Origin of the sequence: Streptomyces sp. NPDC090499 (assembly GCF_044769305.1) — a bacterium.
Classification (GTDB): domain Bacteria; phylum Actinomycetota; class Actinomycetes; order Streptomycetales; family Streptomycetaceae; genus Streptomyces.
Genome location: NZ_JBIVXP010000011.1, coordinates 57,672 through 114,791 on the forward strand (window position 1 = coordinate 57,672; position 57,120 = coordinate 114,791).

48 protein-coding genes, 1 tRNA gene and 2 pseudogenes (2 of these 51 running past the window's edge) are annotated in these 57,120 nt (G+C 71.0%); 25 read left to right on the forward strand and 26 right to left on the reverse strand.

Annotation, left to right across the window (positions count from 1 at the left end; translation table 11 throughout):
- Both ACIQVL_RS33600 and ACIQVL_RS33605 read left to right on the forward strand, forming a co-directional pair.
- On the forward strand, nt 1-346 hold the 3' end of the coding sequence (locus ACIQVL_RS33600) for a catalase family protein (protein WP_403477233.1). 782 nt of this gene lie to the left of the window's left edge; the window shows 346 of its 1,128 coding nt (coding positions 783-1,128); its start codon lies beyond the left edge, outside the window; its stop codon occupies nt 344-346.
- A gap of 486 nt (nt 347-832) precedes the next feature.
- On the forward strand, nt 833-2,218 hold the full coding sequence (locus ACIQVL_RS33605; RefSeq protein ID WP_403427221.1) for a Dyp-type peroxidase: 1,386 nt from the start codon (nt 833-835) through the stop codon (nt 2,216-2,218).
- Between the two features lie 5 nt (nt 2,219-2,223).
- On the opposite strand, the gene ACIQVL_RS33610 is transcribed toward ACIQVL_RS33605, so the two are convergent.
- From ACIQVL_RS33610 to ACIQVL_RS33625, 4 genes are all read right to left on the reverse strand, one after another.
- Nucleotides 2,224-3,186 carry a phosphotriesterase gene (locus ACIQVL_RS33610; RefSeq protein WP_403427223.1) on the reverse strand — a complete coding sequence of 321 codons (963 nt, stop codon included), beginning with the start codon at nt 3,184-3,186 and terminating at the stop codon, nt 2,224-2,226.
- Between the two features lie 6 nt (nt 3,187-3,192).
- A complete protein-coding gene (locus ACIQVL_RS33615) occupies nt 3,193-3,912 on the reverse strand; it encodes an SDR family oxidoreductase (protein ID WP_403477234.1) in 720 nt (239 codons plus the stop codon).
- A gap of 676 nt (nt 3,913-4,588) precedes the next feature.
- Complete coding sequence (locus ACIQVL_RS33620; RefSeq protein ID WP_403477235.1) at nt 4,589-5,341, reverse strand: alpha/beta fold hydrolase; 753 nt, start codon at nt 5,339-5,341, stop codon at nt 4,589-4,591.
- A gap of 104 nt (nt 5,342-5,445) precedes the next feature.
- Entirely contained in the window at nt 5,446-6,291 is an 846-nt protein-coding gene (locus tag ACIQVL_RS33625) for an alpha/beta fold hydrolase (protein WP_403477236.1), read from the reverse strand.
- A 224-nt stretch (nt 6,292-6,515) separates the two neighbouring features.
- Between ACIQVL_RS33625 and ACIQVL_RS33630 the strand changes: the two genes are divergently transcribed.
- The 3 genes from ACIQVL_RS33630 (at nt 6,516) to ACIQVL_RS33640 (ending at nt 11,614) form a co-directional block, all read left to right on the forward strand.
- Nucleotides 6,516-7,025, forward strand: coding sequence for a MarR family winged helix-turn-helix transcriptional regulator (locus ACIQVL_RS33630; protein WP_403477237.1), 510 nt, complete (start codon nt 6,516-6,518; stop codon nt 7,023-7,025).
- Between the two features lie 327 nt (nt 7,026-7,352).
- Entirely contained in the window at nt 7,353-8,558 is a 1,206-nt protein-coding gene (locus ACIQVL_RS33635) for an IS256 family transposase (RefSeq protein WP_403477238.1), read from the forward strand.
- 686 nt (nt 8,559-9,244) lie between these two features.
- Nucleotides 9,245-11,614 (forward strand): peptidoglycan recognition protein, encoded by a 2,370-nt coding sequence (locus tag ACIQVL_RS33640; protein ID WP_403477239.1) that lies wholly within the window; start codon nt 9,245-9,247, stop codon nt 11,612-11,614.
- A gap of 214 nt (nt 11,615-11,828) precedes the next feature.
- Here ACIQVL_RS33640 and ACIQVL_RS33645 read toward each other — a convergent pair whose 3' ends face one another.
- The 3 genes and pseudogenes from ACIQVL_RS33645 to ACIQVL_RS33655 all read right to left on the reverse strand — a co-directional run.
- On the reverse strand, nt 11,829-12,749 hold the full coding sequence (locus tag ACIQVL_RS33645) for a hypothetical protein (protein WP_403477240.1): 921 nt from the start codon (nt 12,747-12,749) through the stop codon (nt 11,829-11,831).
- 195 nt (nt 12,750-12,944) lie between these two features.
- Nucleotides 12,945-13,264, reverse strand: a pseudogene (locus tag ACIQVL_RS33650) (DUF6624 domain-containing protein); the annotation flags it as partial.
- Nucleotides 13,265-13,418: 154 nt separating this feature from the next.
- Nucleotides 13,419-13,625: pseudogene (locus ACIQVL_RS33655) on the reverse strand (IS5/IS1182 family transposase); the annotation flags it as partial.
- A 441-nt stretch (nt 13,626-14,066) separates the two neighbouring features.
- Here ACIQVL_RS33655 and ACIQVL_RS33660 point away from each other — a divergent pair.
- The 4 genes from ACIQVL_RS33660 (at nt 14,067) to ACIQVL_RS33675 (ending at nt 17,786) form a co-directional block, all read left to right on the forward strand.
- Entirely contained in the window at nt 14,067-14,855 is a 789-nt protein-coding gene (locus ACIQVL_RS33660) for a hypothetical protein (RefSeq protein ID WP_403477241.1), read from the forward strand.
- Nucleotides 14,856-14,882: 27 nt separating this feature from the next.
- Complete coding sequence (locus ACIQVL_RS33665) at nt 14,883-16,043, forward strand: sensor histidine kinase (RefSeq protein WP_403477242.1); 1,161 nt, start codon at nt 14,883-14,885, stop codon at nt 16,041-16,043.
- Nucleotides 16,040-16,723, forward strand: a complete 684-nt coding sequence (locus ACIQVL_RS33670) for a response regulator (RefSeq protein WP_403477243.1) — start codon at nt 16,040-16,042, stop codon at nt 16,721-16,723. Before ACIQVL_RS33665 ends, ACIQVL_RS33670 begins: the two co-directional genes overlap by 4 nt.
- A 325-nt stretch (nt 16,724-17,048) precedes the next feature.
- A complete protein-coding gene (locus ACIQVL_RS33675; protein ID WP_403477244.1) occupies nt 17,049-17,786 on the forward strand; it encodes a hypothetical protein in 738 nt (245 codons plus the stop codon).
- A 355-nt stretch (nt 17,787-18,141) separates the two neighbouring features.
- Here the strand turns inward: ACIQVL_RS33675 and ACIQVL_RS33680 are convergent.
- From ACIQVL_RS33680 to ACIQVL_RS33690, 3 genes are all read right to left on the reverse strand, one after another.
- Nucleotides 18,142-18,214, reverse strand: a tRNA-Arg gene (locus ACIQVL_RS33680).
- Between the two features lie 15 nt (nt 18,215-18,229).
- Nucleotides 18,230-19,162, reverse strand: a complete 933-nt coding sequence (locus tag ACIQVL_RS33685; RefSeq protein WP_403477245.1) for a DUF2993 domain-containing protein — start codon at nt 19,160-19,162, stop codon at nt 18,230-18,232.
- 10 nt (nt 19,163-19,172) lie between these two features.
- Complete coding sequence (locus tag ACIQVL_RS33690; RefSeq protein WP_403477246.1) at nt 19,173-19,778, reverse strand: TetR/AcrR family transcriptional regulator; 606 nt, start codon at nt 19,776-19,778, stop codon at nt 19,173-19,175.
- Nucleotides 19,779-19,909: 131 nt separating this feature from the next.
- Here ACIQVL_RS33690 and ACIQVL_RS33695 point away from each other — a divergent pair, with 131 nt between their 5' ends.
- Nucleotides 19,910-21,517 carry an MFS transporter gene (locus ACIQVL_RS33695; RefSeq protein ID WP_403477247.1) on the forward strand — a complete coding sequence of 536 codons (1,608 nt, stop codon included), beginning with the start codon at nt 19,910-19,912 and terminating at the stop codon, nt 21,515-21,517.
- Nucleotides 21,518-21,634: 117 nt separating this feature from the next.
- Here ACIQVL_RS33695 and ACIQVL_RS33700 read toward each other — a convergent pair whose 3' ends face one another.
- Together ACIQVL_RS33700 and ACIQVL_RS33705 are read right to left on the reverse strand one after the other, a co-directional pair.
- The gene (locus ACIQVL_RS33700; protein WP_403477248.1) at nt 21,635-23,227 is read right to left on the reverse strand and encodes a helix-turn-helix domain-containing protein; all 1,593 of its coding nucleotides are present in this window, start codon (nt 23,225-23,227) and stop codon (nt 21,635-21,637) included.
- A gap of 236 nt (nt 23,228-23,463) precedes the next feature.
- Complete coding sequence (locus ACIQVL_RS33705) at nt 23,464-24,915, reverse strand: M6 family metalloprotease domain-containing protein (RefSeq protein WP_403477249.1); 1,452 nt, start codon at nt 24,913-24,915, stop codon at nt 23,464-23,466.
- A gap of 257 nt (nt 24,916-25,172) precedes the next feature.
- On the opposite strand from ACIQVL_RS33705, the gene ACIQVL_RS33710 reads away from it, so the two are divergent.
- Together ACIQVL_RS33710 and ACIQVL_RS33715 are read left to right on the forward strand one after the other, a co-directional pair.
- Nucleotides 25,173-25,823, forward strand: coding sequence for a TetR/AcrR family transcriptional regulator (locus tag ACIQVL_RS33710; RefSeq protein ID WP_403437117.1), 651 nt, complete (start codon nt 25,173-25,175; stop codon nt 25,821-25,823).
- Nucleotides 25,824-25,999: 176 nt separating this feature from the next.
- Nucleotides 26,000-27,538 (forward strand): MFS transporter, encoded by a 1,539-nt coding sequence (locus ACIQVL_RS33715; RefSeq protein WP_403437118.1) that lies wholly within the window; start codon nt 26,000-26,002, stop codon nt 27,536-27,538.
- A gap of 63 nt (nt 27,539-27,601) precedes the next feature.
- On the opposite strand, the gene ACIQVL_RS33720 is transcribed toward ACIQVL_RS33715, so the two are convergent.
- The gene (locus ACIQVL_RS33720) at nt 27,602-28,114 is read right to left on the reverse strand and encodes a MarR family winged helix-turn-helix transcriptional regulator (protein ID WP_403437119.1); all 513 of its coding nucleotides are present in this window, start codon (nt 28,112-28,114) and stop codon (nt 27,602-27,604) included.
- A 149-nt stretch (nt 28,115-28,263) separates the two neighbouring features.
- On the opposite strand from ACIQVL_RS33720, the gene ACIQVL_RS33725 reads away from it, so the two are divergent.
- On the forward strand, nt 28,264-29,055 hold the full coding sequence (locus ACIQVL_RS33725; RefSeq protein ID WP_403437120.1) for a dioxygenase: 792 nt from the start codon (nt 28,264-28,266) through the stop codon (nt 29,053-29,055).
- Between the two features lie 52 nt (nt 29,056-29,107).
- On the opposite strand, the gene ACIQVL_RS33730 is transcribed toward ACIQVL_RS33725, so the two are convergent.
- Entirely contained in the window at nt 29,108-29,626 is a 519-nt protein-coding gene (locus tag ACIQVL_RS33730) for a GNAT family N-acetyltransferase (protein ID WP_403477250.1), read from the reverse strand.
- 239 nt (nt 29,627-29,865) lie between these two features.
- On the opposite strand from ACIQVL_RS33730, the gene ACIQVL_RS33735 reads away from it, so the two are divergent.
- Entirely contained in the window at nt 29,866-30,882 is a 1,017-nt protein-coding gene (locus ACIQVL_RS33735; RefSeq protein WP_403437122.1) for an RNA polymerase sigma factor RpoD/SigA, read from the forward strand.
- A 540-nt stretch (nt 30,883-31,422) separates the two neighbouring features.
- A complete protein-coding gene (locus ACIQVL_RS33740) occupies nt 31,423-32,070 on the forward strand; it encodes a TetR/AcrR family transcriptional regulator (RefSeq protein ID WP_403477324.1) in 648 nt (215 codons plus the stop codon).
- Nucleotides 32,071-32,201: 131 nt separating this feature from the next.
- On the opposite strand, the gene ACIQVL_RS33745 is transcribed toward ACIQVL_RS33740, so the two are convergent.
- Entirely contained in the window at nt 32,202-33,176 is a 975-nt protein-coding gene (locus tag ACIQVL_RS33745) for a helix-turn-helix transcriptional regulator (protein ID WP_403437123.1), read from the reverse strand.
- 62 nt (nt 33,177-33,238) lie between these two features.
- Between ACIQVL_RS33745 and ACIQVL_RS33750 the strand changes: the two genes are divergently transcribed.
- The 5 genes from ACIQVL_RS33750 (at nt 33,239) to ACIQVL_RS33770 (ending at nt 39,548) form a co-directional block, all read left to right on the forward strand.
- Complete coding sequence (locus ACIQVL_RS33750; RefSeq protein ID WP_403477251.1) at nt 33,239-34,813, forward strand: MFS transporter; 1,575 nt, start codon at nt 33,239-33,241, stop codon at nt 34,811-34,813.
- 266 nt (nt 34,814-35,079) lie between these two features.
- Nucleotides 35,080-35,841, forward strand: coding sequence for a DeoR/GlpR family DNA-binding transcription regulator (locus ACIQVL_RS33755; RefSeq protein WP_351488291.1), 762 nt, complete (start codon nt 35,080-35,082; stop codon nt 35,839-35,841).
- Nucleotides 35,842-35,879: 38 nt separating this feature from the next.
- A complete protein-coding gene (gene pfkB, locus ACIQVL_RS33760; RefSeq protein ID WP_403437382.1) occupies nt 35,880-36,827 on the forward strand; it encodes a 1-phosphofructokinase in 948 nt (315 codons plus the stop codon).
- A 256-nt stretch (nt 36,828-37,083) separates the two neighbouring features.
- Nucleotides 37,084-39,180 (forward strand): fructose-specific PTS transporter subunit EIIC, encoded by a 2,097-nt coding sequence (locus tag ACIQVL_RS33765; RefSeq protein WP_403477252.1) that lies wholly within the window; start codon nt 37,084-37,086, stop codon nt 39,178-39,180.
- 116 nt (nt 39,181-39,296) lie between these two features.
- Nucleotides 39,297-39,548, forward strand: coding sequence for a hypothetical protein (locus ACIQVL_RS33770; protein ID WP_403437128.1), 252 nt, complete (start codon nt 39,297-39,299; stop codon nt 39,546-39,548).
- Between the two features lie 47 nt (nt 39,549-39,595).
- On the opposite strand, the gene ACIQVL_RS33775 is transcribed toward ACIQVL_RS33770, so the two are convergent.
- From ACIQVL_RS33775 to ACIQVL_RS33790, 4 genes are all read right to left on the reverse strand, one after another.
- Nucleotides 39,596-40,342, reverse strand: coding sequence for a DUF6227 family protein (locus tag ACIQVL_RS33775; protein ID WP_403477253.1), 747 nt, complete (start codon nt 40,340-40,342; stop codon nt 39,596-39,598).
- A gap of 157 nt (nt 40,343-40,499) precedes the next feature.
- Entirely contained in the window at nt 40,500-41,729 is a 1,230-nt protein-coding gene (locus ACIQVL_RS33780; RefSeq protein WP_403437130.1) for an Ig-like domain-containing protein, read from the reverse strand.
- A gap of 175 nt (nt 41,730-41,904) precedes the next feature.
- Complete coding sequence (locus ACIQVL_RS33785) at nt 41,905-42,930, reverse strand: P1 family peptidase (RefSeq protein WP_403477254.1); 1,026 nt, start codon at nt 42,928-42,930, stop codon at nt 41,905-41,907.
- Between the two features lie 40 nt (nt 42,931-42,970).
- On the reverse strand, nt 42,971-44,209 hold the full coding sequence (locus tag ACIQVL_RS33790; RefSeq protein ID WP_403477255.1) for a low temperature requirement protein A: 1,239 nt from the start codon (nt 44,207-44,209) through the stop codon (nt 42,971-42,973).
- Nucleotides 44,210-44,361: 152 nt separating this feature from the next.
- On the opposite strand from ACIQVL_RS33790, the gene ACIQVL_RS33795 reads away from it, so the two are divergent.
- A complete protein-coding gene (locus ACIQVL_RS33795) occupies nt 44,362-44,538 on the forward strand; it encodes a hypothetical protein (RefSeq protein WP_351710783.1) in 177 nt (58 codons plus the stop codon).
- 40 nt (nt 44,539-44,578) lie between these two features.
- On the opposite strand, the gene ACIQVL_RS33800 is transcribed toward ACIQVL_RS33795, so the two are convergent.
- From ACIQVL_RS33800 to ACIQVL_RS33825, 6 genes are all read right to left on the reverse strand, one after another.
- Nucleotides 44,579-45,004, reverse strand: a complete 426-nt coding sequence (locus ACIQVL_RS33800; RefSeq protein ID WP_403477325.1) for an MscL family protein — start codon at nt 45,002-45,004, stop codon at nt 44,579-44,581.
- A gap of 189 nt (nt 45,005-45,193) precedes the next feature.
- Nucleotides 45,194-45,781, reverse strand: coding sequence for a hypothetical protein (locus tag ACIQVL_RS33805; RefSeq protein WP_403477256.1), 588 nt, complete (start codon nt 45,779-45,781; stop codon nt 45,194-45,196).
- Between the two features lie 159 nt (nt 45,782-45,940).
- On the reverse strand, nt 45,941-46,774 hold the full coding sequence (locus ACIQVL_RS33810; protein ID WP_403437138.1) for an S-methyl-5'-thioadenosine phosphorylase: 834 nt from the start codon (nt 46,772-46,774) through the stop codon (nt 45,941-45,943).
- Nucleotides 46,775-46,895: 121 nt separating this feature from the next.
- Nucleotides 46,896-47,231, reverse strand: coding sequence for an FmdB family zinc ribbon protein (locus tag ACIQVL_RS33815; protein WP_403437139.1), 336 nt, complete (start codon nt 47,229-47,231; stop codon nt 46,896-46,898).
- Nucleotides 47,232-47,298: 67 nt separating this feature from the next.
- Nucleotides 47,299-48,591: an MFS transporter gene (locus tag ACIQVL_RS33820; protein WP_403477257.1), complete on the reverse strand. Its 1,293-nt coding sequence runs from the start codon at nt 48,589-48,591 to the stop codon at nt 47,299-47,301.
- 278 nt (nt 48,592-48,869) lie between these two features.
- Complete coding sequence (locus tag ACIQVL_RS33825) at nt 48,870-50,471, reverse strand: potassium/proton antiporter (protein ID WP_403477258.1); 1,602 nt, start codon at nt 50,469-50,471, stop codon at nt 48,870-48,872.
- A gap of 197 nt (nt 50,472-50,668) precedes the next feature.
- Here ACIQVL_RS33825 and ACIQVL_RS33830 point away from each other — a divergent pair, with 197 nt between their 5' ends.
- Nucleotides 50,669-53,431: a penicillin acylase family protein gene (locus tag ACIQVL_RS33830; protein WP_403437145.1), complete on the forward strand. Its 2,763-nt coding sequence runs from the start codon at nt 50,669-50,671 to the stop codon at nt 53,429-53,431.
- 121 nt (nt 53,432-53,552) lie between these two features.
- Here the strand turns inward: ACIQVL_RS33830 and ACIQVL_RS33835 are convergent, their stop codons facing one another.
- A complete protein-coding gene (locus ACIQVL_RS33835) occupies nt 53,553-54,134 on the reverse strand; it encodes a 5-formyltetrahydrofolate cyclo-ligase (RefSeq protein WP_403477259.1) in 582 nt (193 codons plus the stop codon).
- Nucleotides 54,135-54,267: 133 nt separating this feature from the next.
- Here ACIQVL_RS33835 and galU point away from each other — a divergent pair, with 133 nt between their 5' ends.
- From galU to moaC, 3 genes are all read left to right on the forward strand, one after another.
- Nucleotides 54,268-55,179 carry a UTP--glucose-1-phosphate uridylyltransferase GalU gene (gene galU, locus ACIQVL_RS33840; protein WP_351710765.1) on the forward strand — a complete coding sequence of 304 codons (912 nt, stop codon included), beginning with the start codon at nt 54,268-54,270 and terminating at the stop codon, nt 55,177-55,179.
- The gene (gene glp / locus ACIQVL_RS33845) at nt 55,176-56,498 is read left to right on the forward strand and encodes a gephyrin-like molybdotransferase Glp (RefSeq protein ID WP_403437147.1); all 1,323 of its coding nucleotides are present in this window, start codon (nt 55,176-55,178) and stop codon (nt 56,496-56,498) included. The genes galU and glp overlap by 4 nt, the downstream gene beginning before the upstream one ends.
- A 170-nt stretch (nt 56,499-56,668) precedes the next feature.
- Nucleotides 56,669-57,120 carry the 5' portion of a cyclic pyranopterin monophosphate synthase MoaC gene (gene moaC, locus ACIQVL_RS33850; RefSeq protein WP_403437149.1) on the forward strand. The gene runs 61 nt beyond the window's last position, so 452 of the gene's 513 nt are visible here — the first part of the coding sequence; it begins with the start codon at nt 56,669-56,671; its stop codon lies off the right edge, out of view.

A 57,120-nucleotide genomic window follows, 5' to 3' on the forward strand; every position in this document is an offset into this window, starting at 1 on the left:
CGAACTTCTGGCAGGATCCTTCGGCTTCGATCTGCAGGTCCAGCTGTGTACGGACCTCGACGCGATGCCGGTCGACGACGTGACCGTCGAGTGGCCGGAGGATCGGTCACCCTTCGTCACCGTCGGCCGGGTGCGAATTCCGATCCAGGACATCTCGGGACCGGAGAATTTCGAGAAGAGCGACGCAATGGCCTTCAACCAGTGGCGGGTCACGGCCGAGCACAGGCCGTTGGGCGAGATCATGCGGGTGCGGCAGATCTACACCGCGTCGGCCAAGGCGCGTCGCACGTACAACCACCAGCCCCAAGTCGAGCCGAAGAGCGCGGACGAGGTGCTGCCCCAGTGACCTGGCTCTCGGCAGCTGTCGAGAGAAGGGCCTTTCTCCGCGGGTGTCACCGATCGCGGGTGCTACGGCCGTAACGCCTGAGCGCCACCAGGCGGCCCGGCGCGGTGCGCGGATCGATGGTCCGCGCCTATGCAGGAGGTAGCGGTCGGACCACTTTTCGGCCCCCGCGCCGCGAAGGATCCTGGCCATCGACCTCACAGACCTTCATGCCGTCGAAGGCAGGACGGCCGTGGCGATCGGACACCTGCGCTCGCTACGAGAGTTTGGTGACGCGCTACCCCGAGGCGTACGCCGATCATGCGGCCCAGTTCTGGCTGATGGTCGGCGACGATCCCGAGCAGGCCCTTCGGTTGTCTCTCCGGAACTTCGCGCGTCAGCTGACTCCGCGTACCCGCGCGCTCGTCGATCGCGCGAGATGCCGTGTCGGACAGCAACCCTGGAGTCGGGAATTGCTACAAATCGGGCAGCGTCGACCGAGGGGATGAGATGACGACGGTTGAAGGCCCGCCTCTGCAACTCGACGACATTCAAGGCATCGTGCTGCGCACCCGGCCGTCACCCTATGTCGGCACCTACATCCTGCTCCGGGTGGATGACCCCGGCGCCGGCCGCGAGCTGATGGGACGCCTGGCCGGACTGGTCGACTCCGCCGCCGACTGGTGGCAGCCGCCCCTGCCGGCACTCCTCAACGTCGCGGTGACATACCGGGGACTCGAAGCGCTCCAGGTACCGCAGACCTCCCTGGACAGCTTCCCCGACGAGTTCCGGCAGGGCATGGCGGCACGCGCCGAACTCCTGGGCGACACCGGCGAAAGCGCACCCGCACACTGGGAACCGCCCTTCGGTACCGGTCAGGTGCACATTGTGCTGTCCCTCGTCGCCGCCGACCAGGAGTCGCTGGCCGTCGTCCTCGAACGGGCGCGGCAGGCGCGCACACAGCTTCCCGGCCTCCAGGTGGTGTACCGGCAGGACACCTACCAGCTGGCCTCGGGGCGCACCAGCTTCGGCTACAAGGACGGCATCAGCAACCCCGCGGTGGAAGGAAGTGGTTCGGACAACCCACCTGATGGCGGTGCAGCCCTCAAGGCCGGCGAGTTCGTGCTGGGCTGTCCCGACCAGACCGGGAACCTGCCGCCGATGCCGACGCCGGACGTGCTGGGCCGAAACGGCACGTTCGTGGTCTTGCGGAAGCTGCACACGCACGTCGCCCGTTTCCGGCGGTACGTCAAGGCCAACGCCGCCAGCCCGGAGGAAGAGGCACTGATCACCGCGAAGATCGTGGGCCGCTGGCCGAGCGGAGCCCCGCTCATCCTGGCGCCCGAGCACGACGAGCCGACTCTCGGGGCGGACGAACAGCGTAACAACGACTTCCTCTACGAGTCCGATCCGCATGGGGTGGTCTGCCCCCACGGCGCACACGCCAGGCGCACCAATCCGCGTGACTCGGAGATCATCGGCGATGTGCACCTCCACCGTCTGATTCGGCGGAGCACCAGCTACGGGCCGCCCCTGCCGGCCGGCGTCCTGGACGACGACGGCGCCGACCGCGGCATCGTGTTCATCGCCCTCAACGCGCACCTCCACCGCCAGTTCGAGTTCGTGAAGTCGCAGTGGCTCAACGGCGGCAACTTCACCGGCCTCGGCGTCGAGAAGGATCTGCTCACAGGCGACAACGACGGCACGGGCGTCTTCACGATCCCGCACGATCCCGTCCGGCGCCGCCTGCACGGCGTCGAGCGCTTCGTCAGCACCCGCGGCGGCGAGTACTGCTTTCTGCCGAGCCTCAGCGCGCTGCGCTGGCTCGCCGACCTCGGTGCTGATGGTCGGGTCCGGGCGAATCGCACCCCCGGGCACCCACGGGACCGTGCGTAACAGTCTCAGCGTTCGAAGTAGCGGCGGGGATTGTGGATCAGCATGGTGTCGATCTGTTCCTCGGTGACCCCGCTCGCGCGCAGTGCCGGCAGCACGTCGTCGCTGATGTGCGTGAAGCCCCAGCGTGGGTTGGCGGCCCGGACACTGTCCTCGGGCATCCAGTCCATGTGGCAGGCGGCGTCGTGGGAGAGCACGAGGCGGTCGGTGTACCCGCGGGCGACCAGCGCAACCACCGTCTCCACCCGCTGCTGGAACGGCAGGGCCTCATCCAGGCCGAACCGGTCCATGCCCAGCAGTGAGCCGGCGTCGGCGAGCGTGGTGAGGTAGTCCAGGTCGGAGGTGTCGCCGGCGTGCCCGATGACCACCTTGGTCAGATCCACGCCCTCCTCGGTGAGAAGTTCTTGCACCACCAGTCCCGACCGGTTGGCCACGCTGGTGTGTACGGTGATCGGCGCGCCGGTGACCCGGTGCGCGACGGCAATGGCGCGCAGGACACGCTCCACGTCGGGGGTCAGCCCCGGCTGGTCGATGGCGCACTTGAGGAAGGCCGCGCGGATGCCCGTTCCGCCGATGCCCTCCTCGAGGTCGGTGCGGAACATCTCCAGCAGTGGCTCGGCTACATCGAACCGCCGTCCGGGGCCGTTGTACTGGAAGAAGAACGGCAGCTCGGTGTAGGTGTAGTAACCGGTGGCGGGGATGATGTGCAGGTCGACCTGCTCGTTGACCCGGGCCACGCGCGGGAGGTACCGGCCGAGTCCGAGCACGGTGGGGTCCACGATGGTGTCGATCCCCCGGGACTTGAGGGCCCGCAGCTTGGCGACCGCATCCGCCACACGCTCGTCCTCGTCCCACCGCTGCGGGTAGTTGCGTCGCAGCTCCTCGCTGAGCACGAAGACGTGTTCGTGGATGAGGACCCTGCCCAGCTGTGAGGAGTCCACCGGGCCCCGCACCGTGGGCACCACGCTCATCGTGCATCACTCCTTGGGGAACTCCATGCTCGGGTAGATCGCGGCAGGATCGGCCGAGAGCAGGGCCTTGATCCGTCGGGTGGCGTCGTCGGCGATGACTTCGTACGCCCCGGCCTCGACGCCGTCGAGGGCAAGGTTCGCCACCGCGGCGGGATCGCTCTTGGGTCGACCCTCCGCCCTCGCCGCCATGTCGGTGTCCACGACGCCGACGTGCAAAGCGGTGACGAGCGTTCCCTGCCCGTGGAGGGCGAGTCGTAGCGAGTTGGTGATCGACCACGCCGCGGCTTTGGACGCGTAGTAGCCGGCGCTCTCGGGGTTGCCGATCCACGAGCCCCTGGAGAGCACATTGAGGATGGCCCCGCCTCCGCCTCGGGCGAGGACCGGTGCGAACGCCCGGGCCATCTGCAGGGGTCCGAGTACGTTGGTGTCCAGCTGCCGGCGCAGGTTTGCCAGGTCACCGTCCAACACGCCGTCGCCGTAGATCGCGATCCCGGCGTTGTTGACCAACAACGTGACATCGGGAGCCCGCTCAGCCGCCGCCCGCACGGCCCGCAGGTCGGTGACGTCGAGTTCGATCGGCACCGCTTCCGGCGTGTGCACGGTGGCAGGATCGCGGGCGGTGGCGTAGACCTTGGCCGCGCCCCGGCTCAGCAGCGCGGCTACGAACTGCTCGCCCAGGCCGCGATTGCCTCCGGTGACCAGCGCCACCGCTCCCTGGATCCGCATGAACGTTCTCCATCCGTCGGCTGGGCTGCATGCAGCTGGGATGGCACCGGTGGAAAGGAAGGAGTCGAGATTCCCCGGACCGACAGACTCCAGCCTCAGACCTGAGCCATGCCGCCGTCGACGCCCGGGCCCGTATCTGCCGTAGAAGCTGCTCTCGTCGGAAGCGAGGACGAGGGCGCCCGCGGCGACCCTCTCGGGGCGACCCAGGGGTGGCCCCGTCCTGGTCGAATGTGGCGACTTCGGGACTCGTGCCTGACGCGGCATCCCTGCCGAGCGCCTCGGGCCAGGAGAAGGCGAATGTCTCGGCGTCGGTGGCGTCGGCGCAAAGGTCGCACACGGCGGTTTTTATATGAGCAATTTCGTCCCATTATAGGCCGCCTCGGATGGTGGTGTTGCCACCGTCGAAATCGATGGTCGCGCCGGTGACGCAGCCTGCTCGCACAGCCCCGGAGGGGGGGCCGTCCGCGACGTCGTCGAGCCGCGGCTTCCGTCCGGCCCACGCCGACCCCGTACGGAGTCGCGCAGTCCTGTCCATGTGCTCTGCAGTGCTGATCCTGATCCGCGAGAAGGTCGCCGGGCGGCTTCCCGGCGAGAATCGGGGCTCGTGGGGGGCCGCCCGACGGCCGCGGTCACGCGTCGCCAGGTCGGAGTGCAGGGTCGGCGGGTCGTGCGGGCGTCAGCGGACGGTGGTGTGGGCGGCCTGCTCGATCAGGCGGGTGACCTCGGCTGGGCGTGAGACCGAGACGGCGTGGGAGGCGTTGACCTCGACGGTGTGGGCGTGGGCGCGGTCGGCCATGAAGTGCTGGGCGGCGGGCGGGATGTTGTAGTCCTGGGTGGCGATCAGGCTCCAGGAGGGGATGGTCTTCCAGGCGGCCTCGGTGGCCTTCTCCTCCAGGGCCGAGGCAGCGACGGGGCGCTGGGTGGCGGCCATCAGGCCGGCCACCGACTCGGGGACGTCGGCGGCGAACTGACCGTGGAAGGCATCGGCCTTGATGTACAGGTCGGTGCCGGTGTCGCCGCCGGGCAGCGGGAAGGGCACGGAGTTCAGGGTCGGGCCGAGGGTGCTGCCGGGGAACTTGTTCGACAGTTCCCGGGCGCTCTCGCCTGCCTCGGGTATGAAGGCGGCGATGTAGACCAGCGCCTTGACGTTCGGGTTGCCCACGGCGGCCTGGCTGATCACCGCGCCGCCGTAGGAGTGGCCCGCCAGCACGACGGGCCCGTTCACGCTGTCGAGCACGCTGCGGACATATGCGGCGTCGCTGGCCAGGCCGCGCAGAGGGTTCGCCGGGGCCATCACCGGATAGCCGTCCCACTGCAGACGCTCGACCACCCCGTTCCAGCTGGAAGCGTCCGCAAACGCACCGTGGACCAGCATGATGGTGGGCTTGTTCTGCGACGTGGGGTTCATGGCGGGGGTTCTCCTTGTCATCGGTGGCGCCGTGGTCGGCGCCTTTGTCTGCTCGCCTGGACCTGTCTGTCCAGGGCGATGGGCGAGGGTGGTGGTGCGGGGACGAGCGGGTGTCGCCGTGGGGGTCAGCGGACAGTGGACGTGGCGGCCTGCTCGATCAGGCGGGTGACGGCACCCGGCTGGGAGACCGAGACGGCGTGGGAGGCGTTGACCTCGACGGTGTGGGCGTGGGCGCGGTCGGCCATGAAGCGCTGGGAGGCCGGCGGGATGTTCTTGTCCTCGGTGGTGACCAGGTCCCAGGAGGGGATGGTCTTCCAAGCGGCCTCGGTGGCCTTCTCCTCCAGGGCCGAGGCGGCGACGGGGCGCTGGGTGGCGGCCATCAGGTCGGTGATCGATTCGGGGACGTCGGCGGCGAACTGGTCGTGGAACTTGTCGGCCTTGATGTACAGATCGGTGCCGGTGCCGCCGCCGGACAGCGGGAACGACACGGAGTCGAGGGTCGGGCCGAGGGTGCTGCCGGGGAACTTGTTCGACAGTTCCAGCGCGCTTTCGCCCTTGTCGGGGGCGAAGGCGGCGATGTAGACCAGCGCCTTGACGTTCGGGCCGTCGGTGGCGGCCTGACTGATCACGGCACCGCCGTAGGAGTGGCCCGCCAGCACGACCGGCCCCTTGACGCTCTTGAGCACGCTGTGGATGTAGTCGGCGTCACTGGCCAGGCCGCGCAGTGGGTTCGCCGGGGCCACCACCGGATAGCCGTCCCGCTCCAGACGCTTGACCACCCCGTTCCAGCTGGAAGCGTCCGCAAACGCGCCGTGCACCAGCACCACCGTGGGCTTCTGCACCGACGGGCGGTGCCCGACCGTGGCGTCGGCCGCACCCGCGGTGGCGGCCATGGACAGTGCCGCCACGCCGGCGACAGCGCCGAGCACGGCAGCGGACTTACGGGCGCGGAAGACGCTCTTGAGGTTCATCTGGTTCTCCTGGAAGGCATCGCTGGTCACCGGCCACGCCGGTGGTTGGTGCCGTCCCGTTCGGGGCGACATCGAGAAACCTAGTGCACGATTCCCTCGTGCACAAGTTAAAAGTGCACGAGGGGATCGTTGGCGATATACTTGGATCCATCGAGATGCGGACATAGCGACACCGATGACGGTCCGGCGCCAAGGACCGCCCCCCCCAGGAAGGGAGATCAGCCATGAGCGACGAGGACAGGGGCACACCCACACCTGGCTACCGAAGCGAGTCCCCGCTGCCCCTGGAGGACCACTTCTGCTTCACGCTGTACGCGGCCTCACGGGCCGTGACCAGCGCCTACCGGCCCCTGCTCGACGAGTTGGGACTGACCTACCCCCAGTACCTGGTGATGGTCGTGCTCTGGCAGCACGGCACCGCATCCGTCAAAGACATGTTGGCGGCCCTGCAGCTGGACTACGGCACCGTCACGCCGCTGATCAAACGCCTTGAGACGAGCGGACTGCTCAAGCGACAACGGCGAGCGGACGACGAACGGGTAGTGGAAGTGGCCCTCACCCCGAAGGGAACCGCACTCAGCCACCGCATCCGCGCCGTCCCCCTCGCCATCGGAGACGCCATGGGCCTGACCGTCGAGGAGTTCGCAACCGCGCAGAACCTGCTGCGCCGGCTGACGGCCAACGTCATCCACCACGCCAACGGAGCTGAACCGGCGGAGGCGTCTCACTCATAGGGGGGTGGAGGGGGCTGCTTCACGGCCGTCATCTTCGAGCAGCGTCCAGACCTCGATCGGGTCTCCGGCTCGCGGTTTTGCCGCACGCCATACTCTTCCCACCCCGACCGAGATCACTCGTTCAGCCCAACGCGGCGCCCGTCAAACACGGCATAGCCCTCCGCACCAAGCGAGCCGGCCTGGGGAGTGTAAATCTAACGGCGGATCCGACGATCATGGGAGAGACATCAAGTGACTGACACCGCCGTGGAGTTGAAGACTGTGGAGCCTGTCGAGAGTGCCGAGTCGGGGCAGTCTGTGCCTGTGTCCGATGAGTAGCTTGTCGCGATGCTGGTGGAGCGTGCCCGGTCGGAGGGGCTGCAGCTGACCGGGCAGGGCGGGCTGCTGCAGCAGCTGACCAAGCGGGTCCTGGAGTCTGCCCTGGAAGGTGAGATCACCGATCACCTCGGCTACGAGAAGCACGACGCGGCCGGCCGGGGCAGCGGCAACTCCCGCAACGGGGGCCGGGCCAAGACGGTGCTGACCGACGTCGGGCGGGTCGAGGTCAAGGTGCCGCGTGACACTGCGGGCACGTTCGAGCCGGAGATCGTCAGGAAGCGGCAGCGGCGGCTGACCGGGGTCGATGAGATGGTGCTGTCGTTGTCCGCGAAGGGGCTCACGCACGGCGAGATCGCCGCTCACCTGGCCGAGGTCTACGGGGCCGAGGTGTCCAAGCAGACCATATCCACCATTACCGACAAGGTGATGGAGGGCATGGCCGAGTGGCAGAACCGTCCCCTCGACCGTGTTTACCCCGTTTTGTTCGTCGACGCCATCAACGTCAAGATCAGGGACGGGCAGGTCGCGAACCGGCCGGTCTACGTCGTGATGGCGGTGACCGTGGACGGCACCCGCGACATCCTCGGCATCTGGGCCGGCGACGGCGGAGAGGGCGCCAAGTACTGGCTGCATGTGTTCACCGAGCTGAAGAACCGCGGCCTGGACGACGTGCTCATGCTGGTCTGCGACGGGCTGAAGGGCCTTCCCGAGGCGGTGGAGACCGTCTGGCCTCGCACGATCGTCCAGACGTGTGTGGTTCACCTGCTGCGGAACTCGTTCCGATATGCGGCTCGTCAGGACTGGGACAAGGTCGCCAAAGCTCTCAAGCCCGTCTGCACCGCGGCCGGCGAGGACGCGGCGACGGAGCGGTTCCTGGAGTTCCAGGAGGCGTGGGGCCGAAAGTATCCGGCAATCGTGAAGCTGTGGTCGGACGCCTGGGCCGAGTTCGTGCCCTTCCTCTCCTTCGACGTCGAGATCCGCAAGGTCATCTGCAGCACGAACGCGATCGAGAGCGTCAACGCCCGCATCCGCCGAGCTGTTCGTGCCCGCGGGCACTTCCCCAACGAGGCCGCCGCCCTCAAGTGCATCTACATGGCGCTGATGAGCCTGGACCCGACCGGGAAGGGCCGCAAGCGGTGGACCATGCGCTGGAAAGCACCCCTGAACGCGTTCCAGATCGCCTTCGAAGGCCGCCTCACCCCGAGCAACAACTGACCATCAACAACCAAGATCAGCCGTTAAATTGACACACCCCATGAGCCACATGGACCGGCTACTGAGGAACAGGAAGAGGCGCCCCGATCGCGGGTGATCGCCCCCGTTGAAGTCAAAAGTGGATGTCAAAGGCCCCGGACCATGATCGGTCCGGGGCCTTTTGCCTGGTGCCCCCGGCAGGATTCGAACCTGCGACACCCGCTTCAGGAGTGGGATTGGATCCTTGCCGGATGGTGCTCGACGCTGCCGTCCAGTGCTGTTCTGCCTGATCAGCGCCACGCGGCCGCGTGCTTGATCCCGCCCATGTCAGCCTGCGCCGGACCGTCCGCTCACGCATCGCGCACGCACGGGGCCCGCGTACTGGCCGCGAAGGTGCAGCCGGCGGGCAGGCCGGCCCACCCAGGCGGGCCATGACGCGGACGCCTCGGTACCAAGGGCCGATCCCATCATGCCTTCCGGTGCGCAAGGGCCGCGGCAGCCGCCGTTGGTGGGCGTCCGTCCCCGCCCGGGTTCGGGACCTGTGACGTCTGAACGTTCGGATGCGCTGGTGTTCCGGGGGACTCCTGTGACGGCTGTGCCCTGTGATCGCTGATGACAACTACAACTGGTCTTTCGGGTGGGGCATGAAAACTGAACACGGTGTTCGGCACGGTCGCCGTCGAGCAGGTCTGAAGAAGCGCACGTGGGTGGCGTTGGGAGCGGTCGTCGCCGGTGGCGGCGTGGCCGTGGCGACCGTCGCCATGGCCGGTTCACCAGGCCATGGAGCGGCGGCCGCGCAGGGACCGGTCAAGACGCACGTCCACTCGCTGTCCTTGACCGGGGCCGGCGCGTCGCTCAAGACACTGGGGGCCCGGTCCACGGCTCCGTTCAGCATGGTCGGTGTCACCTGGAACGGTGCCCACGCCAAGCTGCGCGGCACGGTGGAGGTGCGCACCCGTTCCGCCGCCGACGGCCACTGGACACCGTGGCTGAAGATGCAGCAGCCGGACGACATCCCCGACCCCGCCGAGCTGAGCCGTCCCGGTGTGCGCGGCGGGATGTCCCCCATGTGGTCGGGGCCGTCGAACGGGATCCAGGTCCGCGCGACCGGCGCGGGCAAGGCGACCGCGCTGCCCGGCGGGCTGCGGGTGGACCTGGTCGACCCGGGCAAGCCCGCCACCGGCGGGACGCAGGACTCCGGCATGGGCCTTGCGGCGTACGCCCTGGACGCGACGGCCACCGGCACCGTGACGCCGACGGACAGCGTCGCCCCGACCGCGACGGACTCCGCCTCGCCCACGGTCACGGATTCCCCGACGGCCACCGACACCCCCACGGCCACGGACTCGGCATCCGGCACGCCGTCCACCGGGACCTCCGCCTCGCCGAGCGCCTCACCGACGTCCTGGCCCGGTCAGCTGCCGACCATGGACCAGGCGTATCCGTCCTGCCCGGCCTCCTCGGCCAGCCCCTCCACGTCGGCGTCGCCGACCCCGCCGGACCCGATGCCGGCCGCGACCACCTCGACGGTGGCGCCGCCCACCGTGGTCACCCGGGCCGGCTGGGGTGCGGACGAGTGCGCCCGGGAGGCCGGTTATCCGTCGTACGGGTCGGCGGTGAAGGCGATGTTCGTCCACCACACGGACACCACGAACAGCTACTCCTGCGCCGACTCCCCGGCGATCGTGCGCGGCATCTACGCCGAGCACCTCAACCAGGGCTGGCGCGACGTCGGTTACAACTTCCTGGTCGACAAGTGTGGAACCATCTTCGAGGGCCGCTTCGGCGGGATGGCGCTGCCGATCGTGGGCGCCCAGACCTACGGGTTCAACACCAACAGCATGGGCGTGGCCGCCATCGGCACATACACCGACCTCAGCGGCGGCGACTCCACGGCCAGCACCTTCCCCGGGGCCACGCCGAGCCAGGCGATGCTCGGCTCCATCGCCCGGATCGCGGCCTGGAAGTTCGGCATGACCGGGGTCAGCCCGGGCACCGGCACCGCGACGCTGACCGAGGGCGCATCGGGCAGCTACGGCTTCACCCTCGGCAACAGCTACACCTTCAACGTCATCTCCGGGCACCGCAACGGCTTCGCCACCGACTGCCCCGGCAACCAGCTCTACAACGCCCTGAGCACCATCCGCTCCTACGCGGCCGGCCCGGTCGGCGCGGTCTCCGTCACCGGAATGTCCGGCGGTGGGGCCAAGTCCGGGACGAGCTACTACACCAAGGGCGCGGCCACGGTGAGCTGGACGACCGCTACGCCGTCCGCAGTGATCTCCGGCTTCGACGTCCTGGTCGACGGCAAGGCCGTGGCACACACCTCCGGCTCCGCCCGCTCCGCCTCGATCTCGGTCGCCGCCGGCAGCCACACCGTCCAGGTCCGCGCCACCCACGTCCGTGGGTCGACCACGCTGTCCGGCTCGGTCACCCTGGTCGGTGACACCGCCGCACCCACCTTCCCGACCGCTCCGGCGGTGAGGACGCGCACCGGCTCGGTGAGTTCGACGGCGGTCCCGGTCACGGTGACCTGGAAGGCCGCCGACAACGCGGCGCTCGCCAAGGTCCTGGCGACCTCGCCGTCCTCGGCCGCCTTCGGCCCGACGGTGACCTCCTGGAACACCAGCGCCAAGCCCGGCACCTCGGACCTGTTCGCCCTGAAGGCGTCCGACGTGGCCGGCAACACCGGTGGCGCCTCCGTCTACCGGACGCCGAACATCATCCAGGAGACCTCCACCACCCGGACCGGCACCTGGACACACCGGAGCAGCACCAGCTACCTGGGCGGCTACTCCTACAGCTCCTCGTCCGCCGGCGCATCGATCAGCTGGACCTTCACCGGACGCTCGGTGGCCTGGATCGTCTCGCGGGCCTCCACGTCCGGCCAGGCGTACATCTACGTCGACGGCACCAAGGTCACCACGGTGGACCTGAAATCCTCCACCACCCTCTACCGCCAGGCGATCTGGACCAAGACCTGGTCCAGCTCCGCCAAACACACCCTGAAGATCGTCGTGGTCGGCACCTCGGGCCGCCCGACCGTCACCACCGACGGCATCGCAACCATCGGCTGACCGATCGGCCGCACCTCACGCAGGAGCCCTCAGCCCGCGAGAAGCCCGCGGACGGAGGGCTCCTGCGGGCACACCCTTCTACACAGAGTTCGTTCATGCGCTCGAATCCTTCGCGGGGCCACGGAATCGGTCCTGCGACGTTCAGCGATAGTTGGCCATGCGCAGCGATTGTTGGCCGCCGGGGACTCGCGGTGCTCGCCTAGGCCAAGGTTGATCAATTACTTGCCGACAGCAAGGCGGACACCACACTGCCGGCAAGGGGGGCCAGCACTCCAAAGGCGGCAGTCAGCACACGCCCGGCGCTCACGCGTGCGGCCAGGAGGGTATCGAAGCTGTCGCGGGCCTCGAACCACTCGGGTGCCGGTCGGCCGTCCTCGGGGATCGGGTGAAGGGCATCCCGGAGTTCGAAGACCCGCTCCTGCCAGGCGGTGTAGGCAGGCACAAAGATGAGTGCCGTTGTCACCGTGAACACTCCGCCGTAGGTCAGCAGCCGGAGCACGGGCAGGTCGCTGGCGGGTGTGCCGTGGGCGAGCAGCGCACCGCGAAGCACGCCCAAGGCCAGCACACCACCGGTGATCGCCGTGGCGAAGGCGAGCAGGAAGCGCCGCATGGCCGCCCGCAGCCACAGGAGCTCGACAATGAGGGGACCGGCCTTTCCGTCGTCCACCGCAGAGGCGATGTCCTCAGCGAGCGCGGATAGCCGCAGCTGTACGAGCAACAACCCAGCGAACGACGGCGTGATGAATACCCAAGTCAACGCATTAAGGGTGAGGAAGCGTGCAGTGCCGAGCCAGAGCGGATTGTCTTCATCGAGCGCGCGTGGGCCGAACGCAGCGATCAGGACGCCGAACGCCAGCCAGGCTGAGCCCATGAGTGTGGTCGTGCGCCGACCAGCCTGTTCGGCCAGTACGCGGAAGACAGGAAGCGTGGCAGTGCCGATGGCAACGGCGGCTCCGACCTCAGTCGTGTACGCCCAGATCCAGGTATCGAATGCCGGCAGAGCAGCAAAGCTGCGGCTACTTGGCGTGTGCCCAGATCCAACCTGGAGGAGAAGAAACGCGGCGCAGGCGGCGGCGACGGCACTGGTCCGGACGACTCGTCCGGGAGCGGCTGGCAGTGTGCTGCTGGTGACCACACCGACCACGATGCAGCCTGCGAGCCCCGCCGGACTGGGTATTGGGCGATCTGCTGCACGAGCGTGGGACTGGCCCGCGACCGGGGGTTCAGGTTGAGGTCGGCGTTCTGGGGCCCGGCTGGCCGCCTATCGCTGAGCAGAGTGGCCGGCTGAGGATGACCGCGGGCCTGCGACCTGTGGTCATGTCGAGCGGATTGGCCACCTATCGTTGGAAGTCACAGGTCCCCCGTCCTTCGCGCCAGCGATCTGTGTGCCGTAGATCTGCTTACGACCCTCGTTGACCAGCGTGCGGTCGCGCAGGAAGGCCAGCTCGCGTGGGCCGGCCGGGCCTGCCGACGCCGCATGCTGCATCAGGCGGAAGGCGTGCCGCTGAACGTCGAGCTGCCGGTCGGCGTGCTGGGCGATCAGCCATGCCGCGCGTGCGGCTTTCTCGCCGACGATTTCTGCCGTCGGCCAGCCGTTTCGTCCGTGATCTCGCCGAGCCGATCACCGTGCCGGGCGGTCAGCCGCCGCCATGTCCGTGAGTTCCACCGCCAGTGCGGCAACGTCGTGCGCGCCACTCTCAACACCTGGGTCAGGTCGGTGCGTTGTGCTCGTTACTCGCCAACCTGAAGGTGCACATCAGGAGTAAAGATCATTCCGGTGCCCTGGAAGATATCGGCGCGCTTGTCCATGACTGCCGGGACGCTTTCGATTGGCCCGTTGGTAACGCGACTCGGGGATGGTCTGTTCGATAAGACGTCTGTGCAGGTAGCGGCGGTTACGGCGGGAGGAGTACGCCTTGCCTCCGCCGAGACGATCCAGTCGGGTGCGGGGGCGTCCGCCACCGAGACGGACGACGCGGATACGTTCCATGACGGGGATGAGCTGCGGGGACATCGCCGCACCGCTCACGCAAACGGCCCCGGACGAGGAGTCCGAGGCCGAGTAGGAGCCCTCCCCGGGGGAGAAACCCCAGGTCAGAGCGGTGACGCGTTGTGCCCCCGGCAGGATTCGAACCTGCGACACCCGCTTTAGGAGTTTTCTCTGGGCGGGTCCGTGACCTGCGGAAACGCCAGCTGCAGGGTGTCTGGGCCGGGGAAACACCCCTCTGTAGTTCGCGTGTGTTCACGGGGTTTCGCGGCCGCATGTGTGCCGAATGTGTTCCGCAGGGATGTGTTCCGCAGGGATGCCTTCCCGGCAAGGCGTCAATCGCTCATGCAGCGAGCTGGAGACGGTGCCTGTTCAGGCGACCCGACGGGTCATACCCAGGTCTGACCCTGCAGTTCAGCTCCTCGTCCGACGTCCTGGAGGGACGGTGAAGGCATCGTCATCGGTATGACGAACGCGACGAGATCCATGGCTACCCCGGTCACCACGATCGGCGCCCGACTGCATGGCGCGCTGCCTGTGGAGCGGTGGGAGGCCACCGGCTTCCCCGGACGTTGGGTGGGTGGTACTGCCATGCTGCTCGGCCCACTCCTGATGCTGACCGGCGCGTTGTTGCGGGCCCGCTTCCACTTCTTCTACCCCGACCAACTCGCCGCGTACGAGCGCCATCCCACCCTCATGGCCACCGCCTACGGCCTCTTTGCGGCGGGCAGCCTGCTGCTCTGGCCCGCCGTGGCTGTGGTGGCCGCACGGATCGGGGCCCGCAGCTCCGGTTGGGGACTGTGGGGCGGCGTGCTGGTCATGTTCGGACTGTTCGCCCGCGCCTTCCACGCGGGGGTGGACCATCTGGCCTTTCAGCTGGTGCGTTCCGAGGGCGTCGGGCCCGCCACCGAAGCGGTCTCCGCCGGCTACGGCGCCTTTCACGTCTTCGCCACGCTGAACCTCGCCATCCTCGCCGGATGGGTGGTCCTTGCCCTCGGCGCCTGGCGCACGCGGGTGCTCGGCCCGGTCCGCGCTGCCGCACTCGGCCTCACCGCGGCACTACCCCTCGGGGTACTCAAAGGGACCACTCCTGTGTCGCTGGTGGCCCTGGCCGGACTGTGCGCCGCATTGGTGCCGCTGGGCCTGGCACTTCTGTCTGAAGCGCCCCGTCCCAGTTGGGCGACGGTGCTGCGCTGGGTGCCGCTGACACTGCTGACGCTCGCGTTGATGGTGCTGCTGGGACAGGCCGGTTGAGTGTACGCGTACAGGTACGGTCGGGCCATGAAGTCCAAGGGGCAGTGCCACCTCTACGCCCTCGACCTCAGCGCGGCCTTGGTCCTGACCGCCGTGTACGTCGGCTTCGCCCGACTGACCGCCGACGACGGCCAGCCCGCCTACACAGGACCGCTCTGGCTCGGCTGTCTGATCGCCGCCCTGGTCGGTCTGCCGATCTTCGTACGTCGCCGTTGGCCGCTATCGGTCCTGGTGGTCGTGCTGGCCGCCCTGGCCACGGCGTCGCTCCTCGACATCCCCCGTGAGCCATACGCCGCCGCCGGGTTTGCGGCGTACCTCGTCGGACTGGCTGAGCCCGCCCGCCGGTCCGTGCCCGCACTCGCGGTGACGCTGCCGGTGGCGTGCGGTGCCGTCTACCTCGGCGAGGCGGTGGTCACTCCCGCCGAAGACTGGCGGGGCGCGGTCGGAGTGGCAGGGCTCGTGCTCCTGGTGATCGGCGGGGCCTGGGGCGCGGGGGTCACCGTGCGGGGGCGCCGGGCCGAGGCCGCCCGAGAAGAGCGGCGCCGGTCGGAGCGCGCAGTGGACGAAGAGCGTCTGCGGATCGCCCGTGAGCTGCACGACATCGTCTCGCACAACCTCAGCTTGATCGCCGTCAAGGCGGGTGTCGCCGGGCATGTGGCGGAGGACGACCCGAGGGAGGCGCGGGCCGCCCTCAAGGTCATCGAGGAAACCAGCCGTTCCGCCCTGACCGAGATGCGGCGCACGCTCGGCGTACTGCGCACCGAGCGCGCGCCGCTCGGCCCCGTACCGAATCTCGACCGCCTCGGCTCGCTCGCTACGCAGGCACACCGGGCAGGGGTGGAGGTCGACCTGACGGTGCACGCCTCGGAGGGTCTGGCAGAGGGAACACAACTGACCATTTACCGGATCGTCCAGGAGGCCCTCACCAATGCGATCCGGCACGCCGCCCCGACTCGCTGCCAGGTCACGGTCGAGGCGGATGCGCAAGAGATCCGCATAGACATCGCGGACGAGGGACCACCGTCCGCACATGGGCGGGCCGTCCGCGAACTATCGGGCGGGCATGGCCTCTTGGGGATACGGGAGCGGGCGATGATGTACGGCGGCAGCTTCGAGGCGGGGCCCCGGCCCGAGGGTGGCTTCGCGGTGTCCGTCCGCCTGCCCGCTGAAGGGGACCAGCGACCATGACCGACGCGCCCCCGATCCGGGTACTGATCGTCGACGACCAGGCGATGCTGCGCGGCAGCTTCCGGGTCCTGGTCGACCACACGCCCGGCATGACGGCCGTGGGCGAGGCCGCGAACGGAGCCGAGGCCGTCGAACTCACCCGCCGCGAACGGCCGGACGTCGTGCTGATGGACGTACGCATGCCGGACCTCGACGGCATTGGGGCGACCCGGCAGATCTGCTCCGACCCGGCCCTGTCCGGCGTCCGCGTCCTCATCCTGACCACCTTCGACCTGGACGAGTACGTCTACGCCGCCCTGCGCGCCGGCGCCACGGGCTTCCTGCTCAAGGACACCCCGCCGACCGAGGTTCTCACCGCCGTCGCGGTCGTTGCCGCGGGCGAGGCACTGCTCGCTCCCTCGGTGACCCGCCGTCTGATCGCGGAGTTCGCCCGCCGTCCAGAGCCTGCGCGCCCGCCCAACCGCACGCTGGACGGCGTCACCGACCGGGAGCTGGAGGTGCTCGGCCTGATCGCGCGGGGCTTGTCCAACACGGAGATCGCAGAGCACCTCCATCTGAGCCTGGCCACGGTCAAGACCCATATCGGGCGCCTGCTCGCCAAGTTGCGTGCGCGCGACCGTGCCCAACTCGTGATCGTCGCCTACGAGACCGGGCTCGTAGGCGACCGGCGTGGTGTGTGAGGTTCACAGGACGGTCCTCACCACAGACCAAGATGCTCGGCCACTCCTCGATCACCATCACGGCCGCCACCTGCCGCTATCTACACTCCTCTCTCACAGGCGACGGGGTCCGGGCGAGAGTGGGGATGCGATGTCGGCAGGCATTGCGGTTCAGAGGGTGTGGAGTCCGCCCTTTGCGGATCTCCGTGCAGGACGACGCCCTCTGTGGTGGTCCGTCGGCCCTGCAGGCGAGCTTGCTGTGCTGCTTGTTCATCGGCGGCACCTACGTCGAAGCCGTTACGTCAAGGGCTGGGTGGGGTGGGCGCCGACGGTCCCCTTTGACGGAATGCTGGTCATCCGGCACCCCGAGGGGCCGGTTCAACGCCAAACGATCAAGGATATTCAGATCCGGCCCAGTCACATCGCTCTGCTCCCCGACGCCCGACTCCTGATCGTGAGCGGCCGTACGTTCCCAGATGAATCGGGTTCCTGGGAACCGAACGCAGTGATCTTCTCCCTGGACGGTGAACGGGAGGGAACTTTCTGCATCGGTGATGACATCCCTGCTCTGGTGACCGATCAGCACGGAACGATCTGGACGGCTTACGGGGACGAAGGCGTCTACGGAGGCCATCCGGAGTCGGCGGCCGGCCTTGCCGGATGGAGCACGAACGGCCGGGCCCAATGGACACCGGACGGCCGACTCCCTGATGCGCCCTTGGAGGGCTGCACCGCCGCCACAGAGGACGACAAGGTGTGGTTGGTCTGGTACTCCGGCAGCAGCCGCGGGGGCACCTTCCTGACGCGGATCACGCCCTCCACAGGCGAGGTGAAGAGCTGGCCCAGCCCCGTACGGGATCCGGACGGATTCGCTGTACGCGGCCGTCGAGCCGTTCTGAGCAGGCGCGTTCACAACCGGCGGTCGACCGAAGTGGTCCGAGCCGAACTGGTCGGCGATACGTGGAGCGTTACCGAGCGGCGCAGGATGAGGGTGCCCGGCCGGATGGTTATGCGCTGTGGTCAAGCGCGTGACGGTTTTCTGTGGCTGCGGGCCGGCCGCACCTGGCTTCGGATCGAAGCCTGATAGCTGCAGGCGAATTACCTAGCGGTCCACGGCCAGCAAGCCGTTCGCTGGACGGGAGTCTTGAACGCAGATCAGCTGAGACAACATCCGGCATCCGCTTTGCCCGGGGCCAGACAGGCCGAGATCCTCAGCGCCTCGACCGCAGGTCACAGGTTCGGACGAGCTAGATCAACAGGCAGCCCTCACGGTGGAAGGCGCCTGTGCCGGATGGTGTTGATCCGTCGGGAGGGAGATGGGGGTCTGGCGCCCCGTCCGCTCACGCACCGCTTACGCAAACGGCCCCGGACGAGGAGTCCGAGGCCGATTAGAAGCCCTCCCTGATGAAGAAACCCCAGGTCAGAGCGGTAACGCGTTGTGCCCCCGGCAGGATTCGAACCTGCGACACCCGCTTTAGGAGAGCGGTGCTCTATCCCCTGAGCTACGAAGGCGGGGTGTGGCCGCCATCAAGGGCGGTCCCTGACAGCGTAGCGGATCAGTGAACGGCGGTGGGGTGCGGCGAGGTGTTCGGGTCGGGTGGGGAGGTGGGACGCGGTGTCCTCTGTTGTTTTGTTCTGTGGGGTGTCGGTGGCGCGGAAGGTGACCGATGTGCCCGAGAAGCGGGCGGACAGGCCGGTCTCCGTGGTGGTGATCGAGCGCAGGTGCAGGCCGTCGGGGATGTTCCGGAGTTGGAGGGGGCGGTCGAAGGCCTGGTCGAGGACGGTTTGCGCCGGGCCGGACAGCAGGCCGGCCGTGACCTCGAAGTCCTTGAAGGCGATGCGGTTGCCGGCGGCCGCCGAGACGGTGGTCGTCGCGGTGACGCTGTTGCCGAGGGGGAGGGCGACGGTCGCCTTGAGCCGGCCGGGGCGGCTGCCCTGGGAGACCGGCAGGCCGAGGGCGCGGGAGATGTCCGCGTAGGTGAGGCGGGCGGTCGCCCGGGCCGAGCGGGCCCGTGCCTGCCGGTCGTCGTCGGACTTCGTCAACCCCTCCAGGTGCAGGGAGAGTTCGCTGACGGGCAGCGGGCCGGTCGTGTCGTCGGCGGGGATGTCGTGGGCGGTGATGTCCACGTCCCGCAGGCGGCCGGCGGCGATCTGGGTCAGGACCGGGAAGCCGTGCACGTGGACCTCGGGCGGCAGCGGGGTGCGCATGCCCTGCTGGAAGGCCTTCGCCGTCCGTGCCTCCACCTGCGCGGCCAGGAAGCGGTCGACGGCGACGGGGAGCAGGACGAGGAGGAGCAGGAGGGCGACGGCGACGACGGCCGGGCGCCGGTTGTCGCGGGGCGCGGCGGGCGGTTCGTACGCGGTGTGGGCGTCGTAGGGCTCGGCGGCCTGGTGGTAGGGCTCGTAAGGGTGGGGCTCGTGCGGGTACGGCTCGTACGGGTGGGGCTCGGGCTGGTGCATCGGGGTTCCTTCAGTGGGCGGTGTGCAGGCGGCGGACCGTGGTGGTGGCCAGGTCGTCGTCGACGCCGGCGGCGATCAGGGCGGTGGTGGCGGCGGTGGGGCCGTCGTCGGTCCAGGCGCGCGTGTTGGCGGTCTCCAGGAGGGACAGCAGGCAGGCCTCCAGGGCCCGGCTCAGCGGGCCCGGCGGGACGGCGGTGTGGAAGGCGCCCTGCCGCTGGCCCCGGGCGAGGATGCCGGCGACCGCGGTGCGGGCCGGTGCGAGTACCTCGTCGACGCGGTGGGCGTCCAGGTCCTGGCGGGCGAGGTTCACGAGCACGCGGTAACGGTCGGCCGCCGGCCACAACGTGAGGACGAAGCGGGCCAGGGCGGTCGCCGCGTCGGGGGACGGGGCGCGGGTCGCCTCGCTCGCGAGCCGGACCGCCTCGGCGGCGTCCGCGGCGAGCCCTTCGACGAGCGCGGCCCGGCCGGTGAAGTGGACGTAGACGGTCCGTCGGGCCACCCCGGCGGCCTCGGCGATGCCGGCGAGGGTGCAGTCGGGATCGCGGCCGAGTTCGCGCCGGGCCGCTTCCAGGATGCGGTCGCGGGCGGGGGTGCGGAGGTGGGTGCGGGTGGTCACGTCGGTTTGGTACCTCGGAGCCGGGTGGGCGGGCTCTCGATAGTTGCACACCAACGAGCAATAAACTAGCGTGCACATCGATGGGTAATTAAGTGAGCCCCTCGCACCCCCACGTCCCCTGGGAGAGTCCCGTGCCGTTTCTTGCCACCACCCCCGTCGAGAAGATGAGCGAGCCGTATCCACGGCGCTGGTGGGCCCTGGTCGTGCTGTGTCTGAGCCTGCTGATCGTCGTGATGGCGAACACGTCGCTGATCGTGGCCGCGCCGGACATGACCACGGACCTGGGGCTGAGCAGCAGCGATCTGCAGTGGGTCATCGACGGGTACACCGTCCCCTACGCCGCGCTGATGCTCGTGCTCGGCTCGGTCGGGGACAAGTACAGCCGCCGGGGCGCCCTGATCCTGGGCCTGCTGGTCTTCGCCGCCGGGGCGGTCATGGGCAGCCAGGTCCACCACACCGACCTCGTCATCACCGCACGGGCGATCATGGGCGTGGGGGCCGCCGTCGTCATGCCGGCCACGCTGTCGCTGCTCGTGGCGGTCTTCCCGCGGCGTGAGCGGGCCAGGGCCATCACCGCGTGGACCGCGACTTCGGGACTGGCCATCGCGGTCGGACCGCTGGTCGCCGGGTGGCTGCTGGAGGACCACGCCTGGGGATCGACGTTCCTGATCAACGTCCCGGTCGCCGTCGTCGCCGTCCTCGGCGCCCTCGCGCTCGTGCCGCCGTCCAAGGCGGCGAAGCCGGGCCGGATCGACTACGTCGGCGGGCTGCTGTCGATCGTGTCGGTGGGAAGTCTGGTCTACGCGACCATCGAGGGACCGCACTTCGGCTGGGGCCGGGGCCCGGTCACGGCGGCCGTCGTGGCGGGTGTGGGGCTGCTGGCCTTCGTGGGCTGGGAGTTGCGGCATCCGCAGCCGATGCTGAACGTCCGCAAGTTCGCTCACCGGCCGTTCTCCGGGTCGATGCTCGCGGTGCTGTTCTTCTTCTTCGGCACCTTCGGCGCGATCTACTACGCCACCCAGTTCCTGCAGTTCGTCCTCGGCTACAGCGCGCTGGAGACCGGTGTGCGGCTGCTGCCGCTGGCCGGGGCCGTCTTCGCCGGCGCCGCGATCACCGGGCGGCTGACGCCCAGGCTGGGCATGAAGCCGATGGTGGTGGCCGGCATGGCGATCGGCACCGCGGCCGTCTTCCTGCTCACGCGGATCGACGAGGGCTCGGTCTACACCGACTTCCTGCCGACGATGACGATGCTCGGCTTCGCGATCGGCCTCAGTGTCTCCCCGGCGACCGACACCATCATGGGCTCCTTCCCCGAGTCGGAGCTGGGGGTGGGGGGCGGCGCCAACGACACCGCGCTGGAGCTCGGCGGCTCGCTCGGCATCGCGATCCTCGGCTCGCTGCTCGGCACCGCCTACCGGGACAGGCTGACCGGCCTGGTCGGCGGCCGGCTCCCGGCCGCCGCGCTGGACACCGCCAAGGACTCGGTCGGCGGCGGCATCGCGGTGGCCGAGCAGGTCGCGAAGAACCCGGCCGCCGGCGGACCGCAGCAGGCGCGGGCGCTGCTCGACGCCGTCCACGAGGCCTTCGGCCACGGCGTCGCGCAGACCAGCCTGATCGGCGGGATCATCATGGCCGCCGGGACGATGATCGTGCTCGCGGTACTCCCCGGACTCCGGGGCGAGACCGGGCCCGAGCAGAACGCCGGACAGCCGGAGCCGGAGCGGGCGGGCGTCGCCTGAGCCGCACCCGCCCCCAGTCGGACCGTGCCCGAGCGGCGCACGGTCCCGGACGGTGCCGGGAGGGACGCCCGGCACCGTCCGCAGCCCGCCGGGGCCTTCTGCTCCCGGGCCCCCGGGTCAGGACAGCGGGACGTGCGTGAAACGGGACGCGATGCGGAGGTCGTCCTGGATCCGGGCCGCCGTGGCGTGCAGGACGGGCAGCACTTCGCTCACGCATTCCGCCAGGGTGCGGCGGGCCGCGTGGGTGGCCACGTTCACGGCTGCGACCGGGCGGCCCGCCCGGTCCCGTACCGGTACCGCGATCGACCGCAGGCCCGACTCCAGCTCCTCGTCCGCCAGGGCGTACCCGCCCGGTCCGGCGAGGCCCAGCAGGGCCCGGCCGAGCGCCGTACGGCTCGCCGGCAGGCGGGTGCCCACGGTGATGTCCACCGTCAGGACCCGGCTCGCGGCCGCCACCGCGACGTACTGGATCTCCGCCGGCCCGGTGCCCGGGACGCCCGGGACCGGAACCGCCAGCGCCGTCGGCTCGTCGAGCCGGTCCGCGAGGGCGCGCAGCCAGGGGACCGCGAGCCGGGAGAGGGTGGTGCGGGACAGCGGGGGGTAACCCAGGGACAGCACCCGGGGGGTGAGGGTGAACTCGCGGCCGTCCGCGGAGACCAGGCCCAGGTGCTCGTACGTGATCAGGGCGCGCCGGGCCGTCGCCCGGGCCAGGCCGGTCGCCTTCGCCACGTCGGTCAGGGTCAGCGCCGGGCGGCCCTCGCCGAAGGCGGTGAGGACCGTCAGGCCCCGGGCCAGTGACTCCACGAAGTCGCGGCCGAGTTCGTGCTTCGAGGCGGCGGTCCAGACGGCGAGGCCGGAGGGCGGCGGCCCCGGCTCCGCGGGCCGGGCCCCGGCCGCGCGCAGCTCCGCCTCCATCGCCGTCACCGCCGTACGCAGCCGGGGGAGCAGGGTCTCGCGCAGGTCCGCCGCCGTCTGGCGGCTGGTGTGGCTGACGACGCTCGCCACGCACGCGACCCGTCCGGTGCCCGGATCGCGCACCGGGACGGACACCGCGACCAGGCCCGGTTCGACCAGCTGGTCGTCCAGGGCCCAGCCGCTGCGCCGGGCCTGCTCGGTCCGCGCCTCGAAGTCGTCGGCGGCGGCCGGGTTCCGGGGCGGTACGGCGGGGAAGCCCGCGTCCGTCGGGTCCGCGGTGCGCCGCGCCCGCCAGGCCGCCCACTCCGGCTCCGTCCACTCGGCCGCGAACAGCGGGCCGGGGGCGGTGCGTTCGGCCGGCAGCAGGTCGCCGATGCGGAAGCTGACGGACATCGCGCGGCGCCGGGTCGCCTGGTGGATGAACCGGATGCCGTCCCGGTCGGCGACCGCGAGGGACACCGACTCGTCCAGTTCGTCGGCGACCGCGTCGGCGTGTCCGTCCAGCAGCGCGGGCAGGCGCAGGGCGGCCAGGTAGGCGTTGCCGAGTTCCATCACGCGCGGGGTGAGCACCGCGTCCCGGCCGTCCTGGCGGACGTATCCCATGCGGGCGAGGGTCGCGGTGATGCGGTCCACCGTGGAGCGGGCGAGGCCGGTACGCCGTTCCAGCGCGCTCGCGCTCAGCGTCCCGCCGGCCTCGGTCAGCGCCGCCAGCACCGCCACGCCCCGGATCAACGGCGCCACCGCCTCGGCAGGCGGCTCGTGCGCCACGGGGACGGAGGGCAAGGGGGCGGTCATCTACTCTCCGGCTCCGATACGACGGTCTGCGGCTCTCCGGCTCTCCGGCTTTGTGGCTCTGCGGCTCCGACACGACGGTTCGCTGCTCTGCGGCTCCGACACGACGGTTCGCTGCTCTCCGGCTCCGACACGACGGTTCGCGGGATCTCGGACCTTCGCACGGCGATCAGCGCACGCCTACCGTAAACCGTGGTCCACCCGACCGGCGCCGGGTCCGGCAACCCGCCCCGGGCGGCCTACCCCCGCTCCACCCGCACCTGGTAGTTCCCCTCCCCGTCCACCCCCGTCACCTGCACCTCGATCCCGTGCGCGGGGTCCTTGAAGCTCTCGCCCGGCCCGAAGGGGGCGTCGGAGAGTTCCGTCTGGACGTTGGGGCTGCGGGTGCAGCCACCGGAGTCGCGGTGGGCGTCGTACACCTTGATCGGTCCGCGGCCGGTGTCGACGTTCGCGTCGACCTTGTAGACGAGGACGCCGGGGCGGCAGACCTCCTCGTCGTTGCCGCCCTTCGCGCGCACCTCCAGGGCGTAGCCGGTGCGGGCGTCGACGGGGACGAAGACCAGTTTCCGGCCGCCGGGACGGGAGAGGGGGGTCAGCGAGTACCCGGTGCCGCCGCGGGCCGCCGCGCAGCTGACCTGGTCGGGGTCGAGCCACCCCAGTTTCCACTTGTGCCAGGCGAGGAGGTCGTTGTCGGCGCCCCAGTCCTCGCTCATGATGTCCCAGTGCCCGACCGCGCCCCCGCCCTCCTGGGTGTAGAGGTCGGGCAGGCCGAAGACATGGCCGTTCTCGTGGGGGAGGACCCGGTAGCCGGTGCGGGTGTAGGAGCCGGAGCCGTCGTCCTGGCGGGAGTAGACGAAGGAGGCGTTGGCGACCGGCGTGCCGTCGGCGACCGGGGCGTCGCCGTTGCCGGCGAACGTCACGGACAGCACGGTGTCCAGGGCGGAGGGGCCGGCGTTCGGGGTGACCAGGACGTTCAGGAGGTCGTACGACCGGAAGTCCACGTCCGGGTCGGCGGCGGCCACGATGTCCTGGACCAGCTGCCGGTAGCCGGGGTCGAAGGGCGCGCCGCGCTCTATGCCGTAGTCGCCGAACGCCTTCGGCATCCGCAGCCAGTGGTCGATCGGGGCGGCGGGCTGGTAGTCGAGCTTGCCGTAGGAGGCGGTGCGGAACCAGTCCTGGGTCTGCGGGAAGAACTCGTGGTAGCGGTCGAGCGCGCTGCCCTGGCCGGGTGCGTCGGGGAAGTCGACCATCAGGGTGAGGGCGTGCACGGTGCCGGTGGAGCGGGAGTAGCCGGCGGGGGTGGGGACGCCCTCGGTCATCTGGATCTCGTGGCCGCCGCTGATCATGCAGGGGCCGTAGACGGAGTTGCGGGCCAGCGCGATCGGGCCGGGGCCGGCCGGTGCGGGAGCCGCCGTGAGGTGCCCGGTGCCCGCCGAGGTGCCGACCGCGAGGATCAGCGCGGCCACGGCGGCGAGGCAGACCGCACGGCGGGGGCGTATGCGGCGGCCGGGGCCTGGGCCACGACCGCGGGCCGGGGCCGCGCGGCGGGACGACGGCGTACGGCGGCGCGGCGAGGTACGGCGGTGCGGTGAAGTACGGCGGTGCGCGAGGCCCGTGAGGCTCAGGAGGTCCGCGAGGGCCACGGGTATCCGGCGGCGGGCGGGTATACGGCGGCTGGGCTGCGGCTGCATGCACGGACCTTTCGCGCCACGGCAGCCGCCGGTCACCGGCTGCACCCTCTGGATCACCCTGTGTCGGCCGGGCGGCGGGCGCGCGCTGGAGGGGCCGATCGTGGGATTCCCCGGAGCGGGAGAGTGTGACTCAGGTCACGTGAAATTCGGAGAAGGTGTGGAAATAACCGGGGACCCTCTCCCCGTTTGGAACTGTGTCCGCGCGAAACGGGGAACGCCTCCCCGGATCGCGGAAACCTTCAGACCAGGAGTACGCCGTGCAGACCGCGACCGCCCTCCCCGCCGTGCGCAAGGCACCCCGGCCTCGCGCCGACGCCCTGCGCAACCGGGAGCGGATCGTCACCGCCGCCCGCGAGATGTTCACCGAGTACGGCCCCGACGTGCCGCTCGACGACATCGCCCGCCGGGCCGGCGTCGGCAACGCCACGGTGTACCGCAACTTCCCCGACCGCGACGCGCTCGTCCGTGAGGTCGTCTGCTCCGTGATGGACCGGACGTCGGAGGCGGCCGAGCTGGCGCTCGCGGAGAGCGGGGACGCCTTCGGGGCGCTGGAGCGCTTCGTGCACATCTCCGCCGACGAGCGGGTCAGCGCGCTGTGCCCGATGGTCTCCAGCACCTTCGACCAGAACCACCCCGACCTGGAAGCGGCGCGTCGGCGGTGCGAGCAGCTCATCGGGCAGCTCATGGACCGCGCCAAGGCGGCCGGACAGCTCCGTGCGGACGTGGGTGTCGGCGATGTGATGATCGCCGTGGCCCAGCTCAGCCGGCCCCCGTTCGGCACCGACTGCCTGGTCGGCGACCGCTTCGTCCACCGTCATCTGCAGCTGTTCCTGGACGGGTTGCGGGCACCGGCCCGCTCCGCCCTGCCGGGCACGGCCGTGACCATGGAGGACCTCCGCCAGGCCTGAACGACCGAGAGCGACAGCACAGTCCCGCAGGGGCCGATCAGTTACCGACCGGACAACGGTCTCACCTCACGCGGTCCCTGTTCCGCACCGACCACCACACCGTCTGCGCTTCACCGATCCCTTTTTTCTTCGACTTTCCGTCACGAAGCAATTGAAGTCACGAAATGGGTACCCCCATGTCTGAAACAGCCGCAAAGGCTTCCGGCGCACCGGCACCGTCCGGTGACGCCAACCGCTGGAAAGCGCTCGTCTTCATCGCGCTCGCCCAGCTGATGGTCGTCCTCGACGCCACCATCGTGAACATCGCGCTGCCCTCCGCCCAGGCCGACCTGGGCATCTCCGACGGCAACCGGCAGTGGGTCGTCACGGCCTACGCCCTCGCCTTCGGCGGTCTCCTCCTCTTCGGCGGCCGGATCGCGGACCTGTGGGGCCGCAAGCGGGCCTTCGTCATAGGCCTGACCGGCTTCGCCGCCGCCTCCGCGCTCGGCGGCGCCGCGACCAGCGGCGCGATGATGTTCGGCGCCCGTGCCCTGCAGGGTGTCTTCGGCGCCATGCTCGCCCCGGCCGCGCTCTCCCTGCTCGCCGTGATGTTCACGGACGCCAAGGAGCGCGCCAAGGCCTTCGGCATCTACGGCGCGATCGCCGGTGGCGGCGGCGCCGTCGGCTTCATCCTCGGCGGTGTGCTCACCGAGTACCTGGACTGGCGCTGGACGTTCTTCGTGAACATCCCGTTCGCCATCGTCGCCGCGCTCGGTGCGTACTTCGTCATCCGTGAGCCGGAGGGCGGCCGCAACCGCAACCCGCTCGACATCCCCGGCGTGCTCCTGTCCACCCTGGGCCTGGTCTCGCTGGTGTACGGCTTCACCCGCGCCGAGTCCGACGGCTGGGGCGACACCACCACCGTCGGCCTGTTCGTCGCCTCCGCGGTGCTGCTGATCGCGTTCGTCGTCACCGAGACCCGGGTCAAGGCCCCGCTGCTGCCGCTGCGCGTGGTCCTCGACCGCAACCGCGGCGGTATCTACCTCTCCCTCGGTGTCGCGATCATCGCGATGTTCGGCACCTTCCTCTTCCTGACCTACTACCTCCAGGTCATCAAGGGCTTCTCGCCGATCAAGACCGGCTTCGCCTTCCTGCCGATGATCGCGGGCATGATGGTCGGCTCCACCCAGATCGGCACCCGTCTGATGACCCGGGTCCCGGCCCGGACCCTGATGGGCCCCGGCTTCCTGGTCGCCGCGGCCGGCATGCTGGTCATGACCCAGATCGAGATCGGCTCGTCGTACGCGTCGACGATCCTGCCCGCGATGGTGCTGCTCGGTCTCGGCATGGGTACGGCGTTCATGCCGGCCATGTCCCTGGCCACGCTCGGCGTCGAGCCCCGGGACGCCGGTGTCGCCTCCGCGATGGTCAACACCTCGCAGCAGGTCGGCGGCGCCATCGGTACGGCCCTGCTGAACACCATCGCCGCGTCCGCGACGACGTCGTACATCAAGGACCACATCGCGACCGCGGCCTCCAAGCCGCAGCAGCAGCTGGTCCAGATGGAGGGTGCGGTGCACGGCTACGCCAGCGCGATCTGGGTCGCCGTCGGCATGCTGGTGCTGGCCGCGGTGATCGTGGTGTCCCTGGTCAACGCCGGCAAGCCGGAAGCCACGCCGGTGGCCACCGGGGACGGCGCGGAGGACGAGGTGGCGGTCCCGGTGATCGCCCACTGAGCAGCTGAGCGACCCACCGACGGACCGTAGGGGTACCCGCACGCGGGCCTGTCCCTGAGCTCCTCAGCGGAGCCAGGGCAGGTCCGCGCCCGCTTCGTCGGGCTGCAGGCCCTCGGCGACGATCTGCATGATCTCGCCGAGGGCCTGCTGCTGTTCCGCCGTCAGCCGCTCGAACAGCGCCTGCCGTACGGCGGTCACGTGACCCGGTGCGTGGCGCCGCAGCACCTCGGTGCCCTCGTCGGTCAGGACGGCGAACTGGCCCCGCTTGTCGGAGGGGCAGTCCTCCCGCCGTACCCAGCCGTTCTTCTCCAGACGGGCGACGGCGTGCGAGAGCCGGGACCGGGTGATCTTGGCCTGCATCGCCAGCTCGGTCATCCGCAGCCGCCGTCCGGGTGCCTCGGCGAGCCCGACGAGCAGGCCGTAGTAGATGTGCGGCATCCCCGCGTCACGCTGGAGCTGACGGTCCAGATGGTCCTCCAGCAGGGTCGTGGCGTGCAGGTACGAGCGCCAGACGCGCTGTTCGTGGTCGGTGAGCCAGCGGCTCTGCGTGGTGGCGGATCCGGATGCCGTATTCATGTGTCCCACTGTACGAGGGCTCTCCTTGAAACTTAAACAAGTGGGGCGTAGGGTGGCGACGGAAAGCTTGAGATTTAAAACATTCGTTGCTGGAGAGTCGAAGGATGGGGGCCGGGAAGGCAGCCCGGCGCCCGGAGGGAGCCGCCGCCATGTCCGCCGCCGCACCGGAGCGCATGCCCGCCCTCTATCTGAGCCACGGCGCGCCGCCGCTCGCCGACGACCCCGTCTGGCCCGGCGAACTCGCCGCCTGGAGCGCCGGCCTCCCTCGTCCCAGGGCGATCCTGATGGTCTCCGCCCACTGGGAGGAGGCCCCTCTCGCCCTCGGCGCCGTGCGGACCGTCCCCCTCGTCTACGACTTCTGGGGCTTTCCGGAGCACTACTACCAGGTGCGGTACGACGCTCCCGGCGCACCGGAGCTTGCCGAGAGCGTGCGCAAGCTGCTGCGCGCCCCCGGTATCCCCGTCCAGGACATCCCGGACCGCGGTCTCGACCACGGCGCCTACGTGCCCCTGGTGGAGATGTTCCCGGCCGCGGACATCCCGGTCCTGCAGATCTCCATGCCCACCCTCGACCCGGTCCGCCTGATGGAGATCGGCCGCCGGCTCGCCCCGCTGCGCGACGAGGGCGTGCTGATCGTCGGCTCCGGCTTCTTCACCCACAACCTGGCCGCCCTGCGCCACCTCGGCAGCGGCGTGCCGACCTGGTCCTCCGAGTTCGACGACTGGGGGCGCCGGGCCCTGGAGAACCGCGACTGGGACGCCCTGCTCGACTTCCTCGACAAGGCCCCGGCCGGCCGCTACGCCCACCCGCGCACCGAGCACTTCGCCCCGCTCTTCGTCACCATGGGCGCCGCGGAGGCGGGCGGCGAACTGGACGCGCAGAAGTCGGTGATCGACGGGTTCTGGATGGGAATGGCGAAGCGGTCCGTGCAGTTCGGGTGACGGGACCGGCCCCCGCGGGCCCCGTGGGGGCCGGTGGGGGCCGGTGGGGCGCCTACAGCGGGCGCTCGTACCAGGCCACGTCCCAGTAGCGGCCGAACTTCCGGCCCACCTCGCGGTACGTGCCGACGTACCGGAAGCCGAAGCGCTCGTGCAGCCGGGTGGACGCCTCGTTCGGCTGTGCGATGCCCGCGTAGGCGCGGTGCAGGTCCTCGCCCGCGAGCGCCTCGAAGAGGGCCGTGTAGAGGAGCGTGCCGGTACCGCGCCGGCCGGCGCCCGGGGCGACGTACACCGTGGTCTCCACGGACGTCGCGTAGGCCGGTTTCGCTCGGTAGGGGCTGGACGTGGCGTACCCGAGAATCTCCTGTGAGTCCGCCGACGTGGCAACCATCAGGCGGTACGGGCCGTCTTCCGGGTGGGAGAGCAGCCACGGACGACGCTCTTCCGGCGTGAAGGCCACCGTGTCGAATGTGATGGACGTCTCACGAACGTAGTGATTGTAGATCCCCGTGAGGGCTACGAGGTCTCCCTCGGCTCCCTGTCTGACCTGCACCTCTGTACGTTCCGACGGCACCGCGCCTCCTCGCGTGGTCGCACAGGGTACTGCATGATCAGAAAAATCGGGGGGCAGCATGGGAATTCTGTCCGGATTCCAGTCGTTGTTTCCTTCAGATGCCGGGCACTCGACGACAGTCCGAGGAGTTCCAGAAGTGGAGTTCCGGAGCGCTGCAGTCCGAGCGCCGAGCATTCGCTGAAGGACCGAGAAGAACCGACAGGACCACCCCGCCCGCCCACCATCGCAAGGGAGCACGCATGGCAACCCGTGCCGTCGCCCGTCGTCAGTCCGCCGCCACCGGCGAGACGGCCGACTCGGCAAGCAGTGTTCGCGCCCATGGCGTTCGCGGCCATGGCGGCGAGATCGCCGACCGCGATCTGGTCGGCATGTACCTCGACGAGATCGCGCGCACACCGCTCCTCGACGCCGCCAAGGAAGTCGAGCTGTCCCAGACCATAGAGGCGGGTGTGTTCGCACAGCAGCTCCTCGACGGCGAGGAGGAGTCCGCGTCCGACGCCACCCGCGAGGAGCTGGAGGCGCTCGTCGCCGACGGCGAGCGGGCGAAGGACGTCTTCATCCGCTCCAACCTCCGCCTGGTCGTGGCCGTCGCCCGGCGCTACCCGCGCAGCGGCCTGCCCCTGCTCGACCTGATCCAGGAGGGCAACGCCGGCCTGGTGCGCGCCGTCGAGAAGTTCGACTACCGCAAGGGCTTCAAGTTCTCGACGTACGCCACCTGGTGGATCCGCCAGGCGATCACCCGCTCCATCGCCGACCAGTCCCGGACCATCCGGCTCCCCGTCCACCTGGTGGAGGAGCTCGGCCGGATCCGCCGTGTCCAGCGCGAGTTCAACCGGAAGAACGGCCGCGACCCGGAGCCGGCCGAGATCGCCGCCGAGCTCGACTCCACCCCGGAGCGCGTCACCGACGTGCTGGACTGGGCCCGTGACCCGGTCTCGCTGAACATGGCGGTGGACGACGACGGCGACACCCAGTTCGGCGACCTCCTGGAGGACACGTCGGCGGTCAGCCCCGAGCAGTCCGTCCTGACCCTCCTGCGCAGCGAGGAACTGGACGACCTGATCGGCCGCCTGGACCAGCGCACGGCCTCGATCATCAAGATGCGCTACGGCATCGAGGACGGCCGCGAGCGCACGCTGACCGAGGTCGGCAAGGAGCACGGCCTGACCCGTGAGCGCATCCGCCAGATCGAGAAGCACGCGCTGCTCGAACTGAAGAAGCTGGCCCGCTCCACCGGGTTCGAGCCGGCGGCGTAAGGGGGCTGTACGGGGCGGGGGTTCACCACGAGCGGGGCTCGCGTGACCAGTGCGCGCGAGACTCCGCTCGCGCCGGGGCGCGTACGCCGGGTGGCGAAAGACGGCGCAAACATGGCGCGGTACCGCCGCTTCGCGGGTCCGCGTGTAGGGAACAACCATCCAGGGCCGGGGAGTCGGGGTCCAGGGCGGACCACTCCCCGCGGAGGCGACGGCTCCTGACGGGGCGACAGCCGCCGACGGGCCACGACACCCCTGACGCCCGCTCGTCCACCAGCCACGTCCCGACGCACCATCCCCCCGGCGCCGGGACTCTCCCAGAGCCGGGCTCCGGCGCCCATCCCCCCGGGTGCCGGAGCCCGGCTCCACCTCCGCGCGGGGCGTGCGACGGGCCGCGTTTGCCCGGACCCGGCGCCGCTTGGCATGCTGAAACGGTGGTTCACCCCGTACCTGAACCACGGGGTGAACCACCGGATGGCAGATTCTGCCACAGAGGCATAGCCTGCCGAGGTGAGCACCCCCAGCACCACCGGCAACACCCCCATGCAGGGCCCCGCCCACCTCTCCCTCACGGAACGGCGCAAGGCGGAGACCCGCATGGAGATCGCCCGGGCGGCCGCGGGCCTCTTCGTGCGGCGGGGCCTGCGGGCCACGCGCGCCGAGGACATCGCACAGGCCGCCGGCATCGCGCCGCGCACGTTCTACCGCTACTTCGCCACGAAGGAGGAGGCGGTCGCCCCGCTCTACGCGGCGGGCGCCCAACGCTGGGCGGAGGCGGTACGGTCGGCCCCCGCCTCCCTCTCCGTCCCCGAGGCACTCGAACACGCCGTCCGGCACACCCTGACCCCCGGCGTCGGGGTCTCCGCGGCCTCCTGGGAATGGGTCCGTACCCTGATCCACCTGGCCGCCGCGAGCCCGGCCCTGCGCAAGGTGTGGGCGGAGGTGTGCCAGTCCTCGGACGAGCTGCTGACGTCGATCCTGGCGGAGCGTACGTCCGTCCCCGTCGACAACGTTGCCCCGTCCGCCCACCTCCGTTTCGCCGCGGCGGTGGCCGGCGCGGCGGTCAGGGTGGCCGTCGAGTCCTGGGCAGCGGGCACGGCCGCCCCCACGGGACCGGAGGGTCCGGCAGCCCTGGCCCTGCAGAACCTGTCGGCGCTACGGGGGTTCGCGTGGGAGGGCCCCGGCGCGTAGCGGTTGCGGTTCGGCTGCGGGCGGGTGGGGCTGGTCGCGCAGTTCCCCCAGCCTCCGGCCGGGGGGACCCCCAGCGCCCCCGAAGGGGCGCCGCCCGGCCGCGTCCTGCACCCGGCCGGCGCCGGTGAGCGTCACACCCCGCCTCCGGCCCGGCTCAACCGTCCCCCCAACTCCCGCACGCAGGCCACCAGTTCCGCGGGCTCCCGGACCACGAACTCGCACCCCACCATCGCCAGCCGCACCGCCAGCCACTCCACCGGATCCCCGGTGTCCCCCCGCACCACGCACCAGCCGCCGCCCCCTTCCTCCGCCACCGGCGTCCCCAGCCACCCCGGCAGCCGCGCCCCCACCTCCGCCACCGACCCGGCGAACGCGACGGCGAACCCGTACGTCTCCTGCCGCCGCTGGATGGACCGCCGCAGGAATTCCGCCGCACTCCCCGTGGGCAGCTCCCGCGGAGCGAACCGCGCGCCGGTGGCGAACGGCTCGCTCACCCGGTCGACCCGGAACGTCCGCCAGTCGTCGCGGTCGAGGTCGTACGCCACGAGGTACCACCGCCGCCCCGTCGACACCAGCCGGTACGGCTCCGCCTGCCGGTGCGTCCCGCTCCCGTCCGCCGCCCGGTAGGCGAACCGCAGCCGCTCCCGCCCCGCGACCGCCGACGCCATCACGGTCAGCGTCTCGGGCGCGATACTCGCCCCGTCCCCGCTGGTCAGCGGTGTGGTCGCGGCCTGGAGCGTGGTCACCCGGTGCCGCAGCCGGGCCGGCAGCACCTGCTCCAGCTTCGCCAGCGCCCGCACCGACGCCTCGTCCACCCCCGCCACGGCATGCCCCGCCCCGGCCCGCAGCCCGACCGCGATGGCGACGGTCTCCTCGTCGTCGAGCAGCAGCGGCGGCATCGCCTTCCCGGCGACCAGCCGGTACCCCCCGTCGGCCCCCTTGCTGGCCTCCACGGGATACCCCAGCTCCCGCAGCCGGTCGATGTCGCGCCGCACGGTGCGCCGCGACACCCCGAGCCGGTCGGCGAGCTCACCGCCGGGCCATTCGCGGGGCGTCTGAAGAAGAGACAGCAACTGGAGGAGCCGGGCCGGAGTGTCCGTCGTCATGCGGACGAGGATGCCGTATCACTAGGACAGGATCTGGCCTAATCGGTTCCTAGAGTGACGTCATGACCTCAACCGACGTCGGCACCGACATCCCCAAGGGGCGCGGGACTGTATCGAGCAGCGGCTCCGCCGCGGTGCGCGACCAGCCACACATCACCGCCACCCGGCACACGACACCGACCCCCACGGCGCTCTCCGGACCAGCGCCCGACCGAACTCGCTGGCTGGCGTTGGCCATCGTTATGACCGCAGCCTTCATGGACCTCGTCGACGTCACCATCGTCAACATCGCCATCCCCTCCATCCAGCGGGACGCCGGTGCCTCGTTCAGCCAGATCCAGTGGATAACCGCCGGCTACGCTCTCGCCTTCGCCGCCGGCCTGATCACCGGCGGCCGTCTCGGCGACATCCACGGCCGCAAACGGCTGTTCCTGGTCGGCGTCGCGGGATTCACCCTGGCCTCGGCCCTCTGCGGCTTCGCCGCGAACCCGGAGATGCTGGTCGCCTCCCGCATCCTGCAGGGCGGCATGGCCGCGCTGATGGTCCCGCAGGTCCTGTCGATCGTGCACGCCACCTTCCCGGCCCACGAACGCGGCAAGGTCTTCGGCCTGTTCGGTGCGATCGTCGGCCTGGGCGCGGTCTCGGGCCCGCTGCTCGGCGCGCTCCTCACCGAGTGGAACCTGTTCGGCCTCGAATGGCGCCCGATCTTCCTCATCAACCTCCCGGTCGGCATCGCCGCCCTGCTCCTCGGCCGCCGTTACATCGGCGAATCCAGGGCCCCGCAGGCGCTCAGGCTCGACCTCGTCGGCGTCGCCCTGGTCACCCTCGGCCTGCTGATGCTGCTCTACCCGCTGACCCGCGGCCGGGAGCTGGGCTGGCCGCTGTGGGGGTACGCGTCGATGGCCGGCGCGCTCGTCGTCTTCGCCGTACTGGTCGCCCACGAACGCCGCAAGGCGGCCCGCGACGGCTCCCCGCTCATCGAGCCCTCCCTCTTCGCGGTCAAGAGCTTCGCCGCCGGTATCGCCGTGCAGACCGTCTTCGGTGTCGCGCTCGGCATCTTCTTCCTGGTCTGGACGCTGTACATGCAGGTCGGCCTCGGCTGGAGCCCGCTGCACGCCGGCCTCACCGGGGTGCCGTTCTCGATCTCCGTCTCGGTCGCGGCCGGCCTGTCCGTGCAGAAACTGGTCCCGCGCTTCGGCCGCAAGGTGCTCCAGGCGGGCGCCCTGCTGATGGGCCTCGGCGTCCTGCTCTACGTCTGGGAGTCGCACCGCTACGGCCTCGCCATCGCCTCCTGGCAGATGGCCCTGCCGCTGGTCGTGATGGGCGCGGGCATGGGTCTGATCGTCGCCCCGCTGACGGACGCGGTGCTCTCGGAGGTGCCGCGCGAGCACGCCGGTTCCGCCTCCGGCCTGATCAACACCGTGCAGCAGATGGGCAACGCGCTCGGCCTCGGCCTGGTCTCGGTGGTCTTCTACGGCGTCATCGGCGACCGGCTGACCCCGTCCGGGGTCGGCCCGGCCTTCGTGCACGCCTTCCAGCACGCCCTGTTCTGGGTGGCCGCGGTCATGGCCGCGATCTTCCTCCTGATGTCCGCCCTGCCGAAGCGCCCGGCGCAGCAGGCCGAACCCGGCCACTGACCACCACCGGACGAAGGGCCCGGCGCCGGAAGGCGCCGGGCCCTTCCGCACGGGCACACGAACGCCTCTGGCCGCCCTGAACTGGCCGAAAGCCCGATCGTGTCCGTTTGTGGCCCGAACCTGTTTACTTTCCGGAAATCGCAGCGTAGCCTCCTCGCGAAACCACAAGTTCGGGCATGAGTCGGACGCGGTCGGACATGAGTCAGGTGTGAGTCGGACACGAACCGGACATCCGTGGGACGTATTTCGGAGCGGAGGCGCAGGGCATGTACGCACCGGAGCGGCAGCAGGAGATCCTCCGGCTCGCCCGTGACGGCGGCCGGGTGGACGTCGTGTCGCTCGCCGAGGAGTTCCAGGTCACGCAGGAGACGATCCGCCGCGACCTGAAGGCCCTCGACCGCGCCGGCCTCGTCCGCCGGGTGCACGGCGGTGCCATCCCGGCCGGGCGGCTCGACTTCGAGCCGGACCTCGCCGAACGCGAGTCCACCTCGGCCGACGAGAAGGACCGCATCGCCAAGGCCGCCGTCCCGGAACTGCCGACCGAGGGCACCCTGATCCTCGACGCCGGTTCCACGGTCGCCCGGCTCGCCGCGGCCATCCCGCTGGAGGCGTCCCTCACCGTCGTCACCCACAGCCTCCCGATCGCGGCCCGCCTCGCCGACCACCCGGGCATCCAGCTCCACCTCGTCGGGGGGCGCGTACGGCACCGTACGCGCGCCGCCGTGGACGCCTGGGCGCTGCGCGCGTACGGCGAGATCCGGGCGGACGTCCTCTTCGTCGCCGCCAACGGCTTCTCCGCAGACCAGGGCCTGACCACCCCCGACCTCGCCGAGGCCGCGGTCAAGCGGGCGGCCGTCGCCGCGGCCCGCCGGGTCGTCCTGCTCGCCGACTCCGCCAAGCACGGCCAGGAGCACTTCGCCCGCTTCGGCGACATGGGCGACGTGGACCTGCTGATCACCGACAGCGGGCTCAGCCCCGAGGACGCCGCCGCCATCGAGCGCGGCGGCACGGAAGTAGTACGAGCATGAACAACACGAGCGGCACCCACAGCCTGAGCGGCACCGGAGTGATCCTCACCGTCACCCCCAACCCCTCCCTCGACCGGACCTACGAGGTCCCCGCCCTGGAACGCGGCGAGGTCATCCGCGCCTCCGGCGAGCGCATGGACCCCGGCGGCAAGGGCGTCAACGTCTCGCGCGCCGTGGCCGCGGCCGGCCGCCGCACGGTCGCCGTCCTGCCGCTGGGCGGGGCGCCGGGCGCACTCGTCGCCGACCTGCTCGACGCCCAGGGCATCGAGGTCGCGCCGGTCCCGGTCGCCGGGGCCACCCGCTCCAACATCGCCCTCGCCGAGTCCGACGGGGTACTCACCAAGATCAACGCGCCGGGCCCCGAACTCTCCGCCCAGGAGCAGGAACTGCTCCTGGAGACCGTGCGCGAGCAGTCCCGCGACGCCGACTGGATCGCCTGCTGCGGCAGCCTGCCGCGCGGCCTCGCGCCCTCCTGGTACGCCGACGTCGTCACCCGGGCACACGCCGGGGGCGCACGCATCGCACTGGACACCTCGGGGCGCGCGCTGCTCGAAGCGCTGCGCGCGCGGCCCGACGTGGTGAAGCCGAACGCCGAGGAGCTCGCGGAGGCCGTCGGGCGCCCCCTGGCGACGGTGGGCGACGCGCTGAAGGCGGCCGAGGAGCTGCGCGGCATGGGTGCCCGCGCCGTCCTCGCCAGCCTGGGCGCCGACGGCCAGCTGCTCGTGGAGGACGAGGGCGCCTGGTTCGCGAGCGCCCGCGTGGGCGCCGTCCGCAGCAACGTCGGCGCCGGGGACTCCTCCCTCGCCGGTTTCCTCATCGCCGGCGGCAGCGGCCCGAAAGCCCTCGCCTCCGCCGTCGCGCACGGCGCCGCCGCCGTCCAGCTGCCCGGCAGCGTGATGCCCACCCCGGCCGACCTGGACCCCACAGCGGTGACCCTCACCGACCGCGTCCCCGTCGACCGCGAACTGACGGAGCCGGTGTCATGAACGTCCAGACCGTGGATACGACAACCCGTGCGGCCGCGCCCCGCCCCGGCGCCGCCCTCCGACAACCGGCCCAGGAGCGGCAAGGCGTCTCGTTAGCCGCCGCGCCGACGGGCCGTCGGGGCACCCTGAGCCGCCCCGCCGTGCCCGGGAGGCGGGGCTTCCCCGGCCCCGCCTCCCACCTCGCCCCCCACGGCACCCCCGTCCCCACCCCCGCCCACCCCACACTCCGGGCGGTACGCGTGCATAGGAGCCCGCGATGAGCGACATGATCACCGCGGACCTGGTCGATCTCGACCTGTCCGCCGATACCAAGGAAGCGGCGGCGCGCGCCCTCGCCGAGCGCATGGTGGCCCTGGGCCGGGTGACCGACCTGGAGGGCTTCCTCGCCGACGTGGCCGCCCGCGAGGCCCAGATGCCGACCGGTCTCGACGGCGGCATCGGCATCCCGCACTGCCGCAGCGCCCACGTCACCGAGCCGACGCTGGCCTTCGGGCGCAGCGCCGCCGGCATCGACTTCGGCGCCCCCGACGGCCCGGCCGACCTGATCTTCCTGATCGCGGCCCCCGCCGGCGCCGACGACGCCCACCTCACGATCCTCTCCGCGCTGGCCCGCCAGCTGATGAACAGCGCGTTCACGGACGCGCTGCGGTCGGCGGGCGACGCGCAGACGGCGGCGGCGCTGATCCGGGGCGACGAGACGCAGGCGCCGGACGCACAGCCGGCCGCGAGCGCCTCCCAGAACACCGCTGCGGCGCCGGCGGCGGCCTCCGCCGGCACCGCAGCGGCCACCGAGGATGCGGCGGCCACCGAGGATGCGGCGGCCACCGAGGACGCGGGTCCGGAGGCCGGCGAGCGGCCGTTCCGTATCGTCGCCGTCACCTCCTGCCCCACCGGCATCGCCCACACGTACATGGCGGCCGAGTCGCTGGAGAACGCGGGCCGCGAGGCGGGCGTCGAACTCGTCGTCGAGACGCAGGGCTCGGCCGGCTTCACCCGGCTCGACCCCGGGGTCATCGCGGCGGCGGACGGCGTGATCTTCGCGCACGACGTGCCCGTCCGCGACAAGGACCGCTTCGCCGGCAAGCCGACCGTCGACGTCGGCGTCAAGGCGGGCATCAACCGCCCCGCCGAGCTGATCGGCGAGGTCCGCGCCAAGGCGGCCCGCGGCGAGGCCACCTCCGGCTCCGCACCGGCCACCCCGGTGGAGCGCGCGGGCGAGGCCGGCGAGGGCTACGGCACCAAGCTGCGCAAGTGGCTGATGTCCGGCGTGAGCTACATGGTCCCGTTCGTCGCGGCCGGCGGTCTGCTGATCGCCCTCGGCTTCGCGATCGGCGGCTACGAGATCAAGTCCGCGCCGTCGGTCCTCAACCACTTCGTGTGGACGCAGACCGACAGCTGGGCCGCCCTGATGTTCCAGATCGGCGCCGTCGCCTTCGGCTTCCTGGTCCCGGTCCTGGCCGGCTACATCGCCTACGGCATGGCCGACCGGCCCGGCCTGGTCCCCGGTTTCGTGGGCGGCATGATCGCCTCCACGATCAACGCCGGCTTCCTCGGCGGCCTGGTCGCCGGTCTGCTGGCCGGTGGCGTGGTGATGGCGATCCAGAAGATCGACATCCCGAAGGTGCTGCGCGGCATCATGCCGGTGGTGGTGATCCCGCTGATCTCCACGGCGATCGTCGGCTTCCTGATGTTCGTCGTCGTCGGCAAGCCCATCGCCTCCGCCCAGAAGGGCATGACGGACTGGCTGAACGGCCTCTCCGGCTCCAACGCCGTCCTGCTCGGCGCCCTGCTCGGTCTGATGATGTGCTTCGACCTCGGCGGCCCCGTCAACAAGGTCGCGTACACCTTCGCCACCGCCGGTATCGCGGTCTCCAACCCCAGTGACTCCGCGATGAAGATCATGGCGGCGGTGATGGCGGCCGGCATGGTCCCGCCGCTGGCGATGGCCCTGGCGACGACCGTGCGCGGCAAGCTCTTCACCGAGACCGAGCGCGAGAACGGCAAGGCCGCCTGGGTACTGGGCGCCTCCTTCATCTCCGAGGGCGCGATCCCGTTCGCGGCGGCCGACCCGCTGCGCGTCATCCCGTCCTCGATGGTGGGCGGTGCCATCACCGGCGCCCTGTCGATGGTCTTCGGCGCCACCCTGCGCGCCCCGCACGGCGGCATCTTCGTGGTCCCGCTGATCGGCAACCCGTTCCTCTACCTGGTCGCCATCGCCGCCGGTGTCTGTGTCACCACGGCCCTGGTCGTCCTCCTCAAGGGCCTGCGCAAGCCGGCCCAGCAGGCCGCGGCGGGCGGCTCCGCCGCCGGGACGGCCGCCACGAGGGAGGCCAAGCAGCCGGTCGCGGCCTGATCCCCGCACCGCCCGGCCGTCTTGTCCCTTTGATTCGCTGTGAGTTGTTCACGGCACCTGCGAGATACGTCACGGTCCGGGACCAAAGTCCCGGACCGTGGTGTGTACTGGGGCGTATGCCCGCGCACGCATCGTCCCTCCAGCTGATCGGCATGGTCGCGCTCACCCTGGCGACCGTCGCCTGGGCGGTCGTCGTGACGCGCCTGCTGCGCCGCAACCGCCGTGAGGCCCTCGCCTGGCACGCCGCACGCGTCCTTCCCGCCTTCCCGCACCCGTACCAGCCCGCTCCGCCCCGCGAAGCCGTCGAACTGACCCCCGCCGAGCAGGACGCCTTCGCGGGCCTGGTCCGGCGCCTGGGCGGCCGCTGAGCCTCCCGGCAACGGGGAGGGAGGGGCCGGGGGAGGCCGGGGAAGGGCTACCGTCGCCGCGCCGCCCGCCGCTCCATCGCGTCCCTGGCCGCGTCCTCCGACGGGTACACCTCGCACATGTGCCGGCCGTCCGTCGTCGCCGTGTGCTCGACCTCCCACAGCGACAGCTCCCGGCCGTCCCGCAGCAGGAACGCATGCTCGTAGAGCGAGAAGGCCAGGCCCGGCCGGCCCGCTCGCACCGGCCGTCCGAACGCCTGGGTGATCTGGTGCGCGAACGCCGTCGACAGCGCCTCGGCCGTCTCCCCGTCCGGCCGGTCGGGGTTCTCCGCGCGGCGCAGCAGCCGGCGGGCGTGGTCCGCCGAGTCGTCCGGCACGTACACGTGCCGTGGCTCCGGGACCGGTGCCAGCGTCACCAGCACCGGCAGCTCGAAGTCCGGGGCGTCCGGCGGCAGCGGCAGCCGCGCGGTCGCGGCCCGCAGCTCCTCCTCGTCGACGTACACCTCGTGCTGCGGGTCGCTGCCCGGCACGGTGTTGTGCACCAGTTCCCACAGCGTGACCGCGGAGCCGTCGGCCAGCAGCCAGGTGTGCCGGTACGTCTCCCGGTGCAGACCCGCGCTGTGGTGCGCGGAGTGCAGCGAACTGTCTTGGGCCAGCGCACAGTCCAGCTGCCTTATGGCCTCGTCCGGCAGTTCGAAGGAGTTCAGGGCACGACCGAGGAGCCGCGCGAGGTGCTCCTCCGGAGACTCGGGCGACTCGGCTGGTTCGTACGCTGCCGTCTCGTACGGAACGCTCAAGGTCTCTCCCGGCGTTGCTGCATGTCACCTTGTGGGTGCATACCGTAGCCCCTCGGTCGGACATCATGTCCGGGAACCGAGAAAACGTACGCCGGGAAAACTCGCGGGCCGCGCGAAAAGTTCCCGCGCGGCCCGACGATCAGTCAAAAGGTGCCGGTCAGACGGCACTTCCGGCGGTCCACTCGCTCCACGACAGGTTCCACCCGTTGAGCCCGTTGTCCGGCTGCACGGTCTTGTCGGGGGAGTTCTTCACGATCACGACGTCACCGATCAGCGAGTTGTCGTAGAACCACTTGGCCGTCGTGTCGCCCTGCGCCCCCTGCACGTCCGCCATGCCCACGCAGCCGTGGCTGGTGCCCTGCTGCCCGAACGGCGGGTTGGACCTGTTGTACCAGTAGTTGCCGTGGATGAACGTCCCCGACGTCGTCAGCCGCATCGCGTGCGGCACGTCCGGGATGTCGTACTCCCCGCCCAGGCCGACCGTCTGGCTGTTCATCCGGGTCTGGGTGAACTTCTCGGAGATCACCATCTGCCCGTTGTACGTCGTGTGCTCCGGGCTGCCCGTGGACACCGGCACCGACCTGAGGAGCTTGCCGTCCCGCATCACCGTCATGGTCTGCGTGTTCGCGTCCACCGTGGAGACCTGCGAACGGCCGACGGTGAACGACACCGTCTTCTTCTGCACCCCGTAGACGCCGTTCCCGCCCTCGACGCCGTCCAGGTCGATCTTCATCGTGACCTTGGAGCCGGCCTTCCAGTAGTCCTGCGGCCGGAAGTCCAGCCGCTGCGCCCCGAACCAGTGGCCCACCACCTGCTGGCCGCTGCTGGAGGTCACCGTGATGTGCGACTGCACGGCCTTCTTGTCGGTGATGACCTTGTCGAAGTTGAACGACACCGGCATCCCCACGCCGACCGTCGTCCCGTTGTCCGGCGTGTACGTGCCGATGTAGCTGTTCGCCGAGTCGACGGTGGTGAAGATGGAGTTGGCCGCCGCCGTGAGCCCCTTGGAGTCCTTGGCGGTCGCCGATATCTCGTACTTCGTGCCGCGCTCCAGCTGCTCCTTCGGCTTCCAGGTGCCGCCGTCCGCCGAGAGGGTGCCGTCCACGGCCTGCCCCGACCCCGCCACGGTCATCCTGACGCCGGTCAGCTTCCCGTCGCTGACCTGCACGCCGGTCGTGTTGATGGACGCGCCGGTCGAACCGTCCTTCGCCGAGATCACGATCTTCGCGGCCGACGTCCGGGCGGCGGTGTCCTGCCCGCCCTTGCCGCCGTCGCTCTTGGCGTCGGCGTTGGCGTTGCCGCCGCAGGCGGTGAGGGTGAGGGCGCCGACCAACAGGGCGGCACAGGCCCCCAGTGCGCGCCGCGCTGCGATGTCCGGCGTTGTCACGGGCTGCTCCAGGTTCGTGTGAGTTCTTGTGATGTGCGTGATCCGCTCCAGTGCGTGGAGAAAGAGGCCGAAGGCCCCCCTCGGGGTTCCCTCCGGCCCCCGCGAACGCCATCACGTGACAGAACCAGGACAATCGACAGCTACGCGCAAGGTTCCGGGCCCGGCAACCAGCCCCCTACGCCTCCCCGTACAACTCGCCGTACGACGGCCACGCCCCGCCCGGCCCGTCGACCGGCCCGGCGGCCCGCACCGCCCGCACGATCGCGCGGCTCACCAGGTCCGCGCCGGCCGCGAGGATCTCGTTGAGCGCGAGCGGGCCCGCGCCGAGCTGGCGGGCGCCCGTCGCCAGCGCGAACACCGTGTCCCCGTCGTGCAGCAGGTGCACCGGCCGCACGGCGCGCGCGATCCCGTCGTGCGCCGTCCCGGCCAGCTTCTGCGCCTGCGCCTTGGACAGTGCGGCATCGGTCGCGACCACCGCGAGCGTCGTGTTGAGCGGCGGCAGCCCGTTGCGGGCGGCGGCCTCGACGAGCCGCCGGCGCGCGGCCTCGTGCACCCGCTCCTCGGGATACGCCACGCGCCCCTGGAACAACTCCCCGTACAACACCCCGGTTCCGGGATCCAGCACGGCGCCGGCCGCGTTGGCCACCACCAGCGCGGCCACCGTGACCCCCGAGTCCAGCACGGTGCTCGCGCTGCCCACCCCGCCCTTCACCGCCCCGGCCACCGCGCCCGTTCCGGCGCCCACGCACCCCTCCGGCACCCGGGCGCCCGGCTCGCTCGCCGCGGCCGCCTCCACCGCGGCGCGCCCCGTCGCCGCGTCCGGCCGGGCCCGGAAGTCCCCGCCCCGTCCCAGATCGAAGACACAGGCGGCGGGCACCACGGGCACCACATGGGCCGGATCCGGCCCCACCCGCACCCCGCGCCCGCGCTCCTCCAGCCAGGCCATCACCCCGGACGCCGCGTCGAGCCCGTACGCGCTGCCGCCGGTGAGCACGACCGCCTCCACCCGCTGCACCAGGTTGCGCGGGTCGAGCGCGTCCGTCTCCTTGGTGCCCGGACCCCCGCCCCGCACGTCCACGGCGGCCACCGCGCCGCCCTCCGGGGCGAGCACGACCGTGGTACCGGTGAGCCATCCCTCGCCAGTGCGGGTCGCGTGCCCCACCCGCAGCCCGGCCACGTCCGTCAGTGCGTCAACTGTCATGACCGCCAGTCTGGCCCAGCCCGGCGCGGTCCCGGGCCGGTCACAGGGCGGCCGTGGTGGTCTCCGCGGGGCGCTCGTGCCCGGCCGCGCGCGCCGTCAGCGTCGTGCCGGTCGCCACCGCCAGCGCCGACACCAGGCCCGCCGCCGGCACCGCCCAGTCGCCCAGGAACGTGCAGCAGACCACCAGCAGCGCCGTCACCGGCAGCACCAGCTGCTGGGCGAGACCCACCTTGAAGTACCGCGAGTGCAGCGCCCACACGGTCAGCAGGTACAGCGCGGTCGGCACGGTCACCGCCGCCGACGCGGCCGTCGTCGAGAGGTGCGCCTTGCCGACCGCCTCCTCGACGGCCACCTCGATGCCCGCGCCGATCGAGGCCGCCGACGCGAAGATCAGGTAGTGGCCGTAACCCCACAGGAAGGACTGCCTGTTGGAGCGGAGATGGCCGTGGATCGGCACCACGAAGTAGATCCACCACGCCGAGAAGACGATCAGCAGGCCACCGGCCGCGATCGGCAGCAGCTCGCCCAGCGCGTCGTGCTCGGCCACGGCCGACTTCACGGCGACCGTCGCCGCCGCGATCGACTCGCCGAGCACGATGATCGTGAACAGCCCGAAGCGTTCGGCGATGTGGTGCGGGTGCCAGGAGGTGCTGTGGTCCTTCTCGGCGTACAGGGGCACGCACAGCTCGGCGATCGCCATCACCAGGAACACCCAGGGGCGCGCGTGCGCCGGCAGCACCACGAGACCGACCCAGCCGACCTGGCACAGCAGTACCCCGCCGGCATACCGGAGCGCCATGGTCCGCTCCGCTCCCTCGGCCTCCTGCGCGGCTCGCAGCCACTGCGAGGCCAGCGCCAGCCGCATGATCACGTAGCCGATCAGGACCAGTGCGAAGTCGTGGTCCGCGAAGGCCCGCGAGACACCGGCCGCCAGCACCAGCACGCCCGCGATCTGGACCAGGGTGACGACCCGGTAGAGGGCGTCGTCGTTGTCGTAGGCCGAGGCGAACCAGGTGAAGTTCATCCAGGCCCACCAGATCGCGAAGAACACCATCGCGTAGTTCAGGACGCCCTCGCCCGCGTGCCCCGCGGCAACGGCGTGCACCAGCTCCACGCCCGCCTGCGCGATGGCCACCACGAAGCACAGGTCGAAGAAGAGCTCGAGTGGCGAGGAGACCCGGTGGGACTCCTCGCGCCCGCGTGCGGTCAGGCGGCGCAGTGGCCGCAGGGGCTGGGGTGCGTGCTGTGGGGCGGGAGCCTGAGGAGAACTCGACGTCATGCGTCCAGCAGAGCAGAAGAAGACACCGGCTTGCGAACGGAGCCGCGGGACGGCGGGCGGCAGGGCGCGGCCCGCCTCCGGGGGGCTCGGCCGGCTCGGGTGGCGCGCACGGTCCGGGCGGACCCTGGCCGTGCGCGCCGTAGGCTTGAGGCATGACCACCGCCCCCGAGCCCGCGCCGCGCGACCCGAAGCCCGCGCTGATCTTCGACGACCCCCTCGACCGGCAGTCGGCGGACGACACGGACCGCGGCTGGGGCGACCGCCCCGAGGGCGACTCCGCGGCCGACCTCAGGCGCTTCCTCGACGAGAAGCCGCCCCACCACCTCTGAGCCGCCCGCGCGCCCGCCCGCAGCCTCCGCGGCAGCGTCGCTAACGCTGGTTGTGACCGTTTCCGCGCTGCGCGACCAGCGCGTCGCGGATCTCCTTCAGCACCTCCAGCTCGGTCACCTCGACCAGCTCGTGCGTGCCCTCCCGCGCCTTCCTGCGGGCCTCCACCCGGGCCAGGTACTTCGCCATCGGCAGGACCATCAGGAAGTACACGACCGCGGCGGTGATCACGAAGGAGAGCGTGGCGCCCAGCACCGAGCCCCACATGATCTGGACACCGCTCTTCACGGTGCCGTCCGCGTTCAGCGTGCACGGTTCCTTGATGCACGTGCTGTAGCTGTCGAGATTCTGCGTGCCGATCGCGCCGACCAGCGGGTTGATCAGCCCCTTCACCACCGAGTTGACGATGTTCGTGAAGGCGGCGCCGATGACTACCGCGACTGCCAGATCGACGACGTTTCCGCGCATCAGGAAGGCCTTGAAGCCCTGCCAGACGCTCGGTTCCTTCTTCGCGCTCACCTCGGGGACTCTCCTCACATGCACAGGGTGTGGAACAAAGCGCTCCGCAACCTACGGCACCGTGCGGCCATTGAGCCCAATCCGGCAGCTCGAACGAGCGACTTGACACAAAGCGTCCGGAAAATCGCCCCAGGTTGTTCAGCACAAGGTCACCGCCAGCCGCGCCGTCGCGCCCGCGCCGACCAGTTGTGCCGCGGTGGCCCGCGGGACCGAGAGCACGACCAGGGCGCCGCTCTCCGTGGCCGCGTCGACCGGCTCCGGCAGTCCCGTCACGCGCACCCCGCGCGCGATCACCCGGGCCTGACCGCCGGCCGCGGGATCCCCGGCGGCGATGACGTCCACCCGGTCGCCGGGGTGCAGCAGCCGGACGGTGGCCGCGTCGGCGATCCGCACCGGTGCCGTCACCATGTCCACGGGCGGGGCGTGCCGTCGTACCGGCTGGGCGGGCCGGGTGACGGCCGGGTGTCCCCGGGGCGGCTCGGCCCGCAGGGGGTCCAGAGCGGTACGCGGTCCCGCCGCGACGAGCGCCGCCGCTGTCACCGCGAGGCCGGCCGCGAGGGCCAGCCTGCGGTGCCGCAGCAGCCGGTCCAGCCGATACCCCGCGCCGCGTACCCGCACCGGTTCGAAGTGCGGGACCGCGCAGGTGACGGGGGCGTCCGTGCCCAGCGGGCGCGGGACACGGAGGGGAGGGGGGAAGGCGGGGGACGGGGAAGGGGGAACGGACACGGGGATCACCACCTGCGACGAGGAACCGGCTTGCGAGACCACGATGAGGTCTCGCGCCGAAACCCGCCGGGGCCGGTGGACCACCGGCCGGTTGTGGACAACTCGGCCACCCGAACGAGGAGTTCCGTCCGTGTCCGCCCCGCAGGAACCGTCCCTGCCTTACGGCAGCTCGAACCCCGGGTCCATGCCGCCGAGCGCGCTCGTGCACAGGCAGTCCCGGGCCGTGTTCTCCGGCAGGGCGGCCACCGCGTCGAACAGCACGCCCCGCAGCCGGTCCACGTTGGCCGCGAACACCTGCAGCACCTCGTCGTGCGAGACGCCCTCACCGGTCTCGGCGCCCGCGTCCAGGTCCGTGACCAGCGTCAACGACGTGTAGCAGAGCTCCAGCTCACGGGCGAGCGCCGCCTCGGGATGACCGGTCATGCCCACCACCGACCAGCCCTGCGCCTGGTGCCACAGCGATTCGGCGCGGGTCGAGAAGCGCGGCCCCTCGACCACCACCAGCGTGCCCCCGTCCACCGGCTCCCAGTCCCGGCCGCGCGCCGCCTTCAGGGCCGCCGCCCGGCCGGTGGGGCAGTAGGGGTCGGCCAGCGAGACGTGCACCACGTTCGGCACCGCGCCGTCGGGCAGCGGGAGTCCGTCGAAGTACGACTGTGCCCGGGACTTCGTGCGGTCCACCAGCTGGTCGGGCACGAGCAGGGTCCCCGGGCCGTACTCGGGGCGCAGACCGCCCACCGCGCACGGGCCGAGCACCTGGCGCACGCCGACGGAGCGCAGCGCCCAGAGGTTGGCCCGGTAGTTGATGCGGTGCGGCGGCAGATGGTGGCCGCGTCCGTGCCGGGGCAGGAAGGCGACCCGGCGCCCGGCGATCTCGCCGAGGAAGAGGGAGTCGCTGGGCGGTCCGTAGGGCGTGTCGACCTGGATCTCGGCCACGTCGTCGAGGAACGAGTAGAAGCCGGAACCGCCGATCACGCCGATCTCTGCGTTCACCATGCGCAGCACACTAGCTGGCCCCCCGAACCGGCCGCCCGGACAGGTGCCGGGACCGCGGTCGGCAACGCCTCGGACCCCGCTGTCGCTCGACGGCGGGGTCCGAGGGGGCGGTCTCAGGTGCTCAGGCGGCGGAGCTGCTGGCCGAGCCGGACGAGGACGAGGACGTCGACGTCGAGGACTTCGCGTCGGAGGCCTTCGACTCGGACGACTTCGACTCGGACGACGTGCCCGACGACGTGGAGCCGGACGACTTCGACGCGGGGCTGCTGCTCGACGAGGAGCCGCGGCTGTCGTTGCGGTAGAAGCCCGAGCCCTTGAAGACAATGCCGACCGCGGAGAACACCTTCTTCAGGCGGCCACCGCAGTTGGGGCACTCGGTCAGGGCGTCGTCGGTGAACTTCTGCACCGCCTCGAGGCCCTCGCCGCACTCGGTGCACTGGTACTGGTAGGTCGGCACTGTCTTCCTCCTGGCACTCTCACTCAGTGAGTGCTAACGACGGTCCATACTGACGTATTCCTGGGGATCAGTCCACCGTCAGCGGTACGCGGTGACCGACGCCACGTGCGACCGTACGGTTCCGGGGCCGGGTGACGAGCCGCGAACGCAGTGCCAGAAGGGTCACCAGGGCGAGCAGGGTGCCCGCCATCGGCACCAGGAACCCGGCGCCGCCCCACAGCCGGTCCTCCAGCTGGCCGGCGACCGTGACCGCGGCCGCCTGGCCGAGCGCCACCGCGCCGGTCAGCCCGGTGAACGCCTCCGTGCGGGCGCCGGCCGGGACCAGGCCCTCGACCAGCGTGTAGCCGGTGATCAGGGCGGGCGCGATGCACATGCCGACGAGCAGGCCGAGGCCGGCCAGGACGAGCACCGAGTGGGACGTCCACAGCGCCGACGCGGTCAGCGCGAGCGCCGCGTAGCCGACGACCAGGCGCCGGTGCGGGGCGGCCTTCCAGGCGAGCGCGCCGCAGACGATGCCGGAGAGCATGTTCCCCGCGGCGAAGGTGCCGTACAGGACGCCGTTCAGGCCGGGCTCGCCGATCGACTCGGTGAACGCGGCGAGGGAGACCTGCATGCCGCCGAAGACGGAGCCGATGCCCAGGAAGGCGACGACCAGCACGCGGACGCCTGGGACGCGCAGCGCCGAGGCGTGCTGCACGCGCGCGTGGCCGGCGCCGGTCACCTGGGGCTGGGTGCTCTTGCGGGCGGCGAACAGCAGACCGCCGGCCAGGGTGAGCGCGGCTTCTGTGACCAGGCCGGCGGCCGGGGCCACGGTGGTGCACAGGGCGGTGGCGAGCAGCGGGCCGAAGACGAAGGTGAGCTCGTCGGTGACGGACTCGAAGGCGGCCGCGGTGGACATCAGAGGGGAGTCCTGGAGCCTGACGCCCCAGCGGGCGCGCACCATGGGGCCGACCTGCGGCACCGAGGCGCCGGTCGGCACGGCCGCCGCGAACAGTGCCCACAGGGGCGCGTGCGCCAGCGCGAGCGCCGTGAAGGCGAGGCCCGACAGCGTGTGCACGAGCACGCCGGGGACCAGCACCGCGCGCTGCCCGTAGCGGTCGGCCAGGCGGCCGCTGTAGGGCGCGAACAGCGCCATGGAGACGCCGGTGACGGCCGCGGCGGCACCCGCGGCGCCGTACGAGCCGGTGGTGTGCTGCACGAGCAGCACGATGGAGATGGTGAGCATCGCGAACGGCTGGCGCGCCGCGAAACCGGGGAGCAGGAACGTCCAGGCTCCGCGGGTGCGCAGCAGCTGTCCGTATCCCGGGCGGGGCGGCGCCGTAGGGTTCTCCGACGGCTCGGTGGTGACCGTGGATGCCACGGCCCGTGCCTTTCTGCCGCCTGGTAGCGCGGCCCCTCCGGATAAGGGGGGCGGCGCCGAGAGCTGTCCTCTTGCGCGGAACTGCGGTAGATACCGGTGCCCACTGCGAAGAGCGTTCCGGCCGCCATACGGTCGCGCCAGCTCTGCGTCAGGCAGAGTTGGTTCGATCAGGTGCTTTCATCGTACAGGGGTGAGAGCCCGGTACACCTGTGAAAACCAGCACCGTGAGGCCCGTTCACCTGGGATTGGCGGGGGTGTGAACTGTCTGAAACACACCCTTAACGCACGCTCGGTGCGCCGCCGGACCCCGCGCCCGCCCTCCCGTTCGTGCCCAGCCAGCCGGCCAGCTTGCCCCCGTGGCCGACCGCGCGCAGCCGCCGTTCCGCGGCGTCCCGCACCGGGTCGGTGGCGACAACGAGGAGTTCGTCCCCGCGTCGCAGCACCGTCGCGGGCAGCGGAACAAACGATTTTCCATCGCGGACGACGAGGGTGACGGCGGCCCCGGCGGGCAGCCGCAGCTCGTTGATCTCCACACCGTGCATCCGGGAGCCCTCGGGGATCGAGACGGACAGCAGATGCCCGCGCAGCCGCTCCAGGGGCGCGGACTCGATGCCGAGGTCGGCGGCCTCCGGGCCCTCGCCGAGCCGCAGCTTGCGGGCCAGCCAGGGCAGGGTCGGTCCCTGGACGAGGGTGTAGACGACGACCAGGACGAAGACGATGTTGAAGATCCGGTGGCTGGTGTCGACGCCGTTCACCATGGGGATCGTCGCCAGGATGATGGGCACGGCGCCGCGCAGCCCGGCCCAGGACATCAGGGTCTGCTCGGCCCAGGGCACCCGGAACGGCGCGAGGCTGACGATCACGCTCACCGGCCGCGCCACCATGGTGAGCACCAGCCCGATGACCAGGGCGGGCGCGATGTCGTCGCCGAGTTCGTGCGGCGTGACCAGCAGGCCGAGCAGGACGAACATGCCGATCTGGGCGATCCAGCCGAGCCCCTCGGCGAATCCGCGGGTGGCCGGCCAGTGCGGCAGCTTGGCGTTGCCGAGCACCATGGAGGCCAGGTAGACCGCGAGGAAGCCGCTGCCGTGCGCCAGCGCGCCGGCCGCGTACGCGGTGACCGCGATGGCCATCACGGCGATCGGGTAGAGGCCGGAGGCGGGCAGCGCGACGTGTCTCAGCCCCCAGGCGCCGAGCCAGCCGACCGCGAGGCCTATGGCCGCGCCGATGGCCAGCTCCGTGGCTATCTCGCCCAGCAGCACGTACCAGTGCTCGACCGGTCCCGCGGTGGAGAAGGCGACGACCAGGATGACCACCGGGGCGTCGTTGAAGCCGGACTCCGCCTCCAGGGTGCCCGTCACGCGCGCGGGCAGCGGAATGCGCCGCAGCACCGAGAACACCGCCGCCGCGTCCGTCGAGGACACCACCGCTCCGATGATGAGCGCCTGCCGCCATTCCAGCCCGACGAGATAGTGCGCGCCCGCCGCGGTGACGCCGACGCTCACGCCGACCCCGACGAGGGCCAGCACGGAGGCCGACGCCAGGACGGGTTCGACCTCCTTCCACTTCGTGCCGAGACCGCCCTCGGCCAGGATCACGACCAGGGCCGCGTACCCGATGACCTGGGTCAGCTCGGCGTTGCTGAAGTGGATGTTCCCGATGCCGTCCTGGCCCATGAGGACGCCGATCCCCAGGTACACGAGCAGGCTGGGGAGCCCGCTGCGCGAGGAGATCCGGACGGCCGCGACGGCGACCAGCAGGACCAGGGAGCAGACGAGCAGGAGCTGGTTGAGGTGGTGGACGGTCAGCGGCGGTTCCCTTCGTTGGCTCGCGCGCGGGCGGCGCGGAAGCTCACGTACACAGGACCGAGAATGCGGCACTCCGCATCCAAGTACTTCGTTACCTTACCTAACTCTTGACGCTTTCTTGACGCTTCCCGCGGCAAGATCGAACGCCCGTGCCCGCCGGTTCCCCACTCCGGGTCAAGTGGCGTCAGGCCCTGCGCCTATGGTTGCTCCAGCGCTCAGTCAAATGCACATGCCCGTCTGCCGCTCGCGTTAGGACAGCAAGGACAGCGATGCCCCCCAACACCACCGCCACAACGGGTGACAAGCCTGGCAAGTCCGGCAGGAAGAAGGGGCGCAGAGCCCGACTTATCGTGCTCGTGCTCGTCCTCGCGGTCGTCGGTGGCGTCTTCTACGGGGCGTACTGGTCGGTCAGCACGGTCCGCGCATCCTTCCCGCAGACCAAGGGTTCGATCACGCTCGAAGGCCTCTCCGGGCCCGTGACCGTGAAGCGGGACGACTACGGCATCCCGCAGATCTACGCCTCCACCGACGAGGACCTGTTCATGGCGCAGGGCTACGTCCAGGCGCAGGACCGGTTCTACGAGATGGACGTGCGCCGCCACATGACCTCCGGGCGCCTGTCGGAGATGTTCGGCAAGGGCCAGGTGAAGAACGACGAGTTCCTGCGCACCATGGGCTGGGACCGGGTCGCGAAGGAGGAGTACGACACCAAGCTGTCGGCCTCCACGAAGAAGTACCTCCAGGCCTACTCCAAGGGGGTCAACGCCTACCTCCAGGGCAAGGACGGCAAGGACATCTCCCTGGAGTACGCGGCCCTCGGGTTCGTCAACGACTACAAGCCCGAGCAGTGGACCCCCGTCGACTCGGTCTCCTGGCTGAAGGCGATGGCCTGGGACCTGCGCGGCAACATGGACGACGAGATCGACCGCGCCCTGATGACCAGCCGCCTCGGCCCGCAGCAGATCAAGGACCTCTACCCGGACTACCCGTACAGCCGCAACCAGCCGATCGTCCAGGAGGGCCAGTACGACGCGGTCACCAAGACGTTCGAGCAGAGCGGCTCCACGAGCGGCTCCGGGACCTCGACGGACACGAGCGGCACCTCGACCACGTCGTCCACCGGTTCGGCGCTCACGAGCCAGCTGGAGAGCCTCTACAACGTCCTGGACGACGTCCCCACCGCCGTCGGCGTGAACGGCCAGGGCATCGGCTCCAACTCCTGGGTCGTCAGGGGTCAGTACACCATCACCGGCAAGCCGCTGCTCGCCAACGACCCGCACCTGTCGGCGTCACTGCCGTCCGTCTGGTACCAGATGGGCCTGCACTGCACCACGGTCTCCAGCAAGTGCCAGTACGACGTCACCGGCTACACCTTCGCGGGCATGCCCGGCGTGGTCATCGGCCACAACGCGGACATCGCCTGGGGCATGACCAACTCCGGGGTCGACGTCACCGACCTCTACCTGGAGAAGCTCTCCGGCGACGGCTACCTGTACGACGGCAGGACCAAGCCCTTCACGTCCCGGACGGAGACCATCAAGGTCGCCGGCGGCGCGTCCAAGAAGATCGTCGTGCGCCAGACCGCCGACGGCATGCCGCTGCTGTCCGACCGCGACGACGAACTCGTCCAGGTCGGCAAGAAGGCCACCGTCGACACCGCCGCACCCGACCGCGGCGACGGCTACGGCATCGCCCTGCGCTGGACCGCCCTGGACCCGGGCACCACCATGGACGCCGTCTTCGCCCTCGACAAGGCGTCCGACTGGGACTCCTTCCGGAGCGCGGCGGCCCAGTTCGACGTGCCCTCGCAGAACCTGATCTACGCCGACACCAAGAACAACATCGGCTACACGCTGCCCGGCAAGATCCCCACGCGCTCCTCGGCGGACGACGGCTCCATCCCGGCGCCGGGCTGGGACTCCAAGTACAAGTGGACCGGCTTCATCAAGCAGGACGAGCTGCCCTACGAGTACAACCCGAAGCGCGGCTACATCGTCACCGCCAACCAGGCCGTGATCGACAAGGACAAGTACCCCTACACGCTCACCACGGACTGGGGCTACGGCACCCGCAGCCAGCGCATCACCGACCTGATCGAGTCGAAGATCAAGGACGGCGGCAAGATCTCCACCGACGACATGCGCCAGATGCAGACGGACAACAGCAGCGAGATCGCCAAGCTGCTGGTTCCCAAGCTGCTGAAGATCAACCTGGACGACAAGGACGTCCGGGAGGCGCAGAAGCTCCTGGAGGGCTGGGACTACACCCAGGACGCCGACTCCGCGGCCGCGGCCTACTTCAACTCGGTCTGGCGCAACATCCTCAAGCTCGCCTTCGGCAACAAGCTGCCCAAGGAGCTGCGGGTCAAGGGCCAGTGCCTGTGGGTCGACAAGATCGACAGCACCGGTCCGGTGGACGACGACACCAAGGTGCGCGAGTGCGGCGAGCGCGACGCCGACCAGGCCCAGCCGGACGGTGGCGACCGCTGGTTCGAGGTGGTCCGCAACCTCATGAACAAGCCCGACAGCGACTGGTGGAAGACGCCGGCCGGCGCGGGTGACCGCCCCAAGGCCGACAACATGGACGAGCTCTTCAAGCGCGCCATGATCGACGCCCGCTGGGAGCTGACCGCCAAGCTCGGCAAGGACATCGACACCTGGAGCTGGGGCCGGCTGCACCGCCTGTTCCTGAAGAACCAGACCCTGGGCACCGACGGCCCCGCCGTCGTCAAGTACATCCTCAACCGCGGCCCCTGGAAGCTCAGCGGCGGCGAGGCCACGGTCGACGCGACCGGCTGGAACGCCGCCGGCGGCTACGGCGTCGTCTGGGTCCCGTCCATGCGGATGGTCGTCAACCTCGACGACTTCGACAAATCCAAGTGGATCAACCTGACCGGAGCCTCCGGTCACGCCTTCAGCGCCCACTACACCGACCAGACGGGCAAATGGGCCGACGGCGAACTGCTCTCGTGGTCGTTCTCCGACCAGGCGGTCGACAAGAGCACCGGCGACACCCTCGTCCTCAAACCCTGAGTCCGACGACCTGAGCCCGACGACCTGAGCCCGACCGGTCACCGGCGCTGAAACGGCCCTCCACGCACGCGTGGAGGGCCGTTTCGCACGGAGGGCTGCCACGAGGGCGGCCGAGGGCGGCTCAGGGGCTCGCGAACCGGCGCACCCCGGACGGCGTCACCACCGCCTGCACCGGCAGGTCGTGCGCCTCGGCGGGCACCCGCCCGACGACCTCCGTGTCGTACAGCAACACCACGAGCGCCGGGCGCGCACCCGCGCGCTCCAGACGCGCCAGCACCCGGTCGTACGACCCTCCGCCGCGCCCCAGGCGCATCCCGCGCGCGTCCACCGCGAGCCCCGGCAGCAGCACGGCGTCCGCACCGAGCACGGCGTCCGGCCCGAGGCGTTCACCGGAGGGCTCGAACAGCGCCATCTTCCCGCCGTGTTGGACCCGGGCGAGGGAGCCCTCCCCGGCGTACGCGCCCCAGTCCAGGTCGTGGTCCGGCAGGAGCGCGGGGAGCAGCACCCGCACCCCCCGCGTGACCAGCGCGTCCAGCAGCGTCAGCGTGCCGGGCTCGTTCCCGACCGAGACGTACGCCGCCACCGTGCGCGCACGCGCCAACTCGGGCAGTTCCAGCGCGTGCCCGGCCAGCGCGTCGGCCGCCTCCCTGACGACATCCGTCGTCAACCTGTTCCTCACCCCGAGGAATTCTCGGCGCAACATTCGCTTGTCAGTCTCGGCCCCAGGTCCACCGTGCTCCACAGGTCGTTCCCGCATCCTTCCCTATCCGCTCATATGAGTGCCAAATGCCCGGAGCCTCGGATTCTCCACAAAGGCACCGGATAAGGTTGCGGACATGACTCAGTCGCACCCCAGGATCAGCAAGGCTGTCATTCCTGCAGCGGGCCTCGGCACCCGGTTCCTGCCGGCCACCAAGGCCACTCCCAAGGAGATGCTGCCGGTCGTCGACAAGCCGGCGATCCAGTACGTGGTCGAGGAGGCCGTGTCGGCGGGGCTCGACGACGTCCTCATGATCACCGGACGCAACAAGCGTCCCCTGGAAGACCACTTCGACCGCAACTACGAGTTGGAGTCGGCGCTCCAGAAGAAGGGCGACGCCGGCCGGCTCGCCAAGGTGCAGGAGTCCAGCGACCTGGCCACCATGCACTACGTCCGCCAGGGCGACCCCAAGGGCCTCGGTCACGCCGTGCTCTGCGCGGCCCCGCACGTGGGCCACGAGCCCTTCGCCGTCCTGCTCGGCGACGACCTGATCGACCCGCGCGACCCCCTGCTCCAGCGCATGATCGAGGTCCAGGAGCAGCACGGCGGCAGCGTGATCGCGCTCATGGAGGTCGACCCGGAGCAGATCCACCTCTACGGCTCCGCGGCCGTGGAGACGACCGCCGACAGCGACGTCGTGAAGGTGACAGGGCTGGTCGAGAAGCCGGACCCGGCGGACGCCCCGTCCAGCTACGCGGTGATCGGCCGCTACGTCCTCGACCCGCACGTCTTCGACATACTGCGGCGCACCGAGCCGGGCCGCGGCGGCGAGATCCAGCTCACCGACGCCCTCCAGCAGCTCGCCCAGGACGAAAAGGTCGGCGGCCCCGTGCACGGCGTCGTCTTCAAGGGGCGCCGCTATGACACCGGCGACCGCGGCGACTACTTGCGTGCCATTGTCCGCCTCGCGTGCGAACGTGAAGACCTGGGCCCGGACTTCCGGACCTGGCTTCGCAGTTACGTAGCCGAGGAGATGCAGCAGAGTTGAGCACCGCCGCGACCCGCCCCGCCGGCCCGGACCACCTGTGGTCGGTGGACGAGCACCTGGAGGACATCCTCACCGCCGTCCGCCCCCTGGAGCCCATCGAGCTGCAACTCCTCGACGCCCAGGGCTGCGTGCTGGTCGACGACGTCACGGTGCCGCTCTCGCTGCCGCCGTTCGACAACAGCTCGATGGACGGGTACGCGGTGCGGGTCGCGGACGTGGCGGGCGCGAGCGAGGAGTTCCCGGCCGTCCTGGAGGTCGCCGGGGACGTCGCGGCGGGCGCGGCCGAGCTGACCCCGGTGGGCCCCGGCCAGGCGGTCCGCATCATGACCGGCGCCCCGCTGCCGCCCGGCGCCGAGGCGGTGGTCCCCGTGGAGTGGACCGACGGCGGACTCGGCGAGGGGCCGGTCGCCGGGATGCGGGCGCGCAGCCTCGCGCCCGAGGGCGCCGAGGGGCACGTGCGCGTGCACCGGCCGGCCGAGGCCCGCGCGCACGTACGCGCGCGGGGCAGCGACGTGAAGGCCGGCGACCTCGCCCTGGCGGCCGGCACCGTCCTCGGTCCGCCGCAGATCGCGCTGCTCGCCGCGATCGGCCGCGGCACGGCACGCGTGCGCCCGCGCCCGCGCGTGGTCGTCGTGTCCACCGGCAGCGAACTCGTCCAGCCCGACGAGGCGCTCGGCAGCGGCCAGATCTACGACTCCAACAGCTTCGCCCTCACCGCTGCCGCCCGGGACGCCGGTGCCATCGCCTACCGGGTGGGCGCCGTCGTCGACGACGCCGAGACCCTGCGCGCCACCATCGAGGACCAGCTCGTCCGCGCCGACCTGCTGGTCACCACCGGCGGCGTCAGCGTGGGCGCGTACGACGTCGTCAAGGAGGCCCTGGCGCACGTCGGCGACGAGGACGAGCCGGGCAGCGGCATCGACTTCCGCAAGCTCGCCATGCAGCCCGGCAAGCCCCAGGGCTTCGGCACCATCGGCCCCGACCACACGCCCCTGCTGGCGCTGCCGGGCAACCCCGTGTCGTCGTACGTCTCCTTCGAACTGTTCGTGCGGCCCGCCATCCGCACCCTGATGGGCCTCGACGACGTCCACCGGCCCCGCACCACGGCCACCCTGAGGGCCGGCAAGGCGCTGGGCTCGCCCAAGGGGCGCAGGCAGTTCCTGCGCGGGGCGTACGCCGACGGCGAGGTGACCGCCGTGGGCGGCGCCGGTTCGCACCTGGTCGCGGCCCTGGCCCACGCCGACGCGCTGATCGTCGTACCCGAGGACGTGGAGTCCGTCGAGCCCGGCACCGACGTCGAGGTCGTCCTGCTCGGCTGACGGGGGTCCTGCCCGCCCGGCGGATGTCCGCCGGGTGCCCCGCCCCGCACGTGTACCCGTCCGCCGGGTGGTCCTGCCCGCTGGTGCGCGCCGTCTTGGCGGTACCGTGTCGCGCACAGCAGGCCCGAGCGCCGCACCGCGACGGGCCAGGACCGGGAGCGCCACACAGCATGACTGAGCCCTTCCGGGGGGACACCTCCGGACCCTCCGTGCCAGACCGACTGACGCACCTCGACGACGCGGGCGCCGCCCGCATGGTCGACGTGTCCGGCAAGGACGTGACCGCGCGCACCGCCCGCGCCAGCGGACGCGTCCTCGTCTCGCCCCGCGTGGTCGAGTTGCTGCGCGGCGACGGCGTTCCGAAGGGCGACGCCCTCGCCACCGCGCGCATCGCCGGGATCATGGGGGCCAAACGCACCCCGGACCTGATCCCGCTGTGTCACCCCTTGGCCCTCTCCGGTGTGAAACTGGATCTGGCGGTCGCGGACGACGCGGTGGAGATCCTGGCCACCGTGAGGACGACGGACCGCACGGGTGTCGAGATGGAGGCGCTCACGGCGGTCTCCGTCGCGGCGCTCACCGTGATCGACATGGTCAAGGCGGTCGACAAGGGAGCGGTCAT

Bases quoted from the DNA above. Each gene is read 5' to 3' on its own strand.
- ACIQVL_RS33605 (WP_403427221.1), top strand. From the start codon at position 833: ATGACGACGGTTGAAGGCCCGCCTCTGCAACTCGACGACATTCAAGGC.
- ACIQVL_RS33610 (WP_403427223.1), bottom strand. From the start codon at position 3,186: ATGAGCGTGGTGCCCACGGTGCGGGGCCCGGTGGACTCCTCACAGCTG.
- ACIQVL_RS33615 (WP_403477234.1), bottom strand. From the start codon at position 3,912: ATGCGGATCCAGGGAGCGGTGGCGCTGGTCACCGGAGGCAATCGCGGC.
- ACIQVL_RS33620 (WP_403477235.1), bottom strand. From the start codon at position 5,341: ATGACAAGGAGAACCCCCGCCATGAACCCCACGTCGCAGAACAAGCCC.
- ACIQVL_RS33625 (WP_403477236.1), bottom strand. From the start codon at position 6,291: ATGAACCTCAAGAGCGTCTTCCGCGCCCGTAAGTCCGCTGCCGTGCTC.
- ACIQVL_RS33630 (WP_403477237.1), top strand. From the start codon at position 6,516: ATGAGCGACGAGGACAGGGGCACACCCACACCTGGCTACCGAAGCGAG.
- ACIQVL_RS33635 (WP_403477238.1), top strand. From the start codon at position 7,353: ATGCTGGTGGAGCGTGCCCGGTCGGAGGGGCTGCAGCTGACCGGGCAG.
- ACIQVL_RS33660 (WP_403477241.1), top strand. From the start codon at position 14,067: ATGACGAACGCGACGAGATCCATGGCTACCCCGGTCACCACGATCGGC.
- ACIQVL_RS33665 (WP_403477242.1), top strand. From the start codon at position 14,883: ATGAAGTCCAAGGGGCAGTGCCACCTCTACGCCCTCGACCTCAGCGCG.
- ACIQVL_RS33670 (WP_403477243.1), top strand. From the start codon at position 16,040: ATGACCGACGCGCCCCCGATCCGGGTACTGATCGTCGACGACCAGGCG.
- ACIQVL_RS33675 (WP_403477244.1), top strand. From the start codon at position 17,049: ATGCTGGTCATCCGGCACCCCGAGGGGCCGGTTCAACGCCAAACGATC.
- ACIQVL_RS33685 (WP_403477245.1), bottom strand. From the start codon at position 19,162: ATGCACCAGCCCGAGCCCCACCCGTACGAGCCGTACCCGCACGAGCCC.
- ACIQVL_RS33700 (WP_403477248.1), bottom strand. From the start codon at position 23,227: ATGACCGCCCCCTTGCCCTCCGTCCCCGTGGCGCACGAGCCGCCTGCC.
- ACIQVL_RS33705 (WP_403477249.1), bottom strand. From the start codon at position 24,915: ATGCAGCCGCAGCCCAGCCGCCGTATACCCGCCCGCCGCCGGATACCC.
- ACIQVL_RS33715 (WP_403437118.1), top strand. From the start codon at position 26,000: ATGTCTGAAACAGCCGCAAAGGCTTCCGGCGCACCGGCACCGTCCGGT.
- ACIQVL_RS33720 (WP_403437119.1), bottom strand. From the start codon at position 28,114: ATGAATACGGCATCCGGATCCGCCACCACGCAGAGCCGCTGGCTCACC.
- ACIQVL_RS33725 (WP_403437120.1), top strand. From the start codon at position 28,264: ATGTCCGCCGCCGCACCGGAGCGCATGCCCGCCCTCTATCTGAGCCAC.
- ACIQVL_RS33735 (WP_403437122.1), top strand. From the start codon at position 29,866: ATGGCAACCCGTGCCGTCGCCCGTCGTCAGTCCGCCGCCACCGGCGAG.
- ACIQVL_RS33740 (WP_403477324.1), top strand. From the start codon at position 31,423: ATGCAGGGCCCCGCCCACCTCTCCCTCACGGAACGGCGCAAGGCGGAG.
- ACIQVL_RS33745 (WP_403437123.1), bottom strand. From the start codon at position 33,176: ATGACGACGGACACTCCGGCCCGGCTCCTCCAGTTGCTGTCTCTTCTT.
- ACIQVL_RS33750 (WP_403477251.1), top strand. From the start codon at position 33,239: ATGACCTCAACCGACGTCGGCACCGACATCCCCAAGGGGCGCGGGACT.
- ACIQVL_RS33755 (WP_351488291.1), top strand. From the start codon at position 35,080: ATGTACGCACCGGAGCGGCAGCAGGAGATCCTCCGGCTCGCCCGTGAC.
- ACIQVL_RS33765 (WP_403477252.1), top strand. From the start codon at position 37,084: ATGAGCGACATGATCACCGCGGACCTGGTCGATCTCGACCTGTCCGCC.
- ACIQVL_RS33770 (WP_403437128.1), top strand. From the start codon at position 39,297: ATGCCCGCGCACGCATCGTCCCTCCAGCTGATCGGCATGGTCGCGCTC.
- ACIQVL_RS33785 (WP_403477254.1), bottom strand. From the start codon at position 42,930: ATGACAGTTGACGCACTGACGGACGTGGCCGGGCTGCGGGTGGGGCAC.
- ACIQVL_RS33790 (WP_403477255.1), bottom strand. From the start codon at position 44,209: ATGACGTCGAGTTCTCCTCAGGCTCCCGCCCCACAGCACGCACCCCAG.
- ACIQVL_RS33795 (WP_351710783.1), top strand. From the start codon at position 44,362: ATGACCACCGCCCCCGAGCCCGCGCCGCGCGACCCGAAGCCCGCGCTG.
- ACIQVL_RS33800 (WP_403477325.1), bottom strand. From the start codon at position 45,004: ATGCGCGGAAACGTCGTCGATCTGGCAGTCGCGGTAGTCATCGGCGCC.
- ACIQVL_RS33810 (WP_403437138.1), bottom strand. From the start codon at position 46,774: ATGGTGAACGCAGAGATCGGCGTGATCGGCGGTTCCGGCTTCTACTCG.
- ACIQVL_RS33830 (WP_403437145.1), top strand. From the start codon at position 50,669: ATGCCCCCCAACACCACCGCCACAACGGGTGACAAGCCTGGCAAGTCC.
- ACIQVL_RS33835 (WP_403477259.1), bottom strand. From the start codon at position 54,134: ATGTTGCGCCGAGAATTCCTCGGGGTGAGGAACAGGTTGACGACGGAT.
- galU (WP_351710765.1), top strand. From the start codon at position 54,268: ATGACTCAGTCGCACCCCAGGATCAGCAAGGCTGTCATTCCTGCAGCG.